This is a genomic window from Corynebacterium sp. ZY180755, from assembly GCF_054331495.1.
The window spans coordinates 57,672-115,342 of record NZ_CM135811.1; the positions used below are offsets into that span (position 1 = coordinate 57,672).

Consider the following 57,671-nt stretch of genomic DNA (forward strand, 5'->3'; position numbering starts at 1 on the left):
AGCCGTTGAGGGCGTCGACAAGCACGCGGTGCTCGGCTGTTTCGAAGTACCAGTTTGGTTTCCAGAGCGGATCAATAACCTGGTTTACCGTGAGCTCGAAGTGGCCGCCTAAGCGGACGCGCTTTAAAAGTTGCGTTGCCACCATGCGGCGCGCAGCAGAGATTGCGTCTTCTTGGGTGAGTCGGAAGGTGGCCTCCTTGCCGGCGGTCAGGGTGCCTCCGGTGAGCTGATCGTCTAAGGTCCACGGGTCGGAGCTGAAGGCCTGGCCGGTGGTGCGGTCTACAAGGGCGTGCAGGAGCTGGCCGTCCAAGCGCGATGCCGGGCCGCGGGACGCACGGAGTAAAAACACGATGCCGATCATGGGGTAGTGCGTGAGTTCGGCATCCGTCATAGGCAGGCCTGGGGTAACTGCGCTTTGTGCAATGGCCCGGGCCTCTGCTGGGTCGACGCTGGCGGAGATGACAGACATTAGTTCTTCTCCGGCATCTGTACGGATAGGTTTGCGTCTTCTTTCATGGCCACGCGGGCAGAAGGTGCTTCGATATCGGCCGCGCGGTTGACGGCATCCACGATGGTTTGTGGGACAGGGTGGGACTTCTGCGTTGCAAGGGAACCGATGATCATGGCGATAGTGGAGGAGACGATACCTGCAACCATCGGGTCTAGGCCAGTGGCGTCAGTCATGCCGGAAACTTCCCAGCTCACTGAGATGACGGTGCCTACGATCATGGACGCCACAGCGCCCACCTTGTTGGCCTTCTTCCACCACACTGCGCAGACATATGCTGGCACGAACGCGGAGCCCAAAATTGTTGTTGCGAAGATGGTCAGGCCAAATACGCTGGGTGGTTGCCAGATTGCTAAGACGATGCCACCGAATGCCATCGCAACCACCGTCGCGCGGGAGATGTTGACCATCTGCTTTTCGGTCAGGTTCTTGAAGATGAAGCGCTCAGCCAGGTCGCGGGACGCGATCGTGGAAGCTTGGAGCAGGAGGGCGTCCGCGGTGGACATGATTGCTGCCATGACAGCGGCCATCACGATACCTACGGCGAAGGACGGCAGAACTGTCTTTGCTACCTCGAAGATTGCTTGCTCGGGATCAGCAAGGTTGGGCAGGATCAGGATGGCCATCATGCCGATGATGTACGGCGCAGGAATGAAGAGAATATTGAACGCCATGGAGTAAGCGGATGCCTTGCGGGCCACAGATGGCTTTTTCATGGCCATGTGGGACACCACAATGTGCGGCCACCCCAAGTATCCGATGGAGAAGATCAGGAGAGCGCCAAGGATAAGACCCCATTGGCCTTCGTACTGTAGGTCAGCGCCGAACATGGTCAACAGATTTGGGTTCTTATCCGCCAAGCCCTCGTGGCCAGCGGTCAAGCCGCCCACATATTGCAGGGCGCCGATCAGGACCCAGACCATACCGATGAGCATGATGATTGCTTGAACGAAGTCCGTGTAAGCGACGGCAAGGTAGCCACCTAGGAACGTGTAAAGCACGATGACACCGGAGGCGATGAGCAGGGAAAGCTCAAAATCGATGCCCGTGACGGAGGATAGACCGGAACCTCCCGCGATGAACTGGGACAGGAGGTAGAGGAATAAACAAAATAGCGAGATGACAGCCGCAACAAGGCGAACCACACCCGAGTCATAGCGGTGCTCGAGGTACTCGATCGAGGTGATAGAGCCAAGAATCTTGGAGAGTTTGCGCATGCGTCGGCCTAGGACGGACAGGTTGAGCACGCCACCACCCAAGTCACCGAGCGCGTACCACATGGAGAAATAGCCTTGGGCGTATGCCTGGGAGCCTGCGCCTAAGAACATGTAACCGGACATGCAGGAGGACTGCAGGCGGAGTGCGGAGACTGCGGGCCCGAGGGAGCGCCCGGCTAGGAGGTAGTCCTCGTTGGTGTTCTCACTTTTCCTCATGGACCACACGCCAATGCCGATCATTGCGAGGAAGTAGATGATAAGGAATACAACAGCTGTAGTCATGTGTTAGTCCTCATCGTCCAGTTTTTCCCAGCCGCGACTGATGAACATGAACACGATGGTGTAGATGATCCAGATGGCTGGAATCGTCACCATGATGAATGTTGTGAAATCTGGGAGGCCAAACATTCTCCCGCTCCTCTTTTTCTCTGGGTTCACTACTGCACGTAACACCGCAGGGTTACGTCGTGCTCTTTTGGGGCAGTTGGATCATTATTGGGTGAGAGTTAGAGATGTCGCTTTTAGCGTTGATCTTTAACTTTGAGCATTGGTTAGAGCGCCCATTTCATGAACACTCAAGATTGAATGTGTCCGGTGTAACAATTATTACCACTACTGCGAGAAAAATTTTGCGGGAAGCATGTGGCACGAGGATGAACGTTAACCGCATATGCGGGTGCTCCGCGGCTCTTAACGTGCTTCAACGTAGATGCCATTGCCACTGAGTTGCATCAACATTAGGGCTGCTGGAACTCACATAAGCCCGCTCTTCGCAGTTCGAAGAAGCGGGCTTGACGCGGGGTTGTGGTTAGAAGCCAAATACGACGGTGCCAAAGGGATCAGTGATGGTGGCTTGAGCTTTATCACCAGTGATGTCGAGGGAGATGAATAGTTTCCTGTCTTCGCCACGTTCGGTAACGGTGTAGCTCATCTTCTGGTTTTCCAGCTCCGTGACCTCAACTGTGGCGTTGACGAGCCAAGAGTTCTCGCGGCGCAGGTGAATGAGTCCCTTGTAGAGGTTGGTGACCTCGTTGATGTCCGCATGAGCGGGAAATTCTGGGCGGATGGCGTCATCGCCGCCGTGGCGTTCTTCTTTGAGGCCCTCCCAGCCCAGTTCATCGCCATAGTAGATGGAAGGAATGCCGGCCAAGGTGAGAAGGATGACTATGGCGATGCGGGCCTTTTCTGGCCCCACCTGCGTGGTGATGCGGGTGACGTCATGGTTAGAGATGAAGGTTTGGGGGATGAAAGACTCTGTGAATTCGTTGTGGCGCTTGAGCGTCCAGTCCAATTCGAAGAAATTCTCGTCCTTCAGGGAGGACCAAATTGCTTTCCACAGTTCGTATTGGGTGACGGAGTCCATGCCGCCGTCTTCGATGAAACTGGCGTAGTCACCGTGGATGACTTCGCCAAAGATGAAGGCATCTGGGTGTGCGCTTTTCACCTTCTCCAGCACTGGCTTCCAGAAGTCGTTGCCTACGGAGTAGGCGGCGTCGAGGCGCCAGCCATCGATGCCCTTATCTAGCCAGTGGTTCATGACATCCACCACGAACTCGGCGACAGCCGGGTTCGAATGATCGAAACGTTTGAGGTTCCCGTGCCCCTCAAAGACCTCGTCTTGGTGCAGCATCTCGGGGTGGGAGAACGTGGCGTCGGCGTGCGAGAACACGCCGTCGAAAAGCACTTTGATGCCGCGCTCATGGCAGGCGCTGATGAGTGCATCCATATCCTCATTGGTGCCTAGGCGGTCATCAACGCGGAAGTAGTCTGTGGTGTCGTAACCGTGGGTGGGGGAGGCGAACACGGGGCCCAGCAGAAGGCCGTTGAGGCCGAGGGAGGTTAGGTAATCTAGCTGATCGATCAGCTTGGCTAGCCGTGGCGTAGGTGAGTGCCGCTCGGATTGGTCCCAGATAGGTGCTCCCACAAAACCGAGTGGGTAAACGTGCCAGTAGATGGCATGTGTGGCCCAGTCTGGGATTGCGTTTCCTGCCATGGATTACTCCTTAATATATGAATCTCGATCTCAAGACTAATCACACCGCGGAGGATCCTGCATCCACCAACATCGTATTGGGCCTCTGATCGCCTTTCTTAACGTCCTGCTTAACACCACTTAATCGATCAACAAAAGACCGTTCTTGTTTGACGTTTTCGCAGGCAGAGGGCACTATCTAATGGTGACTAAGATTATGAAGACCCTAAAAGCGGCGGCGGCAGCAGTTGCCGTCACAGCTCTCGCGGCTTGTTCCTCAACCGGCGGAGCGCCACGTGAAAATGAAGCTTCAGGCGAGACCGCCGGCGGCGTGGACACCCCTCGCTACGTCGTCTCGTTCATTACCCACGGTGCACCTGGTGACACCTACTGGGACCTTGTGCGCAAGGGTGCAGAGGAAGCAGCAGCAAGGAACAACATCGAGCTGCGCTACGCATCTGACCCTCAGGCCCCTAACCAAGCAAACCTGGTGCAGTCTGCCATCGACTCCAAGGTGGATGGCATCGCCGTTACCATTCCTAACGCGCAGGCCATTGGCCCAACTGCGCAGAAGGCCGTGGACGCCGGGATCCCAACTGTGGGCCTCAACGCTGGCATGAATGACTACAAGGACTTTGGCCTCTCCGGCTTCTTTGGGCAGGACGAGACCGTTGCCGGTACCCGCGCAGGTGAGCGCCTGAAGGAAGAAGGCGCCTCCAAGGTTCTCTGTGTCATCCACGAAGCAGGCAACTCATCCCAGGAAGCTCGCTGCGATGGTGTGGAAGCGGGCCTTGGTGGAGGAAAGGTTGAGCGCATCCAGGTCAACGGCCAGGATCTCACCGCTGCACAGGCAACGATGCAGTCCAAGCTTTCCCAGGATCCAACCATTGACACCGTCTTTGGCTTGCAGGCACCAGTGGCCATGCGCGCCGTAGATGCTGTCAAGGATGCCGGCTCTGACGCAGAGATCGTCACCTTCGACACCAACGCTGAGCTGGTTGACGCTATCGCGGATGGCCGCATCAAGTGGGCAGTGGACCAGCAGCCATACCTGCAGGGCTACCTGGCAGTGGATTCCCTATGGGTGGCAAAGCGCAACGGCGGCACCTTGGGTGGTGGCCAGCCGGTATTTACCGGCCCAAGCTTCGTGGACGCCACCAACGTGGCCGACGTTGCTGAGGCAGCAAAGGCTGGTCTTCGATGAGTGAAGTGCCAGCAGCGAAGGCACCTACGCAAACAGCAGAACACATCGATGACGGACGCAGCAGCATTGCCGACGACCGCCTGCGCACCCACTCCGGGTTCGCACGGTTGATCAGGCGGCCGGAACTCGCCAGCCTGCTTGGCTTACTGCTCATCCTCGTCCTCTTCTTGTCAGTAGCTCCGGCGTTCCGCTCGCTCGATGCCCTAGCCACCACCTTGTATGCATCCTCCACGCTCGGCATCGTGGCGCTGGCCGTGGGACTGCTCATGATTGGCGACGAGTTCGACCTGTCCTCCGGCGTTGCGGTTACCACCTCTGCGCTGGCGGCCACCATGTTGAACTACAACCTGCACTTGAACGTGTGGGTGGGTGCCTTCATCTCACTGGGCATCGCGCTCATCATCGGCCTGATTAACGGCCTGCTCGTCACCCGCACAGGCATCGCCAGCTTCCTGATCACCCTGTCAGCCTTCCTGATGCTGCAGGGCCTGAACCTAGCCGTAACCAAGCTGGTGACCGGCCAGGTAGCAACCCCATCGATCCGTGACATGGAGGGCTTCGACTCCGCACGAGTTTTCTTCTCTGGCACCGTCAACATTGGTGGGGTGGGCATCCGCGCAACCGTCTTCTGGTGGCTGTTGTTCGTGGCCATTGCCTCCTTTGTTCTGTTCAAGACAAAATTCGGTAACTGGATCTTCGCTGTTGGTGGCGACAAAGAAGCAGCCCTCGCCGTGGGCGTTCCCGTACGTCGCGTGAAGATCACCCTATTCATGCTGGTCAGCTTTGCAGCGTGGTTCGTGGGCATGCACACCTTGTTCGCCTTCGACTCCATCCAAGCCGGCCAAGGCGTGGGCAACGAGTTCCTCTACATCATCGCCGCCGTCATCGGCGGTTGTGCCCTCACCGGCGGCCGCGGCACGGCAATCGGCACCGCCATCGGCGCGCTGATCTTCGGCATGACCAACCAAGGCATCGTGTACGCAGGCTGGAACCCAGACTGGTTCAAATTCTTCCTCGGCGCCATGCTGCTATTCGCAGTGATAACCAACATGACCGTAGCTAAGTTCAATCAGAAGCGATAGGAGAACACACTATGGCAATCATTGAACTCAAAGACATCACCAAATCCTACGGCAGCTTCGACGCCCTCCGCGGCGTGAACCTGTCTGTAAAAGAAGGCGAAGTCACCTGCGTGCTGGGCGATAACGGCGCCGGCAAATCCACCCTCATCAAAATTCTGTCCGGACTGCATCAGCAGACCTCCGGCACGTTGCTCATCGACGGCAAAGAGACCACCTTCAGCTCGCCACGCGACGCCATCGACGCCGGCATCGCCACCGTGTACCAAAACCTGGCAATCGTGGACGACATGAGCGTCTGGCGCAACTTCTTCCTCGGCCAAGAACTCACCTCCTTCCTTGGCCGATTGAAGACAGAAGAAATGAAAGAAATCTGCTCAACCCAGCTCAAAGAAATGGGCATCGACATCCCCGACGTTGATGTGGAAGCAGGCAACCTCTCCGGCGGCCAACGCCAAGTAGTGGCCATCGCCCGCGCCGTATACTTTGGCGCCCGCGTCATCATCCTGGACGAGCCCACCGCAGCACTGGGTGTGAAACAGTCCGGTGTAGTACTCCGCTTCGTAGCCAAGGCACGCGAACGCGGCATCGGCGTAGTCCTCATCACCCACAACCCGCACCACGCGTACCTTGTAGGAGACCACTTCTCCATCCTCAAACTAGGTAAGCAGGTACTTGACGTAGAGCGCAGCGACGTTGCGCTGGAAGAGCTCACGCTCCAGATGGCCGGTGGTGGCGACCTGGAAGCACTTAGTCACGAGCTACGTCGTTAAAGTAACGTTGCGTTACTTATAGGCCAGCACCGACCGGTGCTGGTCTTTATTTATTCCACAGCAGATCTTAGGCTGGGGGAATGACCATCTTCTTTACCTCTGATCACCACTTCGGCCATGCCAACATCATCAAATACTGCAATCGGCCTTTTGATTCGGTTGAGCAGATGAATGAGCATTTGCGCGAGAAGTGGTGCGAGGTTGTGAAGCCTGACGACGTCATCTACCACCTTGGTGATCTCGCACTCGGTGATTTCGAGAGCAGCATGAAGGTGGCTGCCTCCCTGCTAGGCAAGAAGTACCTGATCCCTGGCAACCACGACCGCGTGAGCCTCGTTGCGCCAGAGAAATACCGCAGTCGTTTCTGGCCGGTGTATGAGAAGGCAGGTTTTGAGATTTTGGATGAGCAGATGTACTTCGACCTCGGCGCCGCGGTGGGTGAAGATAGCTTGCAGGTGTTGTTGTGCCACTACCCGCCGTTTGGTGACTCGCAGACGGATGAGGAACGCTTCCAACACTTGAGGCCCGTGACGGATCTTCCAGTGATCCACGGGCATACCCACCAGTTTGATGTGGGGGATGGTCATTTTGTGCACGTGGGTGTGGATGCGCGCGGATTTGCACCGGTTTCTGCTCGCATTCTTTACGACGAGGTTCAGGCCGCCCACTAAAAAAGGGCGACCCCGCACAGCGGGGTCGCCCTTAAAAGAGGTAGAAAATTACTTCTCTGCTTCTTCCTCAGCCTCGTCCTCATCGGTGATCAGACGGTGCTTAGCCATCTGCTCGTCGATGGAACCCAACAGCTCCTCGTCGCGCTCAGCAGCGCCCTCTTCAGGGGACGCAACGTGGTCGCTGGAAGGGGTCTCGGTGGAGTAGACCAAGGTTGGCTCTTCGGCAGCTGCAGCGGCTTCTGCAGATGCAGCTCCAGCGGCAGCGCCGGCAGCTACGTCATTGGGGGTTGGGACAGATGCTGGGTTATTGGCGGCGGCCTTTGCCTCAGCAGCAATGTCAGATGCCTTTGGTGGTTGGGTGTCTGCAGGAGCCTTCTTCTTGCCGTCAACAACCAGGTAAACGACGCCAGCAATAGCGGCGAGGACGACGCTTAGGAGGCCAGCGCGTGCAACACGCTGACCGAAGGTTACCTTTGGCTTAGCAATCTGCTTGCGGTACTTCTCAGCCTTCTTTACGCCCTGCTTCTTGGTCTTAGCTAGATCCTTCTTGGTGGACTTAGCTAGGGCCTTACCGTCCTTAGCCAAGGCGTCCTTCTTGGCCTGTGCCTCAGCAATGGCGGCCTGCGTGCGCTTACGAGCCTGCTCAGTAAGAGTGGTTGCCTGCTTCTTACCCTCGTTGAGCTTGGCGGCAACGTTATCGGCTACATCGTCGTAAGAATCAGCAGCGTTGAGCAGTGAATCGTATGCCTCGCGTGCCTTGCGATCTTGGTACTCAGAGAAGGTATCGTACGCGCGCTTAGCAACCGTGATGGCCTGCTTGATGCTACGAGAATCCATGTTGGTTCCTACTTTCCTAATTAACACTTTGCTTCGCTACCAGCCATAAATGGGTAGGCGGACGTAGCGTCTTAACTACCTAGCGTAGCGAGAAATCAATTTCCTTGCCTAGAATGGGCTTCATGAGTTTCAAGACTGCAACTGCAATCATGCACACCAACCACGGTGACATTGAGATCGAGCTCTTTGGCAACCACGCTCCAAAGACAGTAGAGAACTTCATCACTTTGGCTGACGGTACCGCTGACTACAAGACCGAGAACGCTTCTGGCACCACTGAGGGCCCTTTCTACGACGGTGCGATCTTCCACCGCGTCATCAACGGCTTCATGATTCAGGGCGGCGACCCAACCGGCACCGGCCGTGGCGGCCCTGGCTACCAGTTCGAGGATGAGTTCCACCCAGAGCTCCGCTTCGATCGCCCATTCCTCCTAGCTATGGCTAATGCGGGCCCTGGTACCAATGGTTCCCAGTTCTTCATCACCGTGGCTCCAACCCCACACCTGAACAACGCTCACACCATCTTCGGTGAGGTTACTGATGCGGAGTCTCAGAAGGTCGTTGCGTCCATCGCAACCACCGCCACTGACCGCATGGACCGCCCAACTGAGCCAGTTGTTATCGAGTCCATCGAGATCAAGAAGTAAGACCATCGCCGCAACGCTTCTGTTGCTGCGAGGGAGTTAGAAAAAGAAACCTAACTTTTTCCTAGCTTCTACGCCCCTGTCGTCTGGCAGGGGCGTTTTTGTCGTTCATAATGGGCGATGTGAGAAGTAATTCGGTCGCAAGAAACTACCTCAACCAAGCACCAGTCACGACGGCGCTGGGCATAGTGATGACCGTAATATTCCTCATCACTGCTGTGCAGTCGCACTCTATTACCCAACCGCTCACGGATTCGCGCTTTGGTGACTACCTCATCCTGTACGGACCAGTAGCGACGCTGCTCCCTGAAGGCATCTCTCACGTTGTGGGCTCAATGTTTCTCCATGTCAGCATCAGCCACCTCGCGGTGAACCTGTTCATGCTCATTTTCATTGGTAGGGAAGTGGAGCGTTACTTTGGTGGTCTTACCTATGCGTGGGTGTTCCTCGCTGGCGGTGTTGGGGCTGCAGCCGCTGTGGTGTGGTTCGACTATGCCACGCCTACCGCCGGTGCATCTGGCGCGTTATACGCACTCATGACCGTCCTCATCGCTATTGCGATAAAGCGGAAAACGGATCTTCGAGCCCCAATAGTGCTGCTTCTTGTGAACTTAGGGTTCACGTTCATTACCCCAGGCGTATCGCTGTGGGGTCACGTGGGTGGTCTCGTGGCGGGTCTTGCTATGTCGCCAGCAGTTTTTATCCACAGCGGCAAACCCGCCATGTTGGGTTACGCCATCCGATTGGTGTGGATTGTTGTGATTTTTGCTTTCAGTTGGCTCCTCATCATGCTCAAGGGCTTGTATTTTGCGGGTCTTGTGGATGCATTTGAAGTGTAAGTTTTCACAATTTTCACACCCGAACTGGTTGCGTCCGCTAGCGTGGTGTATCTGTAGCCCGCGGTAGGCCTTGTGCCGGTGCACAATGAGGCGACCATCGCGGGTACCTTTCGAATCAACTCTTACCTATCCTCGAAAGGAAGTACCCTGCGATGGCCGCTGACCCCAATCATATCGATCCGACCGCGTATGTCGAAGAGCTACTGACTCAAGCATCCCCAGACCTGATGCGCCAAATGCTCACTGACTTCATCAACCAGATTCTCTCCGCCCAGGCAGACACCGTCTGCGGGGCAGATTATGCAACAGTGTCGCCGGATCGTACAAACACCCGCAATGGTTACCGTCACCGACAGCTAGATACCCGCGTCGGCAGTATTGATGTGGCAATCCCGAAGCTACGCACCGGCTCATTTTTCCCCGACTGGCTGCTAGAGCGCCGCAGCCGCACCGAACGCGCCCTGACCACAGTTATCGCCACCTGCTACCTCAAGGGGGTCTCCACCCGCAGGATGAACGACCTAGTCGCCACACTCGGTATCAACAACCTATCGAAATCACAGGTCAGCGAGATGGCCAAAGAGCTTGACACGATGGTCGAACAATTCCGTACCAGACCATTGGACCAGGGCCCGTATTACTACCTCTCCTGTGACGCGTTGACGATGAAAGTGCGGGAAGGCGGCCGAGTCGTCAAAGCCAGCGTGCTACTGGCCACAGGTGTCAACGCTGACGGCTACCGCGAACTGCTTGGCATGCAGGTTGCTACAGCGGAATCTACCGCGTCGTGGACGGGTTTCTTCCGCGACCTCATCGCCCGTGGCCTCACCGGGGTATTCCTGGTCACCAGCGATGCCCATCTTGGTATTCAAGCAGCCGTGGGTGATTGCCTGCCGCAGGCTAGTTGGCAGCGGTGCCGCACCCACTTCGCGAAGAACCTATCAGCCCAGGTACCGAAGACCCAGTGGCCGACCCTATCAGCAATGTTTCACACGATCTTCCAGCAACCCGATGCCACCAACGTGTGGGTCCAGGCCAGGGATGTGGTGGAGTTCTGCCAGCACAAGTTCCCGAACGTGGCAGACTACCTCGAGGAGTGTCTCGACGAGCTGTTGGCGTTTACCGCTGCGCCGAAAGCGGTGTGGAGCAAAATCTGGTCAAATAACCCCACTGAACGGCTCAATAGAGAGATCCGCCGGCGTAGCGATGTCGTAGGAATCTTCCCAAACCGAGACGCTGTAGTGCGCCTTGTTGGGGCGGTTTTGGCCGAACAGCACGATGACTGGATCCAACAGAAACGTTATATGTCACTGGCCAGCCTGACACAGACCAAAGAGATCATCGCCGCTGGGGTCATCGACGAGGACCGCGACAACAACCAGGAAAACGCCGCGTGAATACCCTCACCCCCCATCCCCGAGACGGCCCCTAAACCACCGCCATGAAACTAACCCCAGATTCGAAATACAGATACACCACTACCCAGGACTTGACCCCCGAACTGGGAATTGTGCACAGATCGGTGGTTTTTCACAGAAGTTATCCACATTGTGGATAATTACATGTGTGTTGTTCGAATTTCGATGATCTATTTCGTTTTCGAAAACCGCAGGTCAAATAAATTTACACAGGCACTTTTCGAACAAAAGCGCAGGTGGGGATAAGGTGAATAAAGTTATCCACAGGCTGTGTAAAAGACTGTGGACAAGCCTGCTATGTGGGTTAAATACACAGTTATCCACAGGCGGTGGACAACTGTTGTTCACACCGGTGGACAAGTTGACCTGGCGTTCAGGAAAACCCCATATGGTGTCCATTGGGCCGAAGAAGGGCATAAAAAATGCACCATCCACAGAGTGAATGGTGCTTTAAGTAACGCAACGTTACTTTAACGCCAACCCATGGTCATGAGTAGACCTACGATGAAGAGACCGAAGCCGATGGCGTAGTTCCATGGGCCCAGCTCAGTCATCAGAGCAATGTCCTGACCTGCTAGGTAGTTCACAACCAGCCATGCGAGGCCAATGAGCATGAGGCCGAACATGATGACCTTGTACCACATTGGGGTGCCGGAAGAGTTGATCTTTACCGGGGTGCGGTTGCTTGAAGATCTAGGAACCTGCGACGTATTGTTCGACGAGATCTTTGCTTTTGGCATGAGTTACGTCCCCTTGAGTTTTAGTTAGGTCGTTTCTAGGCAATATACCAGTAACGACAAGATTTCATTAAAGTCTGTTCCCTAGTTACGGGCTGCGTCGCGGATGGCATCCACAACGTTATTCACGGCGTCACTTGCCGTCTCACCGGGGTTGATCTGCCAGAGGCGAACAGTGATGTCCGCGTCCTTGCGCAACTCCGCGCCACCAGTTGGCTCCTGGAAGCCGATGAGGTTGGCGTCAGTAGGAAGTGGCGTGGTGATTGGTTCACCGATCTTGAGTTGATCATCCGTGCCTTCCCATCCAGCCCTGCGCAGGGTGGCGAGCGCCTGGGTGCGGGACTGCCGCACGATAGTTGGCACAGCAAAGAGCATACCGTTGGATACCTCAAGCGTGACTGGTGAGTCCTTCCTTACCTCTTGGCCTTCGCCGGAAGCGGAAAGGACGGTTCCTTCTGGCTCCTTAGAATCAACCATGTTCACCTGTACCTTGAATCCAAGGGAGGTGAGCAGCGATTCAGCCTGCTCCCGACGCATGCCGGACAGGTTAGGAACGGTTTCCTTCTCAACACCGGTGGAGACGGTGATGGTGATGCGGGAACCCTTGGACACCTGGGCGCCTGCGGCTGGGGATTGATCCATCACGGAGCCTTCCTTGACGTCGTCGGAAGGCTCTTCACGGACGGTAGAGTCCAGCTCAAGGCCAGCTTTCTCAAGCGCCTTCTGAGCATCAGCAATGGTCATGTCACGAACGTCAGGAACTTCGGTGATCTCCTTGCCGGAGGATACAGTCACAGTAACCGTGGATCCGCCAGGCACGGCGGAGCCGGTGGCTGGGTTGGTGCGGATGACAACACCACGAGGGATGTCAGGGTTTGGCTCAGAGTTGACGGTGACCTGCAAGCCAAGGCGCTCGAGTTCAGAGACGGCTTCGGTTTGTGGTTTGTTGTTCAACTCTGGGATCTGGACCAGCGTTGCGCTGGAATCGTTACCGTCATTAATGAAGTAGTCATAGGCAAAGATTGCACCGACACCCAGAATGACGACAGACGCAAGCGTGGCCAGAGCCTTGAACAAGCCGTTGCTTTTTTCTTCTTCCTCGTACTCTTCGTACTCCCAGTCATCTTCGTCCTCTGGGTATTCCTCCACCGGTTCTGGAGCATCGGTTGCGGCAGCAACCGGAACGGCGGTGGCCGCGGCCACGGTGCCGGCAGCGATAGCCGGTGCAACCATGGTCTGGTTGTCGTCGGAAGGCGCCTGATCCTCGTGGTGCTCAGGCTCCACGTGGTGGCGTGCTGCATGAGTGACGGAGCCACGTTCAAGGCGCGCCAAATCCTCGGCCATTTCCTGGGCTGACTGGTAACGGTCGCCTGGATGCTTAGCCATAGCGGACAAAATCACCGCGTCTAGGTTGAGTGCGGCGGTTGGGGAAAGATCCTTGACGTACTCGCTCGGCGGCGTTGGGTCCTCCTGCACGTGTTGGTACGCCACGGAGAACGGTGAGTCACCTTCAAATGGTGGCTTGCCCGTGACCATTTCGTACATGACGCAACCCAGTGCGTAGAGATCGGAGCGGCCATCCAATTTCTTTCCGCGAGCCTGCTCAGGTGAGAGGTACTGCGCCGTGCCGATCACTGCGGAGGTCTGGGTCATGGCGGATGTGGCGTCGTTGAGTGCCTGCGCGATGCCGAAGTCCATGATCTTGACGGAGCCAGTGTTGGTGATCATGATGTTTGCTGGCTTGATATCGCGGTGGATGATGTCAGCCTCATGGCTAGCTTGCAGCGCCCCGCACACTGGGCCCAGTACCTTTGCGGCGTTCGTGGGTGTCATCGGGCCATCTTCGCGGATGACGTCCCGGATGGTGCGGCCGTGCACCAGTTCCATCACAATGTAGGGAGTTCCCACGCCATCGCGCTCGTATTCACCAGTGTCATAGACGGCCACGATCGCTGGGTGGTTCAAGCGAGAGGAGTTCTGGGCTTCCTTACGGAATCGCTCACGGAAGCTTACGTCGCGAGCCAAATCGGGGCGCAGCATCTTGATGGCTACTTCACGTCCCAGCAGAGTATCGGTCGCGGCGTATACCTCAGACATACCGCCAGTGCCGATGAGCTCGCCGAGCTCGTAACGGTTCGCTATACGCTCACTCACTGCTGGACTCCTTCTGCTTGCGCATTGTTTTGTATGTTGTCCTCAACGTCCTCCACTAAGCTTTGGATCTCGTCTGGAACATTTGTTGGAAGGGGGCTTCCTTGCCCCTGCTGCCCCGTATTTCCTGGCTCATTGCCCGGTACTGGTGGGGTAGCTGGGTCAGTATTTTCTGGGTCTAAGGTAACAGTTTCGGCCTCATTTGGGTTATCCGGCCCTGATGGGAGATCCATCGTAGGGGTAGCGGACTGCGTTGCATCAGTGGTCGGTTGTTCCTGCTGCGTAGGTGTTACCGGTTCCGGTGCCGGTGCGGGAGTTACCTGCTCGGGAGTATTTTCCTCCGTTATCGTGACGGTCTCCGGAGTGGGCGGCACGGTGTCTTCTGAATTGCCGGAACCGAACCAGCCTTGGGAGAAACCGAAAACAACGGCACCGACCGCCGCGGCGGTCAGCAACGCCAAGCCGAAACCGGTGGCAAGGCCAGCCCCGCCCTTCTTCTTTTGGGGTGCTTGTCGACGCTGCGGCGCAGGGCTAGGCACCGCACCAGGTGCCGGTGCCGCGTGCGGTGCTTGTGCCCGCGGCACGTGGCCGGAGGTGTATGCGGATGCAGGAACAACGGTGGTGGGCTGTGCCACCTGTCCGAGTGCATGCGTGGAGGCCGTAGGTGAGGGCTGCGGGGCGATCCGATTGAGCGGCGCGGACTTAGGCTGCGGTGGGCGCTTGCCCATGCGGGCCGCGTGCACGGCTAAGGCTAGCTCGTTACCATCGGCGTAGCGCGCGTCGGCTTCTTTGCGCAGGGCAATGCCAATGAGCTCGCGGGCTGGCGCGGAAATGGTGGTGGGAAGGGCCGGTGGGGCTTGGTTGATGTGGGCGATAGCTACGCTCACGGAGGAATCGCCCACGAAGGGGCGCTCGCCCGCGAGCATTTCATAGCCGACCACTCCAAGGGAGTACACGTCTGAGCTGGGAAGCACGTCATGGCCCTGGGCCTGCTCAGGTGATACGTACTGGGCAGTGCCCACCACCATGCCGGTGCGGGTGAGCGGCACGGCGGCCGCGGCCTTAGCAATGCCGAAGTCTGTGATCTTGACTTGGCCTACCTGGGTGACCATGAGGTTGCCCGGCTTGATATCACGATGCACCATGCCCATGCGATGGATCACGGACAACCCGTGCGCGGCCTGTTCCAAAACGTCCAAAGCCAGCTCTTCCGGGAGAGACTTCTTGCGCGCCAACAGGTCAGCGAGGGACTCGCCACGCACGTACTCCATCACGATGAAGCAGAGAGTTCGGCCATGGTGGTTGATCTCGCGGTAGTCATAGGTGGCTACCACGTTCTCGGACTCGATTTTTTCACTGGCCAAGGCCTCATTGCGGAACCTTGACAGGAATTCATCATTATCGGAGAACTCCGGTCGCAGAACCTTGATCGCCACCTCCCGCTGGTGGAGGTTGTCATCCGCTAGCCACACGGTGGACATGCCACCGTGGCCCACAACCCACTGGAGGGTGTAATCATCACCAATGAGCTCTTGAAGTTCTGCTTGGGATTCAGAAATGGAGGACACTTTACTCGCCTCCGTTGTCTAGTTCTCGCTGCGCTAGTGCTTGCTGCGCGGCAGCAATCACCGCGCGGCCAATAGGCGCAGCAACGGTACCGCCGGTCGCGCTAGGGCCCATGTTGCCACCATTTTTCACCAGAACCGCCACGGCAACATCCGCGTCAGCAGAGGGACCAAAAGCGATGTACCACGTGTGGGGATCGGAGGAACCGGAGTCCTCGCCATGTTCGGCTGTACCCGTCTTAGACGCAATATCTTGGCCAGCGTAGCCAGAAGTGGAGCGCTCAGAACCGCGCATGAGCTCAGTGAGGGTATTTGCCACATCCTCACTCAGGGCCTCATTCAGCTGGCGTGGCTTGTGCTCAGAAATCACGGACAGGTCATCGCCAGTGACCTTGGAAACCAAGTATGGCTCCATGCGCTTGCCCTTGTTTGCTACCGTCGCTGCAACGACTGCGTTGTGCAACACCGTCATGGCAACGTCACGCTGACCAATAGCGGACTGGCCGAGGGCAGGCTCATCGTTAATCTCACCGAGCGTACCACCCACCATCGGGATGCCCAGATCGTAGGTGGATGAGATGCCAAACGCATCCGCCGCATCACGCAGCGCGTCGCTGCCCGCGCCGATACCCATCTCCACGAACGCGGTGTTACAGGATAACGCGAAGGCAGTCGCCAGCGTCACCTGTCCGCCGCCCGCACATGGCCTTCCGGCGTAGTTCTCCAACGTGGTGTCAGTACCAGGCAACGTGATTTCTGGCGCGCCAGTGAGCATAGAACCTGGCCCGTAGCCATTATTCAGTGCAGCGGCAGTAGTAACCACCTTGAAGGTGGATCCCGGTGGCAGGGACTCCTGGGTTGCCTTGTTCAGAAGCGGGTTAGCGGGATTGTTCGAGTACTCATCCCACGCGGATTGGCCTCCGGCTGGGTCTACAATGCGCGCCGGGTTGTAGGAAGGGGTGGAAGCCATGGCCAGCACCTCGCCCGTGGATGGGCGGAGCGCCACAACAGCGCCCTCGTAGTTGTTGGCGGACAGTTGCTGGTAGGCAACCTCCTGCACGCTAGGAATGAGGGTGAGCTCAACATTGCCCACCTGCTTCTCATTGGAGATGAGCTGCTTCCACACCTGCTTGGCGCCCACCTGGTTGCCGGTGAGCACATCATTCATGCCCGCCTCGACGCCTGCGGCGCCGTAAACGTCGGAGAGATAACCCTCCACAGGGCCATAGGCCGCTGGGTTGGTCACGTATTCGCGCCGGAAAAAGCCGTCCTCGTCTTGGTAGGACTGCGCCAATACCTGACCGCCGGCGGAGATTTGTCCACGCGGTGATGTCTTGGCCTCGATGAACGCACGACGGTTGTTTGGGTTGTCTGCGTACTTGTCATCGCTGAACGCTTGGATGATGGTGAGGTTGACCAACAGTACCAGGCTCAGGATGAGTGCGAATAGGGCCGTGAAACGGATTGATTTGTTCATCGCTTCGCCTCCGCTCCGGAGTGGGAGATTCTCAAGATGATTGCCATCAGGATGTAATTAGCCATCAGGGAGGAACCACCCTGGGACATGAATGGGGTGGTGAGTCCGGTCATTGGGATCAGCGCGGTCACGCCACCAGTAACCACGAACACCTGGATAGCCACGGTCAGCGCCAAACCGGCAGCCACGAGCTTTCCGTAGGAATCACGCGTCAGCAACGCAGTGCGCATGCCACGGGATACGAAGATAGCGAACAGCACCAGGATTGCTGCGATGGTGACAAAGCCTAGTTCCTCGCCAAAGGCAGCCAAGATGTAGTCAGACTGCGCCAGCGGAATCAGGTATGGGTGTCCCTGGCCTAGGCCAGAACCCGTCATGCCGCCGGAGCTAAATCCGAACAGGCCTTGGGAGAGCTGGAAACCAGTGGTGTCATAGTGGGCCAACGGATCCATGAAATTATTGAAGCGGGCTTGGATCTTGTCAGAGAACATGTACAAGCCGGTGCCGCCAACAACCACCAGAACGAATCCGATTAGCAGCCAAGAAACGCGGGAGGTGGCGATGTAGAGCATGCCAAAGACCGTGGCTACGAGAAGCAGCGCCGGGCCAAAATCGTTCTGGCCCGCCATGATGAGGATGGCCACTGCCCACACGCCCAAGATTGGGCCAAGGTCACGCAGGCGTGGGAATTCCATGCCCAGGATGCGGTAGCCGGCCACGTTAAACAGCGCGCGCTTGTTCACCAATAGTTGGGCGAAGAAGAGCAGGAGGAGTACCTTGGCAAACTCGCCCGGCTGCAGGCTGAGAGGGCCAATAGTGATCCAAATGCGCGCGTCAGCATTGATGGAAGATGGCCACACTAGTGGTAGGGCCAGCAAGAAGAGGCCCAGAAGACCCAGAACGTAGGAGTAGCGGGAGAGTACGCGGTGATCACGGATCACGGCAAGAACCACGATCATGAGCACCACTGCCAGCAACGTCCACAGCACCTGTCGCGATGCCAGGGAGGTTTCGGCCGCCAAGTCTAGGCGGTAGACCATCACCAAGCCCAGGCCGTTCAGCAGCGCTGCTACGGGCAGCATGATTTGGTCAGCCCGCGGCGCCAGTGCGCACAGAGCGAGGTGGGCGATGGTAAATACGGCAATGAAGCCACCGATGACCCACGCGGTAGCGGCGTTGATGGCGATCTCCTGAGCAAAGTTCAGGCTCACCAGTGCGGTGGCAATGATGATGGTGGCGAAAACCAGCAGGCCGAACTCGGTCCTGCGTGCCGCCAAGTTCTTGAAGAAAGACATGGGTTCTTACACCTCCCGGCAATTGGTGCCTGGGGATGAAAGATCACCAGGGCTGCGTGTTGGCGTCACAGACACCGCGCTAGTGGGGGCTTTATTCTCCGAAGTTTGTGGAGTGCTCTCAGCACTGCGGCGTGCAGAGGTAGTGGCAGTAGAGGAAGCCTTGGAGGGCTTCGTATCGCGCGCTTGCCGGGTCACGCAGACAGGCAGGGTTTCATCAGCAAGACGCTGTACCTGCTTGAGCACGTCATCGTAGGGCCCTTCCGGCAAGGTGGCTACCTGCCCGCGGGTGGATTCCTTCAGATCCTGCAAGCGGAGACGGTGACAGTCACTGGCGTCATCGGGCGCCACCAAGGTGAGATTGTCTTGCTGGTCAAGGCAGGCACGCTGGTAGATCTGGTGCATGCTCTTGCCCAGGATGGTGGAGTTGGTGCCTTGTTCGATGACAATTTCCTCCCCATCAGTAGCAACAAAGTAAGTGTCATCCACCGAGTTGGTGAACCACGCCAGCCCGCCAAGCCCAACGAGGACAACAGCCACCAGCGCGATGAGCGGGATGAGGAACGTGCGCTTGCTGCGGCCCTCAGGTTCGGCGGTGTCCAGTGTGCTGCTTTCCGACGCCGCCTCGCCTGCAGTAGCAGGCGCAGCCTCGGCCGCTTGCGAAGCCGAAGGCTTCGGCGGGATGGTCTGGGGCTGGCGCTGCTGCAGAGCGCGCGCCGCGCGACTTGCCGCGGTGTCGGGATGTGAGGACTGCTTCGGTGTTGAGGAGTTAATAGCGCCAGCAGTCATGCCTACGGTTGGCAACGTGGAGTCTGGTGTGGATCCCTCCACCACATCAGCCACGACTACCGTGACGTTATCCGGGCCACCTGAGCGCAGAGCGAGCTCGATGAGTCGGAAAGCAGCATCTTCTGGGGTGCCCTGGCGCAGGGTGTCTTCAATGGTGGTGGCAGTTACCGGATCGGACAGGCCATCGGAACACAGCAGGAGGCGGTCGCCCACGCGGGCGTCCACAGTCTTGAGTGTTGGCTCTACCGGACGGCCAGCGTAGGCCTTCAAGATCAAGGAGCGCCGCGGGTGCGTGCTCACATCTTCCGGTGCTAGTTCACCCTTGTCCACCAAAGACTGAACGTAGGTGTCATCAACGGTGATTTGCTCCAGCTTGCCGTCGCGCAAGCGGTAGGCGCGGGAGTCACCCACGTGGCACATGCCAAATTCCTCGCCGTTGAACATCAACGCGGTCAGCGTGGTGCCCATGCCGTCTGTCTCAGGGACCTCACGAACACCGCGGGCAATGGCACGGTTAGCGTCATCAGCAACTGATGCGAGAAGCGCCAGCATGTCATTATCTTCCGGATTGGCATCTAGCTTTGCCAGGTGATGAATCATCAGCTGGGAGGCAACCTCGCCCGCGGCGTGACCACCCATGCCGTCTGCCAGTGCAAGAAGATGAGGGCCGGCGTACGCGGAATCTTCGTTGTTTCCGCGTACCCAGCCTTGATCTGATGCAGTGGTGAAATTGAGTTTCATCATGCTTTAGGGAACCAACCTCACCGTTGTGCGACCAATCTTGATATCACTACCGGCGGAGACTTTCTCCGGCTGGTCGATACGATAACCAGATACGTACGTGCCGTTGCGGGAATCCAGATCCTCCACAACCCAATCATTGCCACGCCTGAGAAGGCGAGCGTGCCTGCCGGACGCGTAATCATCGCCGACCGTGAAGGTGCAGTCTGTGGCACGCCCCATCACAATCTCTGTGAGATTGCCCAGTTCCATACGGGAACCGGTGAGGGGGCCATCAATGATCTCAATAGATTGCGGTACTCCGCCCTTTTTGGCGGCTGGTGGTACGTATGTTTCTACCAACGCGCCCTGTGGGGCACTGCCACCGGCAGCGGTTTTCACATCCTTGCGGATGGAATTCATGATGAACAAAATGAACAGCCACAGCAGCACCAAAATGGCGATACGAAGGCCAAACATCAGCGCGGATTCCATAGTGTTTCCTCCTATGCCTGGCCTTGTGGCCGATGAACAATTCGGACTTCGATATTTGAGTGACCAACAGTGATAACGTCACCATCAGCTAGAAGCCAGTTATCAATAGGCATATCGTTGACCGACGTGCCGTTAGTGGACTGCAAATCTACCAAGATGGCCTCCTGGCCGTTGAAGGTGATCTCCGCATGCTCACGGGAGACACCCGTATCTGGCAGACGGAAATCCACGTCATTGGAACGGCCAATAATGTTGGAGCCTTCTTCCACTCTGAACGTGCGGGAAGAACCATCCTGCAGAAGCAGGCTTACCGACGCCACCGGCGCTGCCTCATCCGGCGTGGACTCGGCCGAAACGGGCTGTGCGGACGAGGCCTCGAACACCTCAGTGGAGGCCGGTGCCTCAGTGGTGGGTGATTCTGCTGGCGCCGGCTTACGCTGCGCGCGCAACTCAGGGTAGTCCTTGGCCAGTTTGCTCAGGCCCACAAAGCCGCACCGGCCGGAGGCGTTGGCATCTGAGGACGTCTTTGCCCGCAGCTGGCCGGTGCGCAGGGATTCATCCACGCCAATGCGGATGGTCATTGGGCCAGCGCACTTCCATCCCTGATTGCGCTCGTAGCGCATGAGCTGATCAGCGAAATCTTCCGCCAATGTTGGGTGATTGGTGGATAGATTGACTGCATCTTTAGCGGATACGTGAACTTGGAACACGTTAGGCGCTTCAATACCGCCCTCATAGGTGCGAACGAGGTTATCTTCGGCTTCCTGTTTGAGGAGCTCCTCAATCTCGGCCGGAACTACGCGACCGCCAAAGACGAAGGCGAAGCTATTGTCCAGGCCACGCTGCATAGCACTGTCCAACTTTGCGATTTTTCCCATGAATGAAGCCATGGTTACCTCGACCTCCTTACTCGGCACAACCGCCGCATTACTTATCCTTATAAACTCTCCGCGAAACCGACATGTTCCGCAACAATTAGGAAGAAATAAATACGCCAGCGTGTGGGATTACTTAAAGCATGCACTCACGTAATTCGTTGCACAATAGTTACACTTGTGTTCACAGTATAGGTGCTCAAACTGCCAAATCGTGATTTCCAAGCTTCGCATCTCCAGCATTTCTTCCCTCAAAACGGCCCTGTGCTGCTAATTTGACCAATACCGCGTAGGCTGTGCTATGTTTATCTGGTCGAACACACAAGTTGTGTTGCGTCACCTGCCCAGGTGGCGGAATTGGCAGACGCGCTGGCTTCAGGTGCCAGTGTTCGCAAGGACGTGGGGGTTCAAGTCCCCCCCTGGGCACCACATAGATCCCGCTCATCATCACGATGAGCGGGATTTCTTGCGTTCGGGGTACCGAGCTTATAGGGCGGCAAGTGAGTGCGGAACGCAGTTACCTTCTGACCTGCTATTTAATAGTGGCCTGAATGCAACAAGTGGGGCTGCCAGGGTGTTGCTTTACCCGACTATTAAAACTGTCTGGGATGGCAGCCGCCTTTCATCGTGCGCGTTACTGCGTACTGGTATGTCAGCTGTTCGTGAGTTGGTGCGCTGGCAAGAGAAACTCTGAGCATGGCGCGGATCTAGCTAAGCTCCCATCCGCTCGGCCCCATGGTGATGGCACCGTCACGCGCGAACTCATCGAGCCAACCGTGCATAGGCCACGTGCCCCACTTCGTGTGCAGGTAGTTGGCGTTCTTTACAATGTCCTCCAGGTGTTCCCATGGCGGGGAGGAAACTGGGTGCCAGCGGTGGTAGGCGTGGGCGCCCGCAAGCCAGCGCAGTTCAATACCATGCTTGCGCATCATCCATGAGAAGTCCGTGTCCTCACCACCGTAGCCGGTTAAGCGTTCATCAAAACCACCGAACGTGATGCGAATATGTTGCCACGTCTGTGCCGTGAGGGCGAAGTTGAGGGACCAGAACACATCGTAGTGCCCAGTAAGTGTCTCACCAGGCGCGGGCAGCGGCCGAGCCGGATGTGGATTATCAATCAGGGCGGTCTGATTTTCCTTTAAGTAGGTCACTGGTCCTGTTACCACCGAATGAGGGAATTGGGTGAGAGCAAGGACGTAGGAGTCAACAAGATCTGGGGCGGGAACGCAGTCCGCATCCAAGAATATGATCACGCCATCAGTGTTATCCGCTTGGGCTGCGGCCCAGTCACCAGCCTTGTTTCGGGCTTGGGCTAGGTGAAGCCCATCTAGTGTGGCGATGCGTGTGACTCCACCTAGCTCCGGCACGTTGGCATCTAATGCAACTAGCCCGTGGGCAGTGCCATCAAGGTAAGAATGCTGCGATTCGACTCGGCTGGCGCGCGCACAATTTGCGAGGGTGACAACAATGGCCATGGGTGCTCCTCTTAATACGCCGTGTTAAGGGCATTGTTGATGATAACGTCTGCCGCGCGGGCGGCGGCGTGGGCGGTGTTCCACTGGGACCAGTCTGGGTTCATTGTCGCTGCCTTAGCCACTACCTCATCCCATTGATCCTGGCTGAGTTCCTCATCCACCACCCACGCCAGACCTAGGTTGCGAAGGGCCCGCGCGGTGGCATGCTGCTCGTTAAAGGCGCGATCCTGCGGAATCACAATGACAGGCTTGTTTACTGACGCAATGTCCGCGATCGAATTCTGGCCAGAGGCCGTGACGATCACATCGGCAGAAGCAAGATAGTCCAACGGATTATCAACATGATTGTCACCACCGAGGTACAACCAGTCCGCGCGGTTGGGAAGACGGTTTGTTCCGCCACGACCAGACATCACCACAACATGTGGGCGGGTGGTAGGCTCGCACACTTGCGTAGCTGTGCCTTTAGGTTTCCATTCCAACGTTCCTCCCTGTGCGAATCTGGAAATGCCGCCTACGCAGTGCAGCTTGTCCTGCCAACGAGAAAGGTGCGCCGGAACATCGACAACCGCTGGCCATGCGGCAATCAAGGCGCTAGCCTGCTGATACCCCAACTGGTGAGGCGGGTCAGGGCGCTCACCGGGCATGGCAATCGTCACCACTGGCACGCCCAATAACCTAACGAACAGGGCTACTTCCACAGAACAGTCCACATAGAATACGGCGGGCCGGTGCTCAGCCACCCACGCCGCGATGGTTGCCATGCGATCAGTCATCCCCTGCACACCGAGCGGTGCCCAGTGGATGCTTCCATGAGCGGTAGGATCAGGCCCCTCCGGGAGGTCCATCGGTAGGATTACGTCCGCCTTCTCAGCAGAACTTAAGATTGTCACCCTTGCGCCGCGTTTTTCCAGGTGATGCGCTATTTCTGTGCAGCGTTGAATGTGGCCTGCACCTTGGTGGTGGGCATACATGCCCACGGTGAGTTGGTTGCTCATGGTCACCTTCTAAAGAAATTGATGTAGGAGTCGACGAAGTTCTTGCGGCCGAACTTCTTCCGCGCCCACCGAGCCACCTCGAATGGGTCGAGAGCCAAGGCGTTGCGAATAGCTTGGGGAAGCTCACTCGGATCCTCAGCTAGCAGCTGTGGGTAATCAGAGAGATTCTCTACCACTCCACCGCGGGCGAGCGCAGCCACGGGCGTGCCGCTGGCCATCGCCTCAATAACCACCAAGCCAAACGGTTCCTCCCATTGCGGGGTGACCAAGCAGACGCCAGCGTTGCGGACAATCTTTGTTAACTCGTCTTGTGAGCATTCTCCCACCATGGTGATGTCTGTGCCTAGGCGGGGTTCCACCTCCGTGGCGTAATAATCTGGGTTGCCCACGCGCCCAGCTACGGTCAGCTCAAGCCCCGCGGCGCGGGCGGCGTCGATAGCAAGATGCAATCCTTTCTCCGGCACGATCCGGCCAAACCAAATAGCGCCTTCGCCACGAGCAGGACGCCACAAGCGTTCATCGAAAGTATTGGGAATCACCACCGGCGGGGTAGGAAGCGTCCAAGAACTGCCGGTAGATGCGCTGACTGCGGCGAACTTGCCAGGATGATCGCTTGCGTTGATGGCATCCTCCACGTCCTGAAGAGGTGGTGTGTGCAACGTGGTACGCAGTGTGGTGTGAGACGGGAGGACCTCAGTAGTTTTAAACAGCTCTGGGTGCAGGCTGTTATTAAAGATCACGTCATAATCAGACGTGGCCAGGTGTTTCACCAAGCGCACGAAAGATTCATCTTCTTTATCGCGCTCACCTGGCGGGTAAGTGTGATCCGTGCGCTCGCCTTCGTGCCCAGTCCAGTCCACGCCTGGGAATTCATACTCCTTTACGTGCCCTTCGCTACCTTGCGCGGCGTACAGATCAACGCGGTGGCCGTACACGGTGAAAGCGCGCCGGGCCTGATCGCAGAATGACTCCAATCCTCCCGCATACGGCTGCATGATAGGAAAGCGCGCTGGTGCAATAAGGGCGATGGACAACTTGGCGGCAGCAAGCTTTGAGTACACCGCCTCGTGCTGTGCGCGAACGTGCGCTAACTGCTCTAGTCTGTCGCCGTGGAAGGGCACTCTTCCTTGCGACGCCGCAATGGCTTCAGCGCAGGAGGAGCCATCGCCTGTGCGGTACACACGCACGGCGTGTGGTGTATCCGCCTGATCAACGTAGCAACCACAATCTGGGACGATGACCGAAACCCCAAGGTCGCGGCACATCTCCAACCACCCTGAATGAGTGCCCCTGAGGTATGGCAGGACAACGGTGTCACATGAAGCTACCTCAGTAAACAGTGCATCATCGTCAAAGGGTTCGTGGAGAACTAGATCCACGTTGTCTAGTTCTGCGAGGGCAACAATGGTTTCGGATTGTGCCTGATCCTGGTGGGCATACACGGTAACTGGCCCTAGGGCCTTGTAAAACTCCACATCGCGCACGGCATTGGTGCGCAAGGATTTCAGGAATACCCCCACCTTGTGTTCCCGTGGCGGTGGGGACGTTGGTGCCCAGTCAGTGGGGACGATGTGGGGATGCGGAGTGACCTCAGCGTAGACGCCGTATTCGCGCAGGAGGTGCTCCTGGGCCATCGAGGTGAGGGTAAAGACGTGGGCAGCAGCGCCCAGCAGAATCTCTAGCTGCTTGTGGTAGTTCGTCTGATCCTCAAGGTGCGGATTGTCCAGATCGTGAACCGTAAGCACCAAGGGAACTGTCAAGAGCTTCAAAACTTCAGTAAAAGCCTCCGTTTGCTGGAGGCTCAAATGCTCGAATCCGAAGTGAACGTGGACTACGTTCACTGGGCGCTCGTTAGCGTGCCACCATGATGGCTCAAGGCACGGGTGGGGCCAGAACGGTTGGCCCATGGGAACAGGATCCCATGACTGTGGGGCAACTGCTTCAACATAGGGGTGCTGCGCAGGAATTGCCATTATTGATTCGATGGTCGATCCCATAGAATCACTCTAACCTCTATCGATTAATGATTCATAAAGCCGTTATTTTTCCCAGAAAGTGGGGACAATTGTCTCGTACGCAGCATTATGGAGTTTTCTACCGGGTTGTAGATTTCACGCCGGATGATAGCAAGCCAACGATTGCCGTCATCGGCAACTGTCAGGCCGAATCACTCAGGATCGTTCTCCACGCCTCAGGCCACTTCAACTCATTCCGAATCCCGCCCATTCACGAGTGGGAGAATGCTGATTACGACTACGCGAAAGCGGTCCTTGGTAGAACGGATATTCTCATCAGTCAGCCAGTGCGTGACGATTACCGGGGCCTGCCTTGTGGAGTTGATCAGCTAGCCACCTTGCTGCCCACATCCGCCCGCGTGGTGAAGGTCCCCGTTTTGCGATTCAGTGCGCTCAACCCTTACTACGCAATTGTGCGGCCATTAGACCCACCAGTGGTTCCGTACCATGACCTGCGCACGGTTGCTGCGGTGGCAGGTATCCCGCAGGTCAATGAACCGGATTGGTGCGGGTGCTTTGACCACAACGTCCTGCAGATGGCGCAGCGAGAGAAAGCGCACGACACCGTTGTCATGTCTGACTGGCTAGAAACAGTCCCTGTCTGGCACACCTTGAACCATCCGGATAATGCCACCCTGCAAACGTTAGGTAATCGGGTACTGGCAGCACTGAATCTTGGTGACGGTGAACACGGAGCTGCCCGTGCGCCGGAGGACAGGGAAATGCTGGGGCACCTGCGTACACCAATCCTGCCCGAGGCAGCGAGCGCACTGGGCTGTGATGTCGTTCGCGAGGCGTGGACGCAGGGAGGAGAAGTTCTTCCGGACGACGTGATCTCACAGGCTCATCGCGAGTTTTACGCAACCAACCCGGAACTGGTTACCAACGCTGTGAACCGCCATGGTGATCTGCTGAGCCTATTGGGGTTGGCGGTATGAGCACGTTTACTCATCTCATTGTGGGTCCGGATAATCATGGCGTGGTGGAATACGCCCTAGCGCTGCATGCCCACACGGGCGGGCCGTTGGTGCGGGTGGAAAACTGGCGCGAGCTGGATGAAGCCACCAGCGACATCCTGAGTGACGCGGCTAATCTTCACGTCTGCTTCACCGATCATCTCTTTGGTGAGAACCCTAACGACGCCGTGGAGAGGGTGCTTGCGCTGGGTAGTGGCAAGCGGCTGAGCGTGTCTTTCCATGACGTGCCACAGCGCGAAGAGGGCGAGGAGCGATTCAAGGCTCGTTCCGCTGCGTACCAGCGCTTAGCGTCCAAGGCGTGGGTGCCGGTGGTGAATTCACAACACGAGGCGGCCTTTTTTGATTGCCCTACCGCGGTCATTCGATTGCCCCTCGTTCCTGCTCATGGGGTGGACTTTGTGGCCCAAACGGATCGTCGCGAGGTGTGCATCATGGGCTTTGTCTATCCCGGCAAAGGCCATGCTGACCTGCTGCGAGCCACGGATGGTCTTGACGTACGGGTAACGGCGCTGGGCGGTGTCTCCTCTGGATGCGACTGGCTGGTGGATGAGCTTCACCAGATCGCGCGGGAAGTACGCACTGACTTTGACATCACTGGTTTCTTGCCGGTGGAGGAGCTGGAACAGCGGATGCTGAACTCTGGCATCCCAGTGTGCGCGCATCGCCATTTCTCCGCTTCGGGATCGCTGATGAAGTGGATTTCTTTGGGGCGTCGCGTGCTCGTGGCGGACAGCAGTTACTCACGAGAGTTGGCGCAGCTGTGGCCTGAATTCATCACGCTGGTCAAGCCTAACCGGTGGGCCGAGGCCTTGGCCTCGGTGCCAGCTGACTTCTGCGAACCCCTCGAGCCCCCGAGCAACTGGCTTTGGCCGGATGTGGCCGCCGCCTACGAGCGGGCGTGGCGGTTGCCATCTGTGAGTGTGGTGATTCCGTACTACAAGGATCAAGGATCTCTGGATCGTGTCCTCGCTGCTATTCAGCAGCAGGATTATCCTGGTGAGATTGAGTGCATTGTGGCCGACGACGGCTCACCTGAGCCACCGGTGGTGGATACGGCGGCCGTCACCGTGGTCAGGCAGGAGGATTTAGGCTTCCGTGCTGCGGCTGCCCGCAATCTTGGCGCGGCCCACGCCCATGGCGAGGTGCTGGTGTTCCTAGATGGTGACACCATCCCGGAGCCGGATTACATCCTTAATGCGGTGCGTGTCCCCACGTTCTCACCACGCGCTGTGGTGGTGGGTAAGCGTATTCACGGAACCGCTAATGGCACCCAGCCGCAGTGGTTAGAGGACGCCTATGCCGCCACGGCGAATTTGGCGCATGCCGACGATTACTCGTGGCGCTTCATTATCTCCGCCGTGCTCACGTGCAGTACTGACTTCTTCCACAGCATCGGTGGTTTTGACGCCACCATGGTGGGCTATGGCGGCGAGGACTGGGAGTTTGCGTGGCGAGCTTGGAACAGCGGTGCCATTTTCCACCACGAGCCTACGGCTGTGGCGGTTCATCCGGAACCCGATTTCGGTGCGCGCGAGGCTGACCCAGTTCAGCGGGTACAGGCAAAAAACCACGAGTCGCGGGCACTAGCCCAGCGCATCACACACCCCAAGGCCCGCCCAGATGGTGTGATCTTTGCAGTTCCTGACGTAGTGGTCAAAATCCCTGGTGGTTTAGACGCGGACGTAGCAGAGTTGCTGGCGCTGAAGTGGCTCGCGCTGGGAAGTGACGTCCACGTGGTGGGCGTTGAATCTGAGCTCTTGTTGCAAGATCCCCGCGCGCATACAGAGAGCGCGCCAACCGGTGCGCGTTTCACGGTGACACTGCATGAGGCGGTGGTAGCGCATGACCTCAGTCAGATGTACGCAGCGGAGACCCGTGGGGGACACGTGCGCATCATAAGCGACGGTGGCCACGTAGTGGCCACGATTATCTCCCGCCGAGGCCGAGCTCTCGGTGCTTACCCGGAGGACTGGGCGCCCAGCACCGCGTGGGAAACAGTGGAGAAGCCCGCCAGCTTGGAGCGGTATTTCGCAGGCTGGTAAGGATACAGGGGCTGACAGAAGTGCCACGTCATCTGGTATCGCCGATGGGCAGGGGTTTTCCCTACCATTAGTGGCACATTTACAGCCTCAGTTGCCAGCTGGTTTCAAGGGCCACGGGCTTCATTCCGAGCTTCTCATTGATGGCCAGCATGCCAGTGTTGGTTAGGGCATTAAAAGTGCTTACCCGTTCAACGGTTGGGAACCCTCTTGAAAGCTCCTGCCACAGGGCTTGTTTGACCAGCATGCCTAAGCCCCTGCCTCGTGCACGGCGGTGGACAACGGTTAGTTCCTGCTGCGCGCACTGCGGGGCACGCGGATCGATCGTGAGGAAACTGAATGCGGCGACACCGGAATCGTCGATAAGCAGCATGTTGAGGCAGGTTTTGCCGGTGCGCGCGTGGTGTGCTGCGGCTTCATCAAGACGCTCGCGGGTCCACTCGGCGGCTTCGTGTTCCACGGCCGACGGCACGTCCACATCCGCGATGGCCATGATTTCAAGGAAGGAATCCACGTACTCCTCTGGTGGGATGAAGCCCTCGAAACTTATGGCTTTGATGCCGTCTGGCAGCCTCAGCTGAGTGGTTTCGGGTACGTGCAGGATCGACATCTGCTCCGTACTGCCCAGCTCAAAGCCAGCCTCGCGCAGCGCATGGCTACGCGGGTCATCATCAATTCCGTCGGCAGCCATCACCATCCACACGCTCAAGATATTGCGGTTGCGGAGCTCGCACAACTGCTTCATCTTTTCCAGAAGTGCAGTGAACACGGCTTGGTTAAAGCCGTCAACGAAGGTGAACAACGCCACTGCTGTGTGTTTGTCCTCGGTGAGCGGGAAGCCCATTCGGCCAAAACCGCGAAACCCCAGATCGGTCTCGTCATCCTGCGCGCGTACGGTGCCCTCCTCATCGCTGCACACCAGCATGAGGTTTTCCCGAGTGCTGGTGGGTCGCTGGGGATTGAGTGCATGCGACGTGGATTGGTTGAAATCCTGTGTGCCCGTGACCTGCTCAAGGCGGGTATTCTCGGCCCTCATGAATGCCCTGACGGCCCGCGACGGCTGGGTATTTTCCTCCAAATGTGGAGGGGCAATGCGGGAGACGTGCACACAACCACCGCCTTTCAGTAACTGCGATTCCAAGGTGGATTCGGCTCTGCACACCACATCCGCCCGTGATGTGCTTCACACGGTTTTCACTGTAGTCGCGGACACACATGCGCGTACCGCTTTCACTGCGCTACCTCGTCCTCGCGAGGGGTGATCGGGAGCAAGAATCCCCCGACGCGATGAGGGTGGGGCCACACACAAGAACTAGAGGCAACGGAGTGAGATCAGGTTCTCTTAGGCGTCGGCATGGTGGGTAGACCCCGAGGTCACGCACGCCAACACTGAACCAGGGCACCAGGTGAGGTGCTTTCCAGTACTACGCGGTGAGTAGTTCCAAGGTGCGCCTGCCAATCCCAGCATTGTCAGGCGTGATGAAGTTACGTTTCGCCCTACCCAATTCACCGGTACGTGACGGACGGAAGTATTGCTCCCACTCCAGTACCGTCTGGAGCGCACCCCACGCGGTATCGCGGCCTTCCTCCTGGGTTTCAGCGGTAGAGAACAAGGTGATCAGTTCATGGTGGCGATTGCGCCATTTGGTGATCGCCTGTTCACTCGCACCATGCAGCGGTTCTGGGAAGACACTCTTCATGAGGGTGATGAACTCACGCTTGCTCATGTGTGTGGTGATGAGTGAATCCGCGTACGCGGCGAATTCCTTGGCTGCGGCGAAGGAATACTTCAAGGCATGTTGTGCCATCTCAACACGCTGGTTGGCGCGCCGGGTGTGTTTAATGCTCCACTTGGAGAATGTAGAGGTCAGGAGCTGGCCATTGGTGCAGGCAAGACGAGATCCTTGGATTTCGCAGGTGATGGATCCTGATCCGGAGTGGTCTGTCGTGAGGACTAGGCCGAAGTCCACGGCATCGTGCCCGCCCACGTAGACCTTGGCCTCAGGAATATCCATGGTGATGAAGGCCTTGCGGCCGTGGTCTAGTTCACCGGCATAGGCGAACCTAGCGCCAAGGGACGTGGCGGCGTCGGCAAGCGCGAAGGATTCGGCATTGCCTAGGGAGGCGTACTGAGTACCCACAACGCCGAGCGTGGTTTTGTTGTCACTGCGCACCAGCAGCTTGCGGCCGGGAATGGACGTAGACACGAGATCTTCGCCGTTGTTGATGAATAGGTTTGTGGCAGGGATTTCCTCGATTTCCCAGTCAAGATTTGCCTGGGTGAGCGCATCCTCTACCGAGTTGCAATGGGAGATGTCTGTGCCGAACGCTGCGGCGAACGGCTCGCGGGAGGTGTGCTGGTTCAGTGGGTTAATAGCGGACATGGGTTTCTCCTTCAAGAAATGGTGAAGCTCTTGAAGCGCAAAGGTGGCTTGGCCTTGACTCTGCAGTATTGGAAGTCCGCATTCAATAGGGCCTGGGGAATCGGCCGTTTCTGTGGATAACTGGCTGCGCCACGAAAAAATTATCCACAAGTAGGTGCACGCCCTAAAAAGCTCCCGCACCAACTGCGGTGCGGGAGCGACGATGGTTTCCTGCTAGTGGCGAATGTCCTGCTGTGCTAGGAACTGGCTGGCTAGCAATGTTGGTTTGGCTCTAATGAACGTAGAGTGCCCAGTTGTGGCTGGCGCTAGAACAAGAACCGCTCAACAAGGCGCATGTATCCCTTCACTGTGAGCTCGAGGTCTTCCAAATGAAGGTACTCATCATGGGAGTGAAGCTGACCGTGCACGTGGCCCAGCGTGCGTGCTGGAGCGTGTACCGCAAAACCATAACCTGCCCCACCTAGGCGGCGCGCAAAGCGCAGGTCAGAACCGCCTGGTGCGATCATGGGCACAACATCAGCCGTAGGGAACTGCTCCTTGAGCGTTGCTGAAAGAGCCTCATACAGCGGATGCTCGGTAGGGGAGACGGTGGCTTCCTCACAGATGAGGTGCTCAATTTCATGGTCGATTCCCTCCAGCGCCTTGGTAAGGAGGGCGTCCACGTAGTCATCGTCTTGGCCCGGCAGAGTACGTATGTCCATCTCTAACCACGCATGGGATGGGAGCACATTGATGGCCTGCCCTGCGCGGATGACGGTCTGGGCGATGGTGAGATGGCTGATGGCGTCAGCAAAACCCGCCAACTCACCTAGGGGCGCGGTGTCAGCGCCAGCGATGAGCGCCTTTTCAGTTTCATCGTCAAAGCGGAATGCCTTGATGAAACCTTTCCATATGTCAGAGTCAGTGACCTCGGGCGTGATCGAGGCAATGCGACGGGCAACCTCGCCGATCTTCGCTACCGCTGAGTCCTTGTTGTATGGTGCGGAGCCGTGGCCGGCGTCGCCGTAGACATGGATGCGGCGTTGGGCAGCGCCCTTTTCGCCCACGTAGATAATGACGGAGTCAGAGCCATCATGGCCGGGGATGTGGGAGCCACCGGTCTCTGAGATGCAGTTCTTCCAGCTGATCGCATCGGGCTGGTTGTCCATGAGCCACTTCGCGCCCAAGGTGCCGCGGGATTCTTCGTCTGCAAGTCCCACAAAAGTAACAGTGCCCTTGTTGCCGCCACGGCGGGCAACCTCACGGGTGACTGCGGCCATGGTGGCGGTGAGAAAGAGCATGTCCACGCTGCCACGGCCGTAGAGCTTTCCGTCTTCAATGTGGGCATCGAAGGGTGGCTTTGTCCACTTGTCCTCATCAACTGGCACCACATCTGTGTGCCCCAAGAAAGTTAGTGGCTCGGCTGTAGGATCACTGCCCTCAACGGTGATTGCAATGCTGGTGCGCCCTGGCTCCGGCTCAAAGCGCTGGATTCTTACATTTTCATGAGCAAAGAACTGCTCCACAGTGTCTGCATTGCGCACCTCTTGGCCGGACCCTGGGGTGTAATCATTAACGCAGGCGTTGCGCATGAGTGCAGTAAGTAGCTCAAGGGTGTCCTTGTATAGCTGGTTTGAGGAAGCGTTCGTCATGACATTCAAGCTTATAACTACAATCGCGGGCATGGACGATCCAGCAATCAAGATGGCACATGAATCCGCGTTGCGCTCTATTGCACGCGTGGTGCATGAGACCACTGAACACACGCCGCCCCGGCAAGCGCTTGCCAGGGTGGTGGATCAGCTGCGCGCTGGCGGAGTCCTCTTTGTTACCGGTGCCGGGGTGAGCACTGATTCCGGCATTCCTGATTATCGCGGCGCCAATGGTTCCCTGACTCGGCATCGTCCAATGACATATCAGGAGTTCAAGCATGACCCCGCAGCGCTTCATAGGTATTGGGCCCGCAGTTTTGTGGGGTGGCGGCACATGGATGAGGCGTCCCCCAATTCGATTCACCACGCTATCGCATCCTTTGAATCGGCGGGTCACGTGATGGGTGTGATTACACAGAACGTGGATGGACTACACCAGCAGGCAGGGAGCAAGAATGTGCTTGCCATCCACGGTGATCTGGCAACGGTGGTGTGCCTTGATTGCGGCCATCATTTAGATCGTCGGAAGTTTGATGAACTCATTGAAGCCGTCAATCCGGGTTATGTGGAGTCCATTGAACTGGATCCAGCCCAGGTCAATCCTGATGGTGACGTCACGCTGCATGATCATCAGATCCAAGGGTTTCAGCTCGCCGGCTGCCCAGTGTGCGGATCCCTGCGCATGAAGCCGAACGTTGTTTACTTTGGGGAGCCGGTACCAGCGGAAAGCAAGCAGCGCATGGTGTGGATGCTTGATCAGTCGCGCAGCGTGATAGTTGCCGGTAGCTCGCTTGCGGTGATGAGCGGCATGCGCATCGTGATTGATGCCAAGAAACAGGGCAAACAGGTGTCGGTGATTAACGGCGGACCTGGGCGCGCCGACAGTCGCGTGGATACGCTCTGGCGCACGGATCTGGCCACCGCCATGGCGGCAATTCACAAGGAACTTTCCGCTCAGTAGCTGGTCGTAGCGATTTAAAGAAGAATAAACAACGATATATACGGTCTGTGGCTCGCGGTTGCCCTAGTGGGTTAACGTGGGTGGTGCGGATTGGTCTCAGATGGCCATCACAGCCGCTGCTTTGGGGCAAGCCCGCCCGATCCAGGTAGTTGCTCTGCACGGCGGCACCACCACCATTAAGATTGGCGCAAACACACCAACTAACCCCCGGATCGTCCACGGGGAAGAGGGGCGCGCATGTCAGTTCACCGTCGTACAGATGTTTCCACCACTGTTTCCCATGCGGTTGATCAGCTCATTGATATCTATGAATCATCCACCCAGTTGGCGCGTGAGGTGATGGAATCAGGGGAGTACCCCAAGTATGAGAACGTGGTGTATCCCAAGCTCACGGTAGAAATCAAAAGCTGGAAGCCGATTGACCGTAATGAGCCGTTTGGTTACGTGGAGGATGCGGGGAGGTACTCCGCGGTGTTGTCTAGGCCTCGCATGATGCAGGGCTATCTCCGCGGCCAGTTGGAGCGTTTGGCTAACAACTATGAGTGCGAGATCACGGTGGAACCGTCCGATGTGCGCATCCCGCCGGAGTACATCAGCGACATTGACGGCATATCAGAAGTGCGCCGTTCCGGTGATGTGGGTGACGTGGTGCCACGGCCAACACTGGATGACGTGGACGATGCCATCATTGACGGTGAGTGGGATGCCTTCCATCAGGCAGAAAAGCCACTTTTCCACTTCACCCCGCAGCGCTTTGATATTGCATGCGCCCGCATCGAGCACTACACCGGAATTCCGGTTGAAAACGTGCAGCGCTTCATTCTTTTCACCAACTACTCCATGCACACCACTGAGTTCATTCAGTATTGCCTTGACCAGCTGCGCACGGAGGGCAGCCGCTATTCCGCGATGGTGCTGGGCAATGGGCGCAAAATTACCCGTGAGAATGCCCAGCATATAGATGAGCATGAACTTGCTGTGGCAGATAACTACCAAATGCCCCGCATTGATCTTCTGGCGGAGGAGCAGACCGGCATCACCATGATCAACATCGGGGTGGGCCCGTCCAACGCGAAAACAATCACAGACTGTTTGGCGGTCTTGCGCCCAGAGGCGTGGGTCATGATTGGCCACTGCGCGGGCCTAGACGGGCGCATGCGCATGGGAGATTTGATCCTTGGAAACGCCTACCAGCGCGGTGACCACATCCTGGAGGATCGCGTCTCTTTAGGTACGCCAATTCCTGCGGTTCCGGAGATCCAGAAGGCGCTGGAGGCTAGCGTGAAGGATATCTACGGGGAGGATCTTTCCCTGATGCGCACTGGCACGGTGCTCACTACCGATGATCGCAATTGGGAGTGGCACAGCCCTAAGAATTTGTGGGAGATGCTGCGCGGTTCCACTGCGGCAGCGTGTGACATGGAATCGGCTACGTTGGCGGCCAATGGTTACCGCTACCGCGTGCCATATGGCTCCCTACTCGCTGTGTCTGACTTGCCTCTGCATGCTGTTCCCAAGCTTCCTGCTGCTGCGCAGACCTTCTACGCCAATTCCAAGCAGGCGCATGTGATGTGTGCGGTGCGTGCGATGGAGCGTTTGGCGCAGGACCCGCAGAGGCTGCGCACTAGGAAGTTGCGCCGCACCATTGCGGAGGTTCCATTTAGGTAACGAAATGCAGGGTGACCCACAGTTTTAGCCGTGCAGCGGATAGGGTGGGTAACTGATTTTATTGCTCAAATTTTTAAGGTGTTTGTGTGAAGAAGAAACTGCTGGCTGCTGTACTAAGCGCATCATTGGGCGCGTCTGTGCTCGTGGCGTGTGGCGATAATAATGGTTCCGATGGCTCGGCTGAACAGGGGTACACTCTCAGCGCCTCGCAGCTGCTGGATAACCCAACCGATGAGTTCTTCGCGGATTCCAACGCAGCAGTGGTGGCCTCTAAGGAGCGCGCGTGGGATGGCGCCAAATTGGCCGTTGAGCGCGGCGTTCCACTGATCGTGGGACAGGCACCGGAGGGAATAGACCTTACCTCCGACGATGTCTCTGACCTGACCACCGGCGCTCCCGAGGAGCCAGCACCGAAGGACATCGCGGCGGCTATCGCCGCGCTTCCGTTGCCGGAAGGCGCGGAGAACCCTGCCAATTCCGTGAACGCTGTGGCAACGGCTACTACCGACGTCGCCAAGCTGGCAACGGCCCGTGCGGCCGGTGCGGAGATTGAGATCCTGCCGGTGGCGGATCCACGAGCATCCAAGAAGGTCATGGCCGGTGAGAACGTGGTGGCACTGGGTGAGGAGTTTGGTACCCAGGAGGAGTTCGACTCCATGGTGGAGATGGCATCGTGGGGTGAGGTTGCCGGAGGCGGCGGACTGGTGTTCCCCGGCAAGCGCATGATCGCGCTGTACGGCCACCCATCTGGTCCAGCGCTGGGAGCCATGGGCGAGCAACCACCGGCGGAAGCCGTCAAGCGCGTACAGGGCCTGGTGGAGCAGTACCAGCAGCTTGAGCAGCTGCCTGTCATTCCGGCATTCGAGATCATTACCACCGTGGCCGCTGTAGAGCCGGGCCCTGATGGCAACTACTCGAACGAGACCGCCATCGAGGACATCAAACCTTACGTCGATGCGATTACGCAGGCCGGTGGTTACGCCGTGCTGGACCTGCAGCCGGGAACGGGCAAGTTTATTGACCAGGCAAAGATGTACGCACCTTTGCTGGAGAACCCAAATGTTGGCCTCGCGCTGGATCCAGAGTGGCAAATCCAGCCGGGCGAGACCCCAGCAGCACGCGTGGGTAACACCACGGCTCAGGAAATCAATGAAGTCTCTGAGTGGCTGGCCGGGTTTGTTCGGGAAAAGCAGATTCCTCAGAAGATGCTCATCCTGCACCAGTTCCAGGTCCAGATGATCCGTGATCGCGAACAGCTCAACGTGGATCATCCAGAGCTTGCCATTGTCTTGCACGCGGACGGCCATGGTGCGGCGGAGCAGAAGTTCGATACGTGGAATGTTCTCAAGCAGGGCCTGCAGCCGGAGATTTTCCTCGCCTGGAAGAACTTCATTGATGAGGACATGCCGATGTTCGATCCGAAGCGAACCTACGAGACTGTTGATCCTCGTCCGTGGTTCGTTTCCTACCAGTAACCCCAAAACGCCCCGTCAGAGTAACAAATCTGGCGGGGCGCTCTCATAGGCAGACATGGATTGGCCTTATGCAATAGTGATGTATCAGTTGCCTGAATTTGCTTAAAAACGTTCATGAAGTAAGTAATCTTGGCACTATGCCATCCATGACTATTCACGCCACTTTGCTCGGTGCACACGAGCACATTGAGCGTGTCATGGAGATCCCAGAACGTGCCACGGTGTACGGATTGCATAAAACAATCCAAGCTGCGTTCGCTTGGACTGATACGCACCTCCACTATTTTGCTAGCTCCACAGGTGTGAATTTTGGTGGCCCGGGCGCTGAGGGGGCAGTACCGGAAACCGGATACACTATCCGTGACGTGCTGCCTCAGGTTGGTTCGGAAGCTACTTATTTCTACGACATGGGGGATAGCTGGGAAGTAAGCCTGAAGGTACTCGCCGATGGCGGCCGCAAGCGCAAGTACGCCAAGCTACAAAGTGGTGTCGGGGCGGCGCCGTTTGATGATGTGGGCGGAACCGAAGGGTGGAAGAAGGTCACGTCTGTGGCTCACCGCATGTTGCTCGAACAGCAACTGGAATTGACTGGGCAAGAGCAGGAAATCCGCACCATCCTATTGAGCCTTGGGCCTGAGCGCCAAGTATGTCGGTGGATCACTACCTTTAATCCGGAGGCTACCGCACGAAGGGTTGCCAAAGTGGACATCTTTAGCGAGCAGGGAAGTGCTTCACGCGCTGGTGAGGTTACCCAGACTCACTCCAGCTCTTCCCTCACCGGAAGTTTTCCCTCGGCTAGGAGCAGCGGCCATCGCTTATCCCTAGAAAAGATGGATGAGCTGCGCGCCACCAACGCTACTGCTTTGGAGTGCATTGCGCAGATCATCAACGTTCCCGAGCTCACAGAGATGATCGAGGTACTCAAGGACGCCCCGGAAGGGGATTTTGACCAGTACGAACTTGCTGAGTTTGCCACCCCGCTCTTCGATTTCCTGGCTTATGTGGATGATGAGATGCAAGGCGTAGATTGCCAGGAGCACGTCATCAACCATTTGGAAGAATTCGCCGTCATCTTTGACCTTGATGCCACAGATCCTCGGTTGCACCTCACCGTCAATGAGATCTTCGTGGGCATGATGAAGATGGACTTGGTGGAAATCGTGGACGAAACCACGGTGGAGCTCACCAAGCAGGGGCTGAGGATATTGGCCAGCCAGGAAGACGCCAAGTTGGTGGACTATCTGATTGAGAAGTGCCCGGTGGCTAACGGCACACACATCCTCATTCCTCTAGTGGACATTCTTGTGCTGTTGATGCCCGGCACCATCGCACGCTTGGCAGTGGAATATGAGCTCGATGAAGTAGAGCTGCGCTCCAAGTTGATGGCTGCGGCAGTCTTGACCGCTGAGCCGTATACCACCGATGCCATAGCCACCATGGATGAGGCACTGAGTGTGCATAACACCATTCTCAACATCACTGGCATGTTGATGGAAAACCCATTGGATCCCGGCGGGCCGCCGATCATCTTGTCTGGGGCGCAGAAGTTCTTTATTAAGACGCTCAAGCGCATGGACCCAGAGCGCCTGTTGCGCTGTGACTGGCAGTGACCGTAGATTCTTCACGGTAAAACAAATCTTTTCCCTTGGAGAACTACGCTGAGTACACCAATTTCTGAGCCTGCAGCACCCATCGGTGTAGTGGAGTCTTTCCGCTTCGCCTTCTCATCTCTCACGCGATTGCGCAAGGAAGTGCTATCCGGACTTGTTGTTGGATTGGCCCTGATCCCAGAGGCTATCTCCTTCGCAATCGTGGCGGGCCTGGACCCTCGCGTTGGCCTGTACACCGCCATCGTCATGGCCGTGACCATTTCCTTTACGGGTGGCCGCCCAGCCATGATTTCCGCGGCCACGGGCGCGGTAGCTCTGGTGATTGCGCCAGTGACGGAACTGTATGGGCAAGATTATGTGGTGGCTACCGTTCTTCTTGCCGGAATCTTCCAGATACTCATGGCGTTCCTAGGCGTGGCCAAACTCATGCGCTTTATCCCCCGCAGTGTGATGGTGGGATTCATTAACTCCTTAGCCGCGTTGATCCTTATCGCCCAGTTTGAGCACGTGGTCAATGTGCCATGGCTCGTGTACCCGCTCGTGGTTGCCGGAATCATCATGATCATCGCGTGGCAGAGGCTTACCCACGTTATTCCGGCGCCGCTGATTGTCATTGTGGTGATCACCGCGCTCGCGTGGGTCTTCAACTGGAACGTTCCTACTGTGGGGGATCAGGGTGAACTGCCTGATACGTTGCCTGAGCTCCTGATTCCGCAGGTGCCGTACACCCTTGAAACGCTGGAGAAGATCGCACCTTTCGCGTTCACGGTGGCGCTGGTTGGACTGATGGAATCCCTGCTCACCGCGAAGCTAGTGGATGACATCACGGATACCCACTCCAACAAAACCCGTGAAGCCGCAGGCCAAGGTATTGCAAACATCCTGACCAGCTTCATTGGCGGAATGGGCGGCTGCGCCATCATCGGCCAAACCATGATCAATGTCCAGCAGGCTCGTACTCGACTGTCCACGCTTTTAGCTGGCGTGTTCCTGTTTGCCCTGTCTTATGGCCTGGGCGAGATTGTGGGGCATATTCCCATGGCTGCATTGGTGGCCGTCATGATCATGGTGTTTTACGCCAGCTTTGACTGGCACTCCATTAAGCCATCTACTCTCAAGGCAATGCCGCTGAGTGAGACTCTGGTGATGGTTGTGACCTTCTTAGGAACCGTGATCACTCATAACCTAGCCATTGGCGTGGGTCTTGGTGTGCTCACCGCCATGGTGGCGTTCGCTCGACGCGTATCCCATATGGTGAATGTGGAAAAGCAATCTGAGGGCCACTACACGGTCACTGGCCAGCTGTTCTGGGCCTCCAGCAACGATCTGGTTTACTTCTTTGACTATGACGACGCAGTTGACACCGTCACCATTGATCTCACAGCCGCTGAGATCTGGGATGCCAGCTCCGTGGCTACCTTCAGTGCCATCGAACGCAAGTATGCTGCCCGTGGGACAAGGGTGGATATCATTGGCCTTGATGGTGCTAGTAAGCAAAGATTGGATAGGCTCCGCCACCTCTAAAGGTCACGGTTGAGGCCAAGTCCCAACGGGCTTGGCCAACCTAGGCACCGGTTGTTGATAACCTGAAAGCAACGTTTCTTGGAGGTTTTCTATGACTGGTCCACTTATCTTGCCGTTTAATGGCAAGACCCCACGCATTCACGCATCCGCGTACATCGCGCCCAATGCCACCATCATCGGTGATGTTGAAATCGGCGAAGACTCATCCGTCTTTTATGGCTGTGTTTTGCGCGGCGATGTAGGCCCGATCCGGGTGGGCAAGCGCACCAACATCCAGGACAATTCCGTGCTTCATGTAGACCGCGATGCCCCATGCACGCTGGGCGATGACGTTACCGTGGGGCATATGGCACTGGTGCATGGCTCCACCGTGGGCAATGGAGTTCTGGTGGGCATGCACTCCGCCGTGCTGTCGCGTTCCGTTATTGGGGAGGGCTCCCTGATTGCTGCTGGTGCTGTGGTACTTGAGGGTCAGGAGATTCCCGCCAAGTCTCTTGCAGCCGGCGTTCCGGCCAAGGTTCGCCGGGAGCTTTCCGACGAACAATCAGGATCTTTCATCCCTCACGCAGCTCGGTACGTTCAGACTGCTGCCGGCCAGGCTTCGCCTGAGCAGGCACTGAGCCTCGATGAGGTTCGCTTCAGCTAAAAATAGGAACAAAAATGCCAACCATCGGTTACCCAACCTCCAAGAGGTAAGGGCCTAGCTGATGGTTGGCATTTGCTGATCGCAGTGTGGACTAGCTGGAAGCGGAGATACGCTTAGCCAGCCCCAGCGGATCAGTGATCAGGCGGTCAAGGGCAACGGCGCGGGCTGCCGCGCGTGCGTTGTCCAGGTGTGTTGGGATCACGCGGATTTCGGCGTCGCGATGACGCGACGAACGCAGCGCGAGGCCCACGCTGCGGGCGTCGGTGGAGCTTGCGAAGGCAGACCCAGCCAAAACTATGGTGTGTGGGTTGGTGCCGTTAGCAATCTGTACCGCTACCTGACCAAGGGTGGTGTTGGCGGTCAGCTCTGGAACGTCCAGTGCGGTGACCCCAGAGGGGGTCATCACCGCTGCACCGTTGGAGTCATCCACATAGAAGAGCATGACAGTCTTCTCCGCCTCGGGGGACTGTAGCTGCTGCTCGGCGCCCGCAATCGCGGTAATCACGCTTGAGACCGTGATAGGAACAGAGAAGCGCGAGCGTAGGTAGGAGGCCAAATCAACGCGTTCCCAACCAAGGTTGGCGGCCGTGACCTGGCCGTCCTTATTGATTTTTCCGGAAGCGGTGATTCCCACGTTAGCCATGGGTAGGTTGGTGGCCGCTACCAAGGAATTCACCGGTGGCGTGATCGCGTTGATGAACTCTGCAGGCGTCATGTTCTTTGGCGCCACGTCAATGAACTGTTCGCGCAAAACCTGGCCACGGGTGTTGTAGGCGCCCACGTAGGTGGAGTTAGTGCCTACCGCAATGCCCACGTGAGCCCATGGGGATTGCTCCAGTTCCAGTGGGATAGTTGGGCGCCCTGGGCCGGTGGGGGCAGAAAGGTCAGGACGTTCACGCACCAACTTGGCCTCAATGAGGGCTGCGATGGCGCGGGTAACCGTGGGCTGTGACTTGCCCGAAAGTTCTACCAGTACGGACCGAGTGACGGGCTGGCGGAGGCGAATAATGTGCATGCACACTGCTGCCGGGGTGCTAGGCCTAGCAAACGCCGGAGCACTGACAACACTTTGATTGTTATGCATAAAACCCAATTCTAGACACTAGACCGCATTGTCTAAAAAATGGCCCTCACAAACGGGGTTAGGGAGATTTTTCAGACAGCTTGGTCTGTTAGGTGTGTGGCCGTCGCTCGGAACCGCCAGAACTGTGGGGCAAAGGCCAAGCAGGTGAGTGTTCCGAGGATAACGGCTATGCCGCCAAATATGACAACCCATCCGGCCGAGACCCATTCCGCTGCAGCGCCGTGAACAACATCGGCCAATCGTGGCCCACCCACCACTACTACTAGGTACACACCTTGGATACGCCCTTGGAGTTCATCCGTCACGTTTTGTTGGACAATGGCATTACGGGCGACCATCGAAAACATATCTGCAATGCCGCCGAGTACGAGACCTACGATAACGAGCCACGCCCAGTACGTCACCGCGCCGGTGGACATCACGGCGCCAATTCCCGCAAGGATAACGGCGCTGCCCCAGCCCAATACCATCCACACCACAACTTTGCCCTGTTGGACCACACGAGACAGCCAACCGGTGGTGAGGCCACCCAGTACAGCGCCGATGGCGATGGCGGAATACATCATTGACAACATGATGCCGCCGTCAGGTTCACCGAAGTTCACGTGTGAGATTTCCGGGTACAGTGCTCGGGGCATGCCGAACGTCATGGCAATCAGGTCAAGCAGCATGGCGATCAAGATGATCGGCGCTCCCCACAAATATTTCAAGCCTTGGATGACGGATGATGTACCAGCCTTTGAGCCGGGTTCCATCTTGGACGGAATGGCCGGCAAGAGGAACACAGCCGTGAAGGTGGTGAGCATGGACAAGGTGTCAATGGCGTAGAGCCAAGAAAAACCAGTAAAAGGCAGCAAGGCGCCCGCTAAAAGAGGCCCAACAATGGCACCAATCTGCCCCAGCAGCATATTCAAGCTAATGCCCGCGGGCAGCAACCCAAGAGGGAGGATGAAGCGTGTAACGGCAGTGCGCGTGGGCTGGTTCACCGCGAAGAAAGCCTGCTGTAAGGAAAAATTCAGCAGGAGCAGCCACACGTTTTGGTTATTTAACACGGAAAGAATCCAGAATCCCGCGGTGGATGCGATCATTCCGATAGTGGTGATCAGTAGGACTTTCCGTTTATCAAAGGCATCTGCAACAGCGCCGCCGTAGAGGCCAAAAAGCACAAGGGGAATGAAGCCAAAGAGGCCAGTGAGGCCCACGTATGCAGAGGACTGGGTGATGGCGTAGATCTGCGTAGGTACAGCCACCACGGTCAGCTGGGCACCGATAACGGTGACGATGTTGGCCAGCCATAAACGGCGAAACTCCGGAACTTTGAGCGGCCTAGTGTCTGCGAAAACGTCCTTAATGCTCACGGCTAGCACTCTAGCCCACTGCCACTATTACACTCGTGGACTATGAGTGAACTGATCCCCGAATCGCTTGGATTGTCAGTACGAAACATGGAAGCGCAAGACTTAGCGCTTCGAGAATACGCTCTTGTAGATAACGGAAATGGGGCTTCAGGGCCGCATTCCGTGGACGATCTGCGCGCAGATCCCGTTCTGAAAAACTACACAGAGTTTGATTCATCCCGCGGTGACTATGGATTGGTTGTCTCCCATGGCACCCGCGTGGTGGGTACCGCCTTCCTTCAGTTCATGAGAGGCCATGGTTTCGTTGCGGATGACATTCCAGAACTGACGGTCAACGTGCACGCGGACTTCCGTGGGCAGGGTCTTGGCACATTTATGATCAACCGCCTAGCGAACTACGTCCGCGAACAGAGTTGGAGGGGGATGTCCCTGTTTGTAGAACGCGGCAATCCCGCCCGACGTTTGTATGCCCGTCTCAACTTCGTAGCCCAGAATGCACAGGGCACCATGGTTGTGATGCTGAATCCGCGGATTGAATCCGTGGCCGTCTACTGCGGATCAGTATCCGGAGAGCGGGAGGAATATGCCGAGGCTGCGCGGGAGTTGGGCAGGGAACTGGCGCGCCGCAATCTTCGCCTCATCTACGGAGGCGGAAAGCGCGGCTTGATGGGCGAGGTTGCCTCCGCGTGTTTGGCAGAAGGCGGAAAGGTCACTGGCGTGATCCCCGAGGGGTTGGTGGATCTTGAGCTCCTGCACCCAGGTCTTACGGATGTGGAAATTACCAAGAGCATGAGCGAGCGGAAGCTGCGGATGGAGGAGCTGGCGGATGCCTACATTGCGCTTCCTGGTGGTATGGGCACCCTTGAGGAGCTGTTCCAAGTGCTGGTTCGCCAGCAGCTTGGCCCGTACACCGGACCATTCGCTTTCTTTAACGTAGCTGGCTTCTGGACACCCATGATGACTGCTTTGCAGGCAATAGCGAAGGAAGGGTTCATTTGGGAAAGGTACGCTGATGCCCTCATTATGGAGGACACCCTGCCTGCCCTGTTTGAGCGTTTTGATTCCTGGGTTAATCCGGGATTGAAGTGGAAAGAGTGAATTACCCCATATAAAGACGCGGGTAATTGCCAAATGGCCTTCGCTTTTAGCTACACTGACCTGTTATGACTAGCCCTAATGCGAGAATTCCTTCGCTGCTTGATGCGTCCTGCGAGTCTTACATGTTTGACATCGCGGAGCTTTCCCCAACCCAGGCAACCGCCTGGGGAATTGAGGGATTCGACAGCGAATTGCAGGACTTTTCCCCTGAGTACTACGCGGCTATAGCGGATCGTACCCGCGAGATGATGGCTGACGTTGATGCTCTCAACGATGGCACCGATGACAACGATGATGAAGACGACTTTGATGAAGTAGATCTTGTCACCGCTGAGGTTCTGCGCGATCGCCTGTGCCTCGAGCTATCCATGCACCACCATGGTGAGGACATTCGCAACCTGAACAACATCGCCTCGCCAGTTCAGGAGATTCGCGATACGTTCCTGTTGATGCCAAAGGACACTGAGGAGCAGCGCGAAGCCATTCGCGCTCGTCTGTCCAAGGTTGCGGACTCCTTGAAGGGCTACCGTGAGTCTTTGTCCTTGGCGGCGTCGCAAGGCAAGGTTGCTGCTGAGCGCCAGGTTGATGCCGTAATGAAGCAGTGCCGTGAGCTGGCTGAACACGGCAGCATGCTGGAGGGCCTAGGCCTGCCGGCGGATGACGTGGCAGTGCATGCAGCAAAGAGTGCATTCGGTGCTATGAATGAGTGGCTCAGTGAAAACCTCGCTCCGCATGCACCGCATGAGGACGCCGTGGGCCGTGAACGTTACAAGCGTTTCTCCCACCAGTTCGTTGGTGATGTTGTTGATCTGGATGAAGCCTACGAGTGGGGCATTGAGCGCCTGAACGAGATCGTGGCTGAGCAGAAGAAAATTGCGTCCCAGCTATATGGAGAGGGAACCTCCGCGCGTGCAGCGATGAAGAAGCTGAACGAGGAAGATCGCTACACCATCGAGGGCGTAGACAATCTCCGCGAGTGGATGCAAAAAACTGCCGACGACGCCATCACCGCACTCCATGGCACGCACTTCGACATTCCGGAACCGGTGCACACCATTGAGGCAATGATCGATCCAGCCGGCACCGGTGGCATTTTCTATACCCCACCAAGCGATGACTTCTCACGTCCAGGCAAGATGTGGTGGTCTGTGCCGGAAGGCCAGACCAAGTTCCACACGTGGCAGGAACTGACCACCGTGTTCCACGAGAGCGTTCCGGGCCACCACCTCCAGTGTGGCCAGGCTGTTGCTGAAAGTGACAACCTCAACATGTGGCGCCGCCTCGCGTGCTGGAACTCCGGCCATGGTGAGGGCTGGGCCCTCTACGCGGAGCAGCTCATGGCTGATTTGGGCTACCACGAGGATCCGGGCACTCGCATGGGCATGCTGGATGCACAGCGCCTACGCGCAGCCCGCGTTGTGCTGGACATTGGCATTCACTTGGGCAAGCGCACTCCTGAGGGATCCACTGTGTGGGACGCGTCCTATGCTCGGCACTTCCTACGTGAGAACTCCGCAATGGATGAGGCCAACCTGGCGTTCGAGCTGGATCGCTACCTAGGCTGGCCAGGCCAAGCACCAAGCTACGCTCTGGGCCAGCGTCTCTGGGAGCAGCTTCGCGACGACGCCTTGGCCCAAGGCCAGGACATCAAGGGCTTCCACTCCCGCGCGCTGGCGCTGGGTTCCATCCCAATGTCTATCGTCCGCGCTCAAATTCTAGATTAAAGCGCCTCCACCAGCTGCGGCAGTGCCGTGGCTGCGGTAGCGCGCCATGAATAATCAGAGATGAGCGTCAGATCGCTGTGCTGAGGGCTGATCTCTAGGATTCTGGTGCCTTTGCGCTTTGCAATGAGTGGGAGAGAAGCAGCTGGGTGCACGGTGCCGGATGTTCCCACAATGATCAGCAGATCGCACTCTGCCATGCGCTGTTCGGCTAGCTGCCATTCCTTCTCGGGTAGGGGTTCGCCAAACCAGACCACGCCTGGCCGGATCATGTCGCCGCACAGTGGGCAGCTGGGTGGGGTGAGCCTTTCCACGGCCTCAGTCAGCGGTTCCACGTTCCGGTATGGACGGCTACAGATGCAGCAGCGGTAGTCAAAGAGGCTGCCGTGAAGATGATTAACGTTGGATGATCCGGCCCGTTCGTGGAGATTATCAATATTCTGAGTCGTTACCCACACTTCATCTACTTTGTGAGTTAAATCTCTTAGTGCGAGGTGGCCGGCATTGGGCTCGGCCTGGGCCGCAAGATGTGCTCGCCACAAGTACCAAGCCCACATGGGTTCTGGATCCTTTTCCCACGCATTTATGCTGGCCATGGCCATCGGATCCACCTTTTCCCATAGGCCACTGGTGGCGTCGCGATACACTTCCAAGCCTGACTCGGCGCTCATTCCAGCGCCGGTAAAGAGGCTCTTCCGGTTTTAGAGTGCATTGATCTTGTCCGCGAGTTGGCCGGAGTGGATCAGGCAGCGCAGGATGTAGTGGGTGAGGTTACGGAATCCTAGGGCGATTCCGCGCAGGTGTTCTAAGCGTCCGTTGATAGCTTCTACCGGCCCGTTGGATACGCCTTTGTCGAAATACGCCAGGATGTCCTTGCTACGTTTGGCTAGGGTTCGCCCGAGTTGAGCCAGCTCTGGCAGCCCGGTGTTGGTATATCTGGCCAGGGTGGTGATGAGCTCACGCATGTTTTTCTTTCCCCGCCTTTTATCACCGTCTTGATAACAATCAATGACCTGCTGGTATATCTTCCACGTTTCCTGCAGCGGCGCATAATCATCATCAAACGTGAACAGTGCCTCTAGCCTGTCTTTTTGTTTGTCGGTGAGAAACGCTGTGCGGGTCAACAAGGATTTACGATTCCGATACAGCGGATCTGTCGATATTCCACGCCGGCCAGTAGTTTCACGCTGCAGCCGCTGGCGACACTTAGTGACCTTGTCACCAGCAAGACGCACCACATGGAACGGGTCCATGACTTTGGTGGCTTTGGGGATGACTTCATCAGCAGCACTGGCATAGCCTTGGAAGCCGTCCATGCTGATGATTTTCACCTTGTCACGAAAGTCTTGGCCACGAGCATAAAGCCATTGCTTTAAAGCGGTAGCGCTACGGCCTGGGACAACATCAAGCAATCGGGCCGGTGCTTTGTCTGCGGTGGACTCGTGGGGGTTGTGCCCGGTCATATCAACGATGATGGTGACATACCCGTCGCCGTGTGTGCGCCGGTTATGAGACCACTTGTGTTCATCGACACCAATAACACTGACCCCTGCCAGGTGTTGGGGATCGTTGTAGATCAATTCGTGGCACATCTCTAGGGCTAGCTGGCAGGTCAAGTCCCAACCGATACCTAAAGATTTGGCGGTCGCTGAGATGCTCATGCGATCAATAGCCAGGCGTTGGAGTATCCAGCGGGTGACTCGGTCAGTAACTTTAGTGTGGTCGCAGGCACAGGCTAGTCCTGCCTGGAAGTACTTCTGGTCACAGCAGTCGTTGGTGCACCGGTAGCGCGGCAGGCGGACTTTTAATGTGGTGGGAAAACCCACAATTGGCAGGTCGGTAAGGGTGCGTATGGTGTGGTCGCGGAATACGCCGGCGTGGCGGCATTGTGGGCAGGCGTTGATCGGGTCGAGGGCTTGGCACTCAATGATGGTTCTAGACCCTGCGTCTGCTGCGCCGGTGATGGTTAATCCGAGTTCTGCGGTGCGGCAGATGGTGTCAGCGATGAGGTTGCCAGTAGACTGCATCAGTAGAGCCCCTTGCGGTAGAGGTTGGATTCGACACCCTTAATCTTTACTCGCAAGAGGCTCGTTTACTAATGTATGCCGCGCTACTGAATGCACTCTAAAACCGGAAGAGCCGGTAAAGATATGAATTTTGCGGGCGCCACGGGCGATCTCCAGTGCTTCACTCAGACTCATAGATCTCATGGTAATGATATTGGCTGTCAGAGACTTGATTCACCTAGATCGTGCGAAATATCATTGTGTGCATGTCAACCGTAGAGAACCAAGTCTGCTTCCAGCTATATACCGGCTCTCGCCTGATGCAGCGTATGTATCGCCCGTATTTTGATGAATGGGGAATCACGTACCCTCAGTACTTGGTATTGATCTGCTTGTGGGAAAGAGATGGCCAAACCATTGTTGAGCTGTCCGATCCACTGGATCTAGACTCCGGCACGCTCTCCCCGCTTCTCAAGCGCATGGAAAAGAACGGTCTTGTTTCCCGTGAGCATGACACCAATGACTTCCGCCGCATCCACTTCTCCCTGACCCAGAAGGGCAAGGACTTGGAGCCAGTAGTTCGCAAGATGCAGGTTGAGCTCTGCGGCAACTTGGGCTTGACATGGGAGGACCTGGCAACGCTGAAGAAGCTGATGCAGAAGATTAATCCTTCACAGACAGAAGAAAGTGAATTCTAGAAGCAGTAGGTACCAAAGACGAAGCGGGCTTTTATGCCCGCTTTTCTCGTAGGTAGCGCAGCAGCTGTGGCAGGTATCCCGCCAGTAGTAGCACACAGATCAGCCTGATCAGCTGGATAGTAATCACCACAGGGCCTGCATTTCCTTCAGCAGAGAGCGCCAATACGGTCTCCAGCGCGCCAGGTGTGGTGGCCAAATAAGCCTCGAAATAGGAGATGCCCAGAATCGGTACAAGTGGCCATGCGCTGAGAGCGCACCCTGCGATGAGTACCAGGATGAATGTGACGGTAGCGGGCAGCTGCGCGGCAAAAGCCTTGAGCGCCGGTACTGATAGGGATCCACCACATAGCCAACCAATGGCGAGGAAGGCTACATACTGAACCGCAAGCGGTGGCACAAAGCTGTATTCATCGAGGGTGATCCCAATGAGCACAATGAGAATGAGTGGGCCAAAAACGCTGGCCACCGGAAGGTGAACCAGCGCGCCGATTCTCTCGCCAAAAATGGCTACCGCGAAAATAATGACAAGAATCCACCATGGTTGTAAGCGATCGTCTACAGCGCTGCTGCCAGCAAAACTGCTGGGACTAATGAGGTGCGTGATCAGTGGCAGGGAAACAGACACCGAAAGCAACCGTAGGTATTGCGTGAGAGCCACATACCGAAAATCTGCGCCCACCTCCTTGGCCAGCGTGGGCATCATGGATGCGCCGCCAGCAAGCATGGATAGGACGCCCGTTTCCGTGGAGATGTCCTTTCGTGAATGCGACAGCAGATAACCGCCACCAATTCCAATGCCTAGAGTCACCAGCGAGACCAGTAATCCGGGGATGAGGTAACGCCCGATATCGCTTATAGACGCAGCGGCCAGTGGCAGACCTGCAAGGATGCCGATAAAGCCGCGGCCAATGGCGAAGAAGCGTGGGTTTTGTTTCAGTTCCTTGCCCGTGCTCAAGGCCACGGAGGCGGAGGCAACGATGCCCGCGAGAATCCAAGCGGCGGGCACAGCGAAGTGGTTGAAGATGAAACCAAGGATGACGGATACAGGTACAACAATGAACCATCGGTAATCGATTCTCTCGCGCATTGTGTCCTTCCATTCCTCGCATTGATCTTAGCCCGCAAGGAACTAAAGTAAATCCAGCGTGGATATGACAAGGAGGTTCCATGGGCGCGGAAGAATGGGCAATCCTCATGGGCGGTGCACTGGCCGCGGGGTGGGTGGATGCCGTTATCGGCGGCGGTGGTCTCATCTTGATTCCGCTAATCATGGCTGTCCTGCCTAGTCTGGCACCGGCTACGGCGCTAGCCACCAACAAGATGGCGGCGGTGTGTGGAACTGCTTCTGCTGCCTATACCCTCAACCGCACAGTGGGCTTTGATGTCCGCAAAGCGGCGGTCTACGCGCCGCTTGCCGCCGTGTGCTCCGCTGGTGGTGCTTTCCTGGCGGCGTCGATAAGCAAGGACATCATGCGGCCGCTGGTGATTGTGCTGTTGCTGGCCGCGGGTGCCTTTGTGGCCCTGCGCCCACAGTTCGGCCAGAACACTCAGAAGGTCACGGTGTCGCAGATGAAAAAGCTGGCGGCACTCGTGCTCGTGGGCGGTGTTGCTTTCTATGATGGCATCTTCGGTCCTGGCACCGGCATGTTTCTCATCATGGGTTTTACGGCCCTTCTCTCGCAGGACTTTATCAAGTCCGCCGCGCTGGCGAAGGTGGTCAATACCGCCACTAATATCGGCGCGCTGGTGGTGTTTGCCGCGGGTGGCCACATCTGGTGGCAGCTGGGGTGTGCCCTCGCTGTAGCCAACATCTGTGGCGCCCAACTGGGCGCCCGCACGGTGCTGGCCGGCGGCACCAAACTGTTGCGCATAGCCCTGCTCACGCTTGTCGTGGTGATGTGTGTCTACCTAGGTTTCCAGCAGTACGGTGCTTAACGGTTCATCGCGTTCTTGGTTTTCGCCGTGGCAACGGCGGTAGTGGGATCCTCAGGCCACGGGTGCTTGGGGTACCTGCCGCGCATGTCAGATCGCACGCCTTGGTAAGGCCCCGCCCAGAATGAGGCCAGGTCGTCCGTTACCGCCAACGGCCTGCCAGCAGGCGACAGTAGATGGAACAGCACTGGCTGCCCGCACACGACCGGCGATTCATGCAGCCCAAAGCACTCCTGCAGCTTCACGCTCACAGTTGGGCGGTCGCCGGAATAGTCAATGGCAACGTCTCTGCCCGAAGGCACAGTCAACCTCTCTGGGGCTAGTTCCTCCAGTTGGTTTGCCTCTGGCCACGGTAAAAGCCGCTGGATGGCGGGGTAGACATCAATGTCGGCTACCGGCGTGCCACTGGCCAACGCAGAAATCTCAGGGCCTAAGAAGTACTCAGGATCAGCCGAGTCAATGTCCGGCCACGGGGAACCCACGTGCTGACGCAGAAGCCGAATGCGCTGAGCCAGGTTGAGCGCCTTGGGCGACAACGTGAACAGGGTTAGCCCGTGCTGTTTCACAGCGTTGAGCACTGCCTCGCGCGCGTGCTCTCCCTCCGCTTTCACGGGTGTTGAGCTCAGCACAATGGCGCCAGCGCGCCTGTATGCGATTGCGCGCAATTTTCCGCCATCAAAGTTCGCCACGGTGGCGGTTTCACTACCCACGATCTCCAGGGCCGTCTTCTCATCGATTTCCGCAGCCACGTGGACGTGTGCTTCTCCCCGTGAGCTCAAGGAAATATCCGCTACTGCGATCCATGGCGCATGGAAACCATCAGCTTTGGCGCGTGTGCCGCTGGCTAGCTGGTAGGTACCATCGTCTAGTCTCTTGGCAATATTTTTGGGATATGCCAGACCAATCACCGTGCCCGGGGCGGAATCAAACTCACCTGCTGGTGCTAATTTCTGTAACCGTTTTACTTCGCGTGTGAATGTAGGGCGATTCTTCAGGCTGGGCAGCAGCTTCTCAACATCACCGCGGATGTTTTCACCCAGTGCCGCAATGGTGGGTGCTGCGCCAGGACCGGCCATCACCAGCGCCCTCGCGAGGCGTGGGTCAGCTGGGATTGCTACCAGCGTGCGGCCGAGATCAGTGATCCCGGAATCATCTAGTGCTCCTAGATCGTGCAGGGTGGAGACAGCGTGGGACAGGGCTTGAGCTGGCGGAGAGTCCAAAAGCGGTAACTCTGTGAACGTAGCACCCCACGCGGCAACGAACAGTGTGGCCCCAGTGAGGTCCGCACTCAGGATCTCCGGGGTGACATGAGGACTGAAGTGGCTGAAGTCTGATTCTGAGTAGCAGCGCACCACCGAGCCGGGGCCTTCGCGGCCAGCACGGCCTGCCCGCTGATCTGCGCTGGACTTACATGCCGAGGTGGTGACAAGACCGGTCATGCCACGCAGGTTGTCGCGTTTGGGCACGCGAGACAAGCCGGCATCCACCACCAAGCGCACACCTGGGACGGTGATGGAGGATTCCGCGATGGCCGTGGCCACCACAATGCGCTGATCTGGGTAAGACAACGCCTCATCTTGCTGCTTGTTGTTCAGCTGGCCATGAAGTGGGAAAACTGGCAGGTTGGTGCGCTTTTCCAGCTCATCTATTACCCACGAAACCTCCCGCATACCGGGCACAAACACCAGGGCGGAATGCGATCCAAGGTGATCAAGTACCGCGGAGGCAAGATGTGAGACAAACTCACGAGAGAATTCCATGCGCCCTGCACCGGCGGAATAGGTAATGTCCAGCGGGTGGATCGGTGCCTGAGTAGTGGAGATCTCCGCGCCCAACAGCTCTGCAAAACGCTGAGCATCCACGGTGGCGGACATGGCCACCAGCGTTAAGTCCTCGCGCAGTTCACGCAACTCCACCAGCATGCCTAGCACGAGGTCAGTATCTAGCTGGCGCTCGTGGACCTCATCCACAATGACCGCGTCCACGCCATCCAGCTCAGGATCACTCAGCATGCGGCGCAGTAATACTCCCGGGGTCATGAACTCCACGCGGGAGCCCAACTTGTGCTCACCACGGATGGAGTAGCCTACCTGCGTATCCGCGCCGCTGAGTTGTACCAGCCGTCTCGCTGCCGCGCGCACTGCTACACGGCGTGGTGCTACCACAATGACTTTGCCCAGCACGAGGTTGGCTACCAGTGGTGGAACCAACGTGGTCTTACCGGTTCCCGGCGGGGCTTGGATGACGGCAGCGCCGCTAGATATAACCCGCGAAATATCCGCGAGATTGCCGTACACCGGCAGGCCAGCCCCTATGTGCTCAAGATCAAACATTCTTCTCCATGAACCCAAATACGTCCACCGGAACGCCGTCTTCTAGCTGTGCGCGCTCGGAGGCAGCACGCTCAGGATCAGACATGCGTACCACGCGCGCAGGGGATCCCATGGCGATGGCGTTGGCCGGAATGTCCTTGGTGACAACGCTGCGCGCACCAACCACAGCGTTATCGCCAATGGTCACGCCGGGTAGTACCGTCACACCCGCGCCGAACCACACGTTCTTACCAATGGTGACTTTGTGGGCGATCTCCCAACCGCCGGCGCGCATCTCATAATCATCCACTGGGTGCGTCACCGTGATGATCTCCACGTTGGGCCCCAGCATGCAGCCGTCACCAATCTCCACCATGGCGGTGTCCAGAATGGTGAGACCATAGTTGATGAAGACATTCTTGCCCAGCTTCACGTTGTTGCCGTACTCGATCACCATGGGAGTGCGGATCTCGCCCACCTCAGAATCTGGGTGCAGCAGCTCGCGCTGGATGGCGTGGCGGGTCTGCGTGTCCAAAGGGTGCGATTGGTTGTACTTGTACACCAAGTCAGCGGCCTTCTTGAACTGCTCTGCAATGGATGTAGACCCTGGCGCGTGCCACTTGCCGTCACGCATGTCCTGCTGGCTGGAATATGTGCTGGGATCGAAAGTCATGGGTACAAGTGTATAGATTGGTGGCATGGCCACGCTGTTTGAAATCTCCCGCGAACCCCAACGCATCCGCGAGGGTATCGTCCACCTGCCGGGCTTTCTCACGCCCCAACAGCAACACTATCTAGTCACCACGGCACGCAACCTAGCCCGTGCGCAGGCGGGCACGCCGTTTGCCATGCAGCAGCGCAAACTCAAGTCAGGCACCATGAGCGCGCACCTGATGAGCCTCGGGTGTCACTGGAACTACGAGCGCGGACTTTACGTCACCCAGCAGGACGGACACACGGTGGCACCTACACCGCCTGAGCTTATCGACGTCGCCCGCAGCGTGCTCACGGCAGCGGGGTCCTTGGACCCCGCCCTCGCCGCGTGGGTGGGGGAGTACAAATATGAGGCAACGCTGGTGAACTACTACCCGCCAGGTTCCGGCATGGGCATGCACCAAGACCTCTATGAGGAGTCCAAAGCGCCGGTGATTTCTCTGAGCATGGGGGATAGTGCCATCTTCCGCGCCGGGAATGTGAATGACCGTAACAAGCCATGGGATGACATCCTGCTTGCTAGCGGTGACGCCATTGTGTTTGGCGGTCCAGCGCGCGATATTTTCCACGGTGTTGTGCGTTTGGATGACAATACGGCGCCCGAGGGGTGCGGCTTGGAAAAAGGACGCCTGAACATGACTTTTAGGCAAGTGCAGTTGTGATGTCTCACCCCCACCGTATGGTCAATGGCACGGGGCGCACATTATGACTAGGAGATCATCATGAGTGAACAAAACCATGGCCTCGTATTGTGCGAGGACAATCAGCTACGCCCACCGTGGGCAACCATGAGAAAACAGCTACGGGACTACTATGACCATGAGTGGGGTAAAGAGGTACGCGGCGAGCAGGCTGTTTTTGAGCGAGTATGCCTAGAGGGATTCCAAGCTGGCTTGAGCTGGTCCACAATTTTGGCAAAGCGGGAGGCGTTTAGGGAGGTCTACCACCGTTTTGATGTAGACAAAGTAGCGGCGATGACGGACGCGGATATTGATCGTCTCATGCAAGACAAGCGGATTCTACGCAATCGCCGGAAGCTGTCCGCTGCGGTAAAGAATGCCAAGGCTACTATCGCGTTGCGTGAAGAGGGCGGTTTGAGTGACCTTGTGTGGTCATTTGCGCCCGATGCCCACCAGCGCCCGAAGTCGGTTGATGAGATCCCATCCACCAGTGATGAGTCGAAGGCTATGGCCAAGGCTCTCAAGAAAGCCGGTTTCACATTTGTTGGCCCCACCACCTGTTATGCGCTGATGCAGGCAATTGGCATGGTGGACGATCGGGTGGTGGGATCCGCAGGCCTTCGTGGGTGATACTGCACAGCGCGTGGTTTCACCGTGTTGGGGCGTCTACACACCCGTTGCGTGGCTCTCAAACGGGTGTGTAGACGACGTGGCTTTTCCTTCTGCGTCACTTAAGTTCTTGCCTTGAACTTGCTGACACAAAGCTTAAGCTGTGCTGAGTTTTTTAAGCTTACGAGCGTTGCTCAATCTTATGAGACCAAGGTCAAGACCTTGGGTGGTGCGGTTCGGCGTGGCGCCCACCATTGCTTACATGAGAGCAGTCTGAGGATTCTCAGGATGCTTCATCAGTGATGAGGGCAGGTGAGTTTTATGAGTAGTTTTTCATAACCCCAGCATGAAAATGAGGACCGTTTCATAGTGATGTACATGTGGAATGGGCCTTTTTAGAGTGAACCTATAACGCTTTCCCCACGCTAGTTAAGTTAGGTCCCGCAGCATGAATGACAGCTTGAAGGTGGTGCTCTACAGCCACGATTCCCAAGGCATTGGGCACGTTCGTCGCAATCTGAGCATTGCGCACCATCTCAGCGCAAAGGCTCACGTCTCCGGCCTCATGGTTTCTGGTCTGGCAGATGCGCAGGTATTTCCTTTGCCCGCGGGGTTTGATTGGCTGTTCATTCCAGCGATCAAGAAGGGCGCGGGCGGATACCTGGCTCGCAACTTGGCTGAGTCTACGGACAACATCTTGAAGATACGATCTCGAATCCTCAGCGCCACCCTCAAGTCTTTTGCGCCTGACTTGGTGATTGTGGACCGCCACATTTTTGGCGTTGGTGGGGAATTGCGTAAGCCGCTTCGCCAGCTAAAGAAGAAGCATCCGCACGCGCGCATCGTCCTGGGTTTGCGGGAGATCCTAGATGAGCCGGCCGTGGCGAAGCGTGAATGGGCGGCGTTGGGTGCTGAAGATGAGATCGCGCAGCTGGTAGATGACGTATGGGTCTACGGATCTGAGGATGTGCATGACCCAGTAGCCACGGGCGAGATCCCAGCCTTCCTAGCAGACAAGGTCCGGTACACCGGGTATCTCGCGCATGGCCGTGAAAGCTCTGAGCCTGTTCAGTGCAGGACGGTTGACAAGCCATTCATCCTGACCACTGTGGGCGGAGGAAGTGACGGCTTCCACCTTGTACACAAGGCGGCAAGGATGAAGGTTCCTAGCGGATACCAGCACATAGTTGTGGCTGGTCCGCAGATGCATGACTCGGATTTCTTCAAGCTGCGCCAGAGCGCGCACCCAGACACCCAGATCTATCGTTCATGGCCAGGTCTGAGCAAGCTCATTGCCAGCGCCAGCGCGGTCATTTCCATGGGCGGTTACAACACTGCTTGTGAGATCCTGGCGTCGCGGACACCGGCGCTGATTGTGCCGCGCGAAGTGCCGCGCAAGGAGCAGCTGATTCGCGCGCAGGCGCTGCGCGCGGTAGGAGCCGCTGAGTACTTGCGGCCCCACGCGGTGTCGGAAAGCGCCCTCGCGGAGTGGGTAAAGGCCAACGTTGATATCCCCGTAGACCGCAGTGGTTTGGCGCTGAATGGTTTGGAAAAGATGGCTGAGTTTGCCACCGACCTGACCGCGATGGCAGGAGTGAAGTAAATGAACAATCACAAGATCGGTTACATCCTGAAGGTCTATCCACGATTCTCTGAGACCTTCGTGGTTAGTGAGATCCTGGGACGCGAGGAATCGGGCGAGGACATTGCCATCTATGCACTCCGGCCAACTACAGACACGAGGTTCCACCCTGAACTGGCGCGGGTGAAAGCGCCGGTCACGTGGATTCCGCGGCCGGCACAAGCCACCGGTTTCTGGAATCAGCTGGCAAGCAGCCTCAAGGATGAGGACATGGTGCAGAATTTCGCGCGCATCCTGCCGGAGCTTTCCACCCTTGCCGCCAGCGACGTGGCGCAGGGCATCAAACTGGCCCGGCAGGCTAGAGAGGATGGCATCACTCACTTCCACGCGCACTTTGCATCCCTAGCTGGGCGCATGGCGTGGGTAGCAAGCAAACTGACAGGTATTGGCTACACGGTGACTACTCACGCGAAGGACATCTTCCACGAGCAGGTGGACGAGGCGTGGCTGAAGCGTATTTGCGAGGACGCCGATCACGTCATCGCTATCAGCAAGTACAACCAAAAATTCCTTGAGGATAGGGTCGACGCCAACATCATACTGCGCTACAACGCGCTGGAACTGGCCCGATTCCCGTTCGCGCCGAGCGTTACTCCGAATGATGAATTACAGATTGCGGCGGTGGGCAGGCTCGTGCCCAAGAAGGGGTTTGATGTCCTTATTCATGCGCTCAAGCAGCTCAAGGACGAAGGCTACGGATTCCATCTCAAGCTTGCCGGAGACGGTGAGCTGCGCGAGGAGACTCAATTCCCTAGTTGAAAGACTTGATCTTTCCGGTGAGGTAACGATGCTGGGTCCGCTTACCCAGCAAGAGGTAACGGAACTCAATCGCGGCGCAGACGTGTTCGTTGCTCCGTGCGTGCCGGCCCAGGACGGCAACATGGATGGTTTGCCCACCGTGGTGCTGGAGGCTATGGCTGTGGGCACGCCGGTTATTGCCACCAACGTCACCGGCCTGCCAGAAGTAATTACAGAAACCACCGGCGTCCTGATCAATCATTCCAGCGCGGATGAGCTGGCGGCCGCACTGCGTAGCTTTGCCGATCAACAGGTAGACATCCCGAACATGACGCACAATGCGCGGGCGCTAATAGAGGAACACTTTGACAACCGCCAGCAGTCGAAAGTACTGGCAGAACTGGAAGGAAGGA

At 57.3% G+C, this 57,671-nt stretch carries 49 protein-coding genes, 1 tRNA gene and 1 pseudogene (2 of these 51 cut by a window edge); 25 read left to right on the forward strand and 26 right to left on the reverse strand.

What is annotated here, in order from left to right; genetic code table 11:
* From ACXM2N_RS00260 to ACXM2N_RS00275, 4 genes are all read right to left on the reverse strand, one after another.
* On the reverse strand, positions 1 to 469 hold the 5' portion of the coding sequence (locus ACXM2N_RS00260; RefSeq protein WP_458488908.1) for a hypothetical protein. Its footprint begins 29 nt before the window's first position; only the first 469 of its 498 coding nucleotides appear in the window; it begins with the start codon at positions 467 to 469; its stop codon lies beyond the left edge, outside the window.
* Complete coding sequence (locus tag ACXM2N_RS00265) at positions 469 to 2,007, reverse strand: sodium/proline symporter (RefSeq protein WP_458488910.1); 1,539 nt, start codon at positions 2,005 to 2,007, stop codon at positions 469 to 471. Before ACXM2N_RS00265 ends, ACXM2N_RS00260 begins: the two co-directional genes overlap by 1 nt.
* Before the next feature lie 3 nt (positions 2,008 to 2,010).
* Entirely contained in the window at positions 2,011 to 2,133 is a 123-nt protein-coding gene (locus tag ACXM2N_RS00270) for a hypothetical protein (protein WP_458488912.1), read from the reverse strand.
* A gap of 400 nt (positions 2,134 to 2,533) precedes the next feature.
* Entirely contained in the window at positions 2,534 to 3,718 is a 1,185-nt protein-coding gene (locus ACXM2N_RS00275) for an alpha-amylase family glycosyl hydrolase (protein ID WP_458488914.1), read from the reverse strand.
* 196 nt (positions 3,719 to 3,914) lie between these two features.
* Between ACXM2N_RS00275 and ACXM2N_RS00280 the strand changes: the two genes are divergently transcribed.
* From ACXM2N_RS00280 to ACXM2N_RS00295, 4 genes are all read left to right on the forward strand, one after another.
* Positions 3,915 to 4,901 (forward strand): substrate-binding domain-containing protein, encoded by a 987-nt coding sequence (locus tag ACXM2N_RS00280; protein WP_458488916.1) that lies wholly within the window; start codon positions 3,915 to 3,917, stop codon positions 4,899 to 4,901.
* Positions 4,898 to 5,983, forward strand: a complete 1,086-nt coding sequence (locus ACXM2N_RS00285; RefSeq protein ID WP_458488918.1) for an ABC transporter permease — start codon at positions 4,898 to 4,900, stop codon at positions 5,981 to 5,983. The genes ACXM2N_RS00280 and ACXM2N_RS00285 overlap by 4 nt, the downstream gene beginning before the upstream one ends.
* An 11-nt stretch (positions 5,984 to 5,994) precedes the next feature.
* On the forward strand, positions 5,995 to 6,753 hold the full coding sequence (locus ACXM2N_RS00290; RefSeq protein ID WP_458488920.1) for an ATP-binding cassette domain-containing protein: 759 nt from the start codon (positions 5,995 to 5,997) through the stop codon (positions 6,751 to 6,753).
* An 80-nt stretch (positions 6,754 to 6,833) separates the two neighbouring features.
* Positions 6,834 to 7,424: a metallophosphoesterase gene (locus ACXM2N_RS00295; RefSeq protein ID WP_458488922.1), complete on the forward strand. Its 591-nt coding sequence runs from the start codon at positions 6,834 to 6,836 to the stop codon at positions 7,422 to 7,424.
* A 48-nt stretch (positions 7,425 to 7,472) separates the two neighbouring features.
* Here the strand turns inward: ACXM2N_RS00295 and ACXM2N_RS00300 are convergent, their stop codons facing one another.
* The gene (locus ACXM2N_RS00300) at positions 7,473 to 8,261 is read right to left on the reverse strand and encodes a hypothetical protein (protein WP_458488924.1); all 789 of its coding nucleotides are present in this window, start codon (positions 8,259 to 8,261) and stop codon (positions 7,473 to 7,475) included.
* A gap of 122 nt (positions 8,262 to 8,383) precedes the next feature.
* On the opposite strand from ACXM2N_RS00300, the gene ACXM2N_RS00305 reads away from it, so the two are divergent.
* The 3 genes from ACXM2N_RS00305 (at position 8,384) to ACXM2N_RS00315 (ending at position 11,141) form a co-directional block, all read left to right on the forward strand.
* Positions 8,384 to 8,908 (forward strand): peptidylprolyl isomerase, encoded by a 525-nt coding sequence (locus ACXM2N_RS00305; protein ID WP_458488926.1) that lies wholly within the window; start codon positions 8,384 to 8,386, stop codon positions 8,906 to 8,908.
* Between the two features lie 119 nt (positions 8,909 to 9,027).
* Positions 9,028 to 9,744 (forward strand): rhomboid family intramembrane serine protease, encoded by a 717-nt coding sequence (locus ACXM2N_RS00310; protein WP_458488928.1) that lies wholly within the window; start codon positions 9,028 to 9,030, stop codon positions 9,742 to 9,744.
* A gap of 152 nt (positions 9,745 to 9,896) precedes the next feature.
* Complete coding sequence (locus ACXM2N_RS00315) at positions 9,897 to 11,141, forward strand: IS256 family transposase (RefSeq protein ID WP_458488930.1); 1,245 nt, start codon at positions 9,897 to 9,899, stop codon at positions 11,139 to 11,141.
* A gap of 491 nt (positions 11,142 to 11,632) precedes the next feature.
* Here ACXM2N_RS00315 and crgA read toward each other — a convergent pair whose 3' ends face one another.
* The 8 genes from crgA to ACXM2N_RS00355 form a co-directional block, all read right to left on the reverse strand.
* A complete protein-coding gene (crgA, locus tag ACXM2N_RS00320; RefSeq protein WP_458488932.1) occupies positions 11,633 to 11,902 on the reverse strand; it encodes a cell division protein CrgA in 270 nt (89 codons plus the stop codon).
* Between the two features lie 81 nt (positions 11,903 to 11,983).
* Positions 11,984 to 14,053, reverse strand: a complete 2,070-nt coding sequence (gene pknB, locus ACXM2N_RS00325; RefSeq protein ID WP_458488934.1) for a Stk1 family PASTA domain-containing Ser/Thr kinase — start codon at positions 14,051 to 14,053, stop codon at positions 11,984 to 11,986.
* Positions 14,050 to 15,609: a protein kinase domain-containing protein gene (locus tag ACXM2N_RS00330; RefSeq protein WP_458491162.1), complete on the reverse strand. Its 1,560-nt coding sequence runs from the start codon at positions 15,607 to 15,609 to the stop codon at positions 14,050 to 14,052. The genes pknB and ACXM2N_RS00330 overlap by 4 nt, the downstream gene beginning before the upstream one ends.
* A 10-nt stretch (positions 15,610 to 15,619) precedes the next feature.
* Entirely contained in the window at positions 15,620 to 17,092 is a 1,473-nt protein-coding gene (locus tag ACXM2N_RS00335) for a penicillin-binding transpeptidase domain-containing protein (RefSeq protein ID WP_458488936.1), read from the reverse strand.
* Positions 17,089 to 18,387 carry an FtsW/RodA/SpoVE family cell cycle protein gene (locus ACXM2N_RS00340; RefSeq protein WP_458488938.1) on the reverse strand — a complete coding sequence of 433 codons (1,299 nt, stop codon included), beginning with the start codon at positions 18,385 to 18,387 and terminating at the stop codon, positions 17,089 to 17,091. The genes ACXM2N_RS00335 and ACXM2N_RS00340 overlap by 4 nt, the downstream gene beginning before the upstream one ends.
* Positions 18,388 to 18,393: 6 nt before the next feature.
* Positions 18,394 to 19,917, reverse strand: a complete 1,524-nt coding sequence (locus ACXM2N_RS00345; RefSeq protein WP_458488940.1) for a protein phosphatase 2C domain-containing protein — start codon at positions 19,915 to 19,917, stop codon at positions 18,394 to 18,396.
* 3 nt (positions 19,918 to 19,920) lie between these two features.
* Positions 19,921 to 20,388, reverse strand: a complete 468-nt coding sequence (locus ACXM2N_RS00350) for an FHA domain-containing protein FhaB/FipA (RefSeq protein WP_458488942.1) — start codon at positions 20,386 to 20,388, stop codon at positions 19,921 to 19,923.
* 11 nt (positions 20,389 to 20,399) lie between these two features.
* The gene (locus tag ACXM2N_RS00355) at positions 20,400 to 21,278 is read right to left on the reverse strand and encodes a DUF3662 and FHA domain-containing protein (protein WP_458488944.1); all 879 of its coding nucleotides are present in this window, start codon (positions 21,276 to 21,278) and stop codon (positions 20,400 to 20,402) included.
* A 327-nt stretch (positions 21,279 to 21,605) separates the two neighbouring features.
* Here ACXM2N_RS00355 and ACXM2N_RS00360 point away from each other — a divergent pair.
* Positions 21,606 to 21,692, forward strand: a tRNA-Leu gene (locus tag ACXM2N_RS00360).
* A 278-nt stretch (positions 21,693 to 21,970) separates the two neighbouring features.
* On the opposite strand, the gene ACXM2N_RS00365 is transcribed toward ACXM2N_RS00360, so the two are convergent.
* From ACXM2N_RS00365 to ACXM2N_RS00375, 3 genes are read right to left on the reverse strand one after another with little or no spacing between them, the layout of a single operon-like run.
* Positions 21,971 to 22,738: a glycosyltransferase family 2 protein gene (locus ACXM2N_RS00365; RefSeq protein ID WP_458488946.1), complete on the reverse strand. Its 768-nt coding sequence runs from the start codon at positions 22,736 to 22,738 to the stop codon at positions 21,971 to 21,973.
* A gap of 11 nt (positions 22,739 to 22,749) precedes the next feature.
* Positions 22,750 to 23,736, reverse strand: a complete 987-nt coding sequence (locus ACXM2N_RS00370; RefSeq protein ID WP_458488948.1) for a glycosyltransferase — start codon at positions 23,734 to 23,736, stop codon at positions 22,750 to 22,752.
* A 2-nt stretch (positions 23,737 to 23,738) separates the two neighbouring features.
* Positions 23,739 to 25,733 (reverse strand): glycosyltransferase, encoded by a 1,995-nt coding sequence (locus ACXM2N_RS00375; protein ID WP_458488950.1) that lies wholly within the window; start codon positions 25,731 to 25,733, stop codon positions 23,739 to 23,741.
* Positions 25,734 to 25,801: 68 nt separating this feature from the next.
* Here ACXM2N_RS00375 and ACXM2N_RS00380 point away from each other — a divergent pair, with 68 nt between their 5' ends.
* Entirely contained in the window at positions 25,802 to 26,689 is an 888-nt protein-coding gene (locus tag ACXM2N_RS00380) for a WcbI family polysaccharide biosynthesis putative acetyltransferase (RefSeq protein WP_458488952.1), read from the forward strand.
* Positions 26,686 to 28,770, forward strand: a complete 2,085-nt coding sequence (locus ACXM2N_RS00385) for a glycosyltransferase (RefSeq protein WP_458488954.1) — start codon at positions 26,686 to 26,688, stop codon at positions 28,768 to 28,770. The genes ACXM2N_RS00380 and ACXM2N_RS00385 overlap by 4 nt, the downstream gene beginning before the upstream one ends.
* A gap of 79 nt (positions 28,771 to 28,849) precedes the next feature.
* On the opposite strand, the gene ACXM2N_RS00390 is transcribed toward ACXM2N_RS00385, so the two are convergent.
* The 3 genes from ACXM2N_RS00390 to ACXM2N_RS00400 all read right to left on the reverse strand — a co-directional run bounded on the left by ACXM2N_RS00390 (position 28,850) and on the right by ACXM2N_RS00400 (position 32,782).
* Positions 28,850 to 29,803: an N-acetyltransferase family protein gene (locus ACXM2N_RS00390; protein WP_458488956.1), complete on the reverse strand. Its 954-nt coding sequence runs from the start codon at positions 29,801 to 29,803 to the stop codon at positions 28,850 to 28,852.
* A 388-nt stretch (positions 29,804 to 30,191) separates the two neighbouring features.
* Positions 30,192 to 31,151, reverse strand: coding sequence for a DUF932 domain-containing protein (locus tag ACXM2N_RS00395; protein ID WP_458488958.1), 960 nt, complete (start codon positions 31,149 to 31,151; stop codon positions 30,192 to 30,194).
* Positions 31,152 to 31,456: 305 nt separating this feature from the next.
* On the reverse strand, positions 31,457 to 32,782 hold the full coding sequence (locus ACXM2N_RS00400) for a M20/M25/M40 family metallo-hydrolase (protein ID WP_458488960.1): 1,326 nt from the start codon (positions 32,780 to 32,782) through the stop codon (positions 31,457 to 31,459).
* A gap of 31 nt (positions 32,783 to 32,813) precedes the next feature.
* Here ACXM2N_RS00400 and ACXM2N_RS00405 point away from each other — a divergent pair, with 31 nt between their 5' ends.
* The 6 genes from ACXM2N_RS00405 (at position 32,814) to ACXM2N_RS00430 (ending at position 40,666) form a co-directional block, all read left to right on the forward strand.
* Entirely contained in the window at positions 32,814 to 33,743 is a 930-nt protein-coding gene (locus ACXM2N_RS00405) for a Sir2 family NAD-dependent protein deacetylase (RefSeq protein WP_458488962.1), read from the forward strand.
* Between the two features lie 237 nt (positions 33,744 to 33,980).
* Positions 33,981 to 35,411, forward strand: coding sequence for an AMP nucleosidase (amn, locus tag ACXM2N_RS00410; RefSeq protein ID WP_458488964.1), 1,431 nt, complete (start codon positions 33,981 to 33,983; stop codon positions 35,409 to 35,411).
* Positions 35,412 to 35,497: 86 nt separating this feature from the next.
* Positions 35,498 to 36,886 (forward strand): cell wall-binding repeat-containing protein, encoded by a 1,389-nt coding sequence (locus tag ACXM2N_RS00415; RefSeq protein ID WP_458488966.1) that lies wholly within the window; start codon positions 35,498 to 35,500, stop codon positions 36,884 to 36,886.
* A gap of 146 nt (positions 36,887 to 37,032) precedes the next feature.
* Complete coding sequence (locus ACXM2N_RS00420) at positions 37,033 to 38,496, forward strand: plasmid pRiA4b ORF-3 family protein (RefSeq protein ID WP_458488968.1); 1,464 nt, start codon at positions 37,033 to 37,035, stop codon at positions 38,494 to 38,496.
* Between the two features lie 48 nt (positions 38,497 to 38,544).
* Entirely contained in the window at positions 38,545 to 40,020 is a 1,476-nt protein-coding gene (locus tag ACXM2N_RS00425) for a SulP family inorganic anion transporter (RefSeq protein WP_458491164.1), read from the forward strand.
* A 91-nt stretch (positions 40,021 to 40,111) separates the two neighbouring features.
* Positions 40,112 to 40,666, forward strand: a complete 555-nt coding sequence (locus ACXM2N_RS00430) for a gamma carbonic anhydrase family protein (RefSeq protein WP_458488970.1) — start codon at positions 40,112 to 40,114, stop codon at positions 40,664 to 40,666.
* Positions 40,667 to 40,757: 91 nt separating this feature from the next.
* Here ACXM2N_RS00430 and ACXM2N_RS00435 read toward each other — a convergent pair whose 3' ends face one another.
* Together ACXM2N_RS00435 and ACXM2N_RS00440 are read right to left on the reverse strand one after the other, a co-directional pair.
* The gene (locus ACXM2N_RS00435; protein ID WP_458488972.1) at positions 40,758 to 41,750 is read right to left on the reverse strand and encodes an ROK family protein; all 993 of its coding nucleotides are present in this window, start codon (positions 41,748 to 41,750) and stop codon (positions 40,758 to 40,760) included.
* Between the two features lie 71 nt (positions 41,751 to 41,821).
* Positions 41,822 to 43,108: an MFS transporter gene (locus ACXM2N_RS00440; protein WP_458488974.1), complete on the reverse strand. Its 1,287-nt coding sequence runs from the start codon at positions 43,106 to 43,108 to the stop codon at positions 41,822 to 41,824.
* Positions 43,109 to 43,150: 42 nt separating this feature from the next.
* On the opposite strand from ACXM2N_RS00440, the gene ACXM2N_RS00445 reads away from it, so the two are divergent.
* Complete coding sequence (locus tag ACXM2N_RS00445) at positions 43,151 to 44,206, forward strand: TIGR00730 family Rossman fold protein (protein WP_458488976.1); 1,056 nt, start codon at positions 43,151 to 43,153, stop codon at positions 44,204 to 44,206.
* Between the two features lie 65 nt (positions 44,207 to 44,271).
* Positions 44,272 to 45,930, forward strand: a complete 1,659-nt coding sequence (locus ACXM2N_RS00450) for a DUF885 domain-containing protein (protein ID WP_458488978.1) — start codon at positions 44,272 to 44,274, stop codon at positions 45,928 to 45,930.
* On the opposite strand, the pseudogene ACXM2N_RS00455 reads toward ACXM2N_RS00450, so the two are convergent.
* Positions 45,927 to 46,616, reverse strand: a pseudogene (locus tag ACXM2N_RS00455) (NAD-dependent deacylase); the annotation flags it as partial. The gene ACXM2N_RS00450 and the pseudogene ACXM2N_RS00455 overlap by 4 nt on opposite strands.
* Before the next feature lie 12 nt (positions 46,617 to 46,628).
* Positions 46,629 to 47,954: an ISL3 family transposase gene (locus tag ACXM2N_RS00460; RefSeq protein ID WP_458488980.1), complete on the reverse strand. Its 1,326-nt coding sequence runs from the start codon at positions 47,952 to 47,954 to the stop codon at positions 46,629 to 46,631.
* Positions 47,955 to 48,199: 245 nt separating this feature from the next.
* Between ACXM2N_RS00460 and ACXM2N_RS00465 the strand changes: the two genes are divergently transcribed.
* Positions 48,200 to 48,631 carry a MarR family winged helix-turn-helix transcriptional regulator gene (locus ACXM2N_RS00465; protein WP_458488982.1) on the forward strand — a complete coding sequence of 144 codons (432 nt, stop codon included), beginning with the start codon at positions 48,200 to 48,202 and terminating at the stop codon, positions 48,629 to 48,631.
* A gap of 31 nt (positions 48,632 to 48,662) precedes the next feature.
* On the opposite strand, the gene ACXM2N_RS00470 is transcribed toward ACXM2N_RS00465, so the two are convergent.
* A complete protein-coding gene (locus tag ACXM2N_RS00470; RefSeq protein ID WP_458488984.1) occupies positions 48,663 to 49,718 on the reverse strand; it encodes an AbrB family transcriptional regulator in 1,056 nt (351 codons plus the stop codon).
* A gap of 80 nt (positions 49,719 to 49,798) precedes the next feature.
* Between ACXM2N_RS00470 and ACXM2N_RS00475 the strand changes: the two genes are divergently transcribed.
* Entirely contained in the window at positions 49,799 to 50,566 is a 768-nt protein-coding gene (locus tag ACXM2N_RS00475) for a TSUP family transporter (RefSeq protein ID WP_458488986.1), read from the forward strand.
* Here ACXM2N_RS00475 and hrpB read toward each other — a convergent pair.
* Together hrpB and ACXM2N_RS00485 are read right to left on the reverse strand one after the other, a co-directional pair.
* Positions 50,563 to 52,896, reverse strand: a complete 2,334-nt coding sequence (gene hrpB, locus ACXM2N_RS00480; protein ID WP_458488988.1) for an ATP-dependent helicase HrpB — start codon at positions 52,894 to 52,896, stop codon at positions 50,563 to 50,565. The genes ACXM2N_RS00475 and hrpB overlap by 4 nt on opposite strands.
* Positions 52,889 to 53,548, reverse strand: a complete 660-nt coding sequence (locus tag ACXM2N_RS00485) for a sugar O-acetyltransferase (protein WP_458488990.1) — start codon at positions 53,546 to 53,548, stop codon at positions 52,889 to 52,891. The genes hrpB and ACXM2N_RS00485 overlap by 8 nt, the downstream gene beginning before the upstream one ends.
* Positions 53,549 to 53,573: 25 nt before the next feature.
* Here ACXM2N_RS00485 and ACXM2N_RS00490 point away from each other — a divergent pair, with 25 nt between their 5' ends.
* The 5 genes from ACXM2N_RS00490 to ACXM2N_RS00510 form a co-directional block, all read left to right on the forward strand.
* On the forward strand, positions 53,574 to 54,251 hold the full coding sequence (locus ACXM2N_RS00490; RefSeq protein WP_458488992.1) for an alpha-ketoglutarate-dependent dioxygenase AlkB: 678 nt from the start codon (positions 53,574 to 53,576) through the stop codon (positions 54,249 to 54,251).
* Positions 54,252 to 54,311: 60 nt separating this feature from the next.
* On the forward strand, positions 54,312 to 54,899 hold the full coding sequence (locus ACXM2N_RS00495; RefSeq protein ID WP_458488994.1) for a DNA-3-methyladenine glycosylase I: 588 nt from the start codon (positions 54,312 to 54,314) through the stop codon (positions 54,897 to 54,899).
* 427 nt (positions 54,900 to 55,326) lie between these two features.
* Positions 55,327 to 56,481 carry a glycosyltransferase family protein gene (locus ACXM2N_RS00500; RefSeq protein ID WP_458488996.1) on the forward strand — a complete coding sequence of 385 codons (1,155 nt, stop codon included), beginning with the start codon at positions 55,327 to 55,329 and terminating at the stop codon, positions 56,479 to 56,481.
* Complete coding sequence (locus tag ACXM2N_RS00505) at positions 56,482 to 57,279, forward strand: glycosyltransferase (protein WP_458488998.1); 798 nt, start codon at positions 56,482 to 56,484, stop codon at positions 57,277 to 57,279.
* A gap of 28 nt (positions 57,280 to 57,307) precedes the next feature.
* Positions 57,308 to 57,671, forward strand: the 5' portion of a protein-coding gene (locus tag ACXM2N_RS00510) for a glycosyltransferase (RefSeq protein WP_458489000.1). Its footprint extends 5 nt past the window's final position; only the first 364 of its 369 coding nucleotides appear in the window; the start codon lies at positions 57,308 to 57,310; the stop codon falls past the right edge of the window.

What these genes read in the sequence shown, in the direction of transcription:
- ACXM2N_RS00265 (WP_458488910.1), bottom strand. Translation starts at nt 2,007, where the DNA reads ATGACTACAGCTGTTGTATTCCTTATCATCTACTTCCTCGCAATGATC.
- ACXM2N_RS00270 (WP_458488912.1), bottom strand. Translation starts at nt 2,133, where the DNA reads ATGTTTGGCCTCCCAGATTTCACAACATTCATCATGGTGACGATTCCA.
- ACXM2N_RS00275 (WP_458488914.1), bottom strand. Translation starts at nt 3,718, where the DNA reads ATGGCAGGAAACGCAATCCCAGACTGGGCCACACATGCCATCTACTGG.
- ACXM2N_RS00280 (WP_458488916.1), top strand. Translation starts at nt 3,915, where the DNA reads ATGAAGACCCTAAAAGCGGCGGCGGCAGCAGTTGCCGTCACAGCTCTC.
- ACXM2N_RS00285 (WP_458488918.1), top strand. Translation starts at nt 4,898, where the DNA reads ATGAGTGAAGTGCCAGCAGCGAAGGCACCTACGCAAACAGCAGAACAC.
- ACXM2N_RS00290 (WP_458488920.1), top strand. Translation starts at nt 5,995, where the DNA reads ATGGCAATCATTGAACTCAAAGACATCACCAAATCCTACGGCAGCTTC.
- ACXM2N_RS00295 (WP_458488922.1), top strand. Translation starts at nt 6,834, where the DNA reads ATGACCATCTTCTTTACCTCTGATCACCACTTCGGCCATGCCAACATC.
- ACXM2N_RS00300 (WP_458488924.1), bottom strand. Translation starts at nt 8,261, where the DNA reads ATGGATTCTCGTAGCATCAAGCAGGCCATCACGGTTGCTAAGCGCGCG.
- ACXM2N_RS00305 (WP_458488926.1), top strand. Translation starts at nt 8,384, where the DNA reads ATGAGTTTCAAGACTGCAACTGCAATCATGCACACCAACCACGGTGAC.
- ACXM2N_RS00315 (WP_458488930.1), top strand. Translation starts at nt 9,897, where the DNA reads ATGGCCGCTGACCCCAATCATATCGATCCGACCGCGTATGTCGAAGAG.
- crgA (WP_458488932.1), bottom strand. Translation starts at nt 11,902, where the DNA reads ATGCCAAAAGCAAAGATCTCGTCGAACAATACGTCGCAGGTTCCTAGA.
- ACXM2N_RS00335 (WP_458488936.1), bottom strand. Translation starts at nt 17,092, where the DNA reads ATGAACAAATCAATCCGTTTCACGGCCCTATTCGCACTCATCCTGAGC.
- ACXM2N_RS00340 (WP_458488938.1), bottom strand. Translation starts at nt 18,387, where the DNA reads ATGTCTTTCTTCAAGAACTTGGCGGCACGCAGGACCGAGTTCGGCCTG.
- ACXM2N_RS00345 (WP_458488940.1), bottom strand. Translation starts at nt 19,917, where the DNA reads ATGATGAAACTCAATTTCACCACTGCATCAGATCAAGGCTGGGTACGC.
- ACXM2N_RS00350 (WP_458488942.1), bottom strand. Translation starts at nt 20,388, where the DNA reads ATGGAATCCGCGCTGATGTTTGGCCTTCGTATCGCCATTTTGGTGCTG.
- ACXM2N_RS00355 (WP_458488944.1), bottom strand. Translation starts at nt 21,278, where the DNA reads ATGGCTTCATTCATGGGAAAAATCGCAAAGTTGGACAGTGCTATGCAG.
- ACXM2N_RS00365 (WP_458488946.1), bottom strand. Translation starts at nt 22,738, where the DNA reads ATGGCCATTGTTGTCACCCTCGCAAATTGTGCGCGCGCCAGCCGAGTC.
- ACXM2N_RS00370 (WP_458488948.1), bottom strand. Translation starts at nt 23,736, where the DNA reads ATGAGCAACCAACTCACCGTGGGCATGTATGCCCACCACCAAGGTGCA.
- ACXM2N_RS00375 (WP_458488950.1), bottom strand. Translation starts at nt 25,733, where the DNA reads ATGGGATCGACCATCGAATCAATAATGGCAATTCCTGCGCAGCACCCC.
- ACXM2N_RS00385 (WP_458488954.1), top strand. Translation starts at nt 26,686, where the DNA reads ATGAGCACGTTTACTCATCTCATTGTGGGTCCGGATAATCATGGCGTG.
- ACXM2N_RS00390 (WP_458488956.1), bottom strand. Translation starts at nt 29,803, where the DNA reads ATGAGGGCCGAGAATACCCGCCTTGAGCAGGTCACGGGCACACAGGAT.
- ACXM2N_RS00395 (WP_458488958.1), bottom strand. Translation starts at nt 31,151, where the DNA reads ATGTCCGCTATTAACCCACTGAACCAGCACACCTCCCGCGAGCCGTTC.
- ACXM2N_RS00400 (WP_458488960.1), bottom strand. Translation starts at nt 32,782, where the DNA reads ATGACGAACGCTTCCTCAAACCAGCTATACAAGGACACCCTTGAGCTA.
- ACXM2N_RS00405 (WP_458488962.1), top strand. Translation starts at nt 32,814, where the DNA reads ATGGACGATCCAGCAATCAAGATGGCACATGAATCCGCGTTGCGCTCT.
- amn (WP_458488964.1), top strand. Translation starts at nt 33,981, where the DNA reads ATGTCAGTTCACCGTCGTACAGATGTTTCCACCACTGTTTCCCATGCG.
- ACXM2N_RS00420 (WP_458488968.1), top strand. Translation starts at nt 37,033, where the DNA reads ATGACTATTCACGCCACTTTGCTCGGTGCACACGAGCACATTGAGCGT.
- ACXM2N_RS00430 (WP_458488970.1), top strand. Translation starts at nt 40,112, where the DNA reads ATGACTGGTCCACTTATCTTGCCGTTTAATGGCAAGACCCCACGCATT.
- ACXM2N_RS00435 (WP_458488972.1), bottom strand. Translation starts at nt 41,750, where the DNA reads ATGCATAACAATCAAAGTGTTGTCAGTGCTCCGGCGTTTGCTAGGCCT.
- ACXM2N_RS00445 (WP_458488976.1), top strand. Translation starts at nt 43,151, where the DNA reads ATGAGTGAACTGATCCCCGAATCGCTTGGATTGTCAGTACGAAACATG.
- ACXM2N_RS00450 (WP_458488978.1), top strand. Translation starts at nt 44,272, where the DNA reads ATGACTAGCCCTAATGCGAGAATTCCTTCGCTGCTTGATGCGTCCTGC.
- ACXM2N_RS00460 (WP_458488980.1), bottom strand. Translation starts at nt 47,954, where the DNA reads ATGCAGTCTACTGGCAACCTCATCGCTGACACCATCTGCCGCACCGCA.
- ACXM2N_RS00465 (WP_458488982.1), top strand. Translation starts at nt 48,200, where the DNA reads ATGTCAACCGTAGAGAACCAAGTCTGCTTCCAGCTATATACCGGCTCT.
- ACXM2N_RS00470 (WP_458488984.1), bottom strand. Translation starts at nt 49,718, where the DNA reads ATGCGCGAGAGAATCGATTACCGATGGTTCATTGTTGTACCTGTATCC.
- ACXM2N_RS00475 (WP_458488986.1), top strand. Translation starts at nt 49,799, where the DNA reads ATGGGCGCGGAAGAATGGGCAATCCTCATGGGCGGTGCACTGGCCGCG.
- hrpB (WP_458488988.1), bottom strand. Translation starts at nt 52,896, where the DNA reads ATGTTTGATCTTGAGCACATAGGGGCTGGCCTGCCGGTGTACGGCAAT.
- ACXM2N_RS00485 (WP_458488990.1), bottom strand. Translation starts at nt 53,548, where the DNA reads ATGACTTTCGATCCCAGCACATATTCCAGCCAGCAGGACATGCGTGAC.
- ACXM2N_RS00490 (WP_458488992.1), top strand. Translation starts at nt 53,574, where the DNA reads ATGGCCACGCTGTTTGAAATCTCCCGCGAACCCCAACGCATCCGCGAG.
- ACXM2N_RS00495 (WP_458488994.1), top strand. Translation starts at nt 54,312, where the DNA reads ATGAGTGAACAAAACCATGGCCTCGTATTGTGCGAGGACAATCAGCTA.
- ACXM2N_RS00500 (WP_458488996.1), top strand. Translation starts at nt 55,327, where the DNA reads ATGAATGACAGCTTGAAGGTGGTGCTCTACAGCCACGATTCCCAAGGC.
- ACXM2N_RS00505 (WP_458488998.1), top strand. Translation starts at nt 56,482, where the DNA reads ATGAACAATCACAAGATCGGTTACATCCTGAAGGTCTATCCACGATTC.